At 61.3% G+C, this 55,651-nt stretch carries 58 protein-coding genes and 2 pseudogenes (2 of these 60 cut by a window edge); 37 read left to right on the forward strand and 23 right to left on the reverse strand.

The window, feature by feature from the left end; all coding sequences use genetic code 11:
• Positions 1–605: the start of an amidase gene (locus SJY36_RS14405; RefSeq protein WP_386176034.1), read on the reverse strand. The gene continues 724 nt to the left of window position 1, outside the view; 605 of the gene's 1,329 nt are visible here — the first part of the coding sequence; the start codon lies at positions 603–605; its stop codon lies off the left edge, out of view.
• Between the two features lie 89 nt (positions 606–694).
• Between SJY36_RS14405 and SJY36_RS14410 the strand changes: the two genes are divergently transcribed.
• Positions 695–1,921 carry an FAD-dependent monooxygenase gene (locus SJY36_RS14410; RefSeq protein WP_386176037.1) on the forward strand — a complete coding sequence of 409 codons (1,227 nt, stop codon included), beginning with the start codon at positions 695–697 and terminating at the stop codon, positions 1,919–1,921.
• A gap of 22 nt (positions 1,922–1,943) precedes the next feature.
• Here SJY36_RS14410 and SJY36_RS14415 read toward each other — a convergent pair whose 3' ends face one another.
• From SJY36_RS14415 to SJY36_RS14435, 5 genes and pseudogenes are all read right to left on the reverse strand, one after another.
• Positions 1,944–2,096, reverse strand: coding sequence for a Trm112 family protein (locus tag SJY36_RS14415; RefSeq protein ID WP_180829218.1), 153 nt, complete (start codon positions 2,094–2,096; stop codon positions 1,944–1,946).
• Positions 2,097–2,125: 29 nt separating this feature from the next.
• Complete coding sequence (locus SJY36_RS14420; protein ID WP_005850355.1) at positions 2,126–2,770, reverse strand: LON peptidase substrate-binding domain-containing protein; 645 nt, start codon at positions 2,768–2,770, stop codon at positions 2,126–2,128.
• A 27-nt stretch (positions 2,771–2,797) separates the two neighbouring features.
• Positions 2,798–3,719 (reverse strand): annotated as a pseudogene (gene trxA, locus SJY36_RS14425) (thioredoxin).
• 52 nt (positions 3,720–3,771) lie between these two features.
• Complete coding sequence (locus SJY36_RS14430; RefSeq protein WP_386176041.1) at positions 3,772–4,560, reverse strand: exodeoxyribonuclease III; 789 nt, start codon at positions 4,558–4,560, stop codon at positions 3,772–3,774.
• Between the two features lie 243 nt (positions 4,561–4,803).
• Positions 4,804–5,490, reverse strand: a complete 687-nt coding sequence (locus SJY36_RS14435) for a response regulator transcription factor (RefSeq protein WP_005850360.1) — start codon at positions 5,488–5,490, stop codon at positions 4,804–4,806.
• A gap of 165 nt (positions 5,491–5,655) precedes the next feature.
• Here SJY36_RS14435 and ribA point away from each other — a divergent pair, with 165 nt between their 5' ends.
• Together ribA and SJY36_RS14445 are read left to right on the forward strand one after the other, a co-directional pair.
• On the forward strand, positions 5,656–6,744 hold the full coding sequence (gene ribA / locus SJY36_RS14440) for a GTP cyclohydrolase II (protein ID WP_064216083.1): 1,089 nt from the start codon (positions 5,656–5,658) through the stop codon (positions 6,742–6,744).
• Positions 6,741–7,232 (forward strand): L,D-transpeptidase, encoded by a 492-nt coding sequence (locus SJY36_RS14445; RefSeq protein WP_386176044.1) that lies wholly within the window; start codon positions 6,741–6,743, stop codon positions 7,230–7,232. The genes ribA and SJY36_RS14445 overlap by 4 nt, the downstream gene beginning before the upstream one ends.
• Here SJY36_RS14445 and SJY36_RS14450 read toward each other — a convergent pair.
• Both SJY36_RS14450 and SJY36_RS14455 read right to left on the reverse strand, forming a co-directional pair.
• Complete coding sequence (locus tag SJY36_RS14450) at positions 7,229–7,882, reverse strand: YggS family pyridoxal phosphate-dependent enzyme (RefSeq protein ID WP_386176047.1); 654 nt, start codon at positions 7,880–7,882, stop codon at positions 7,229–7,231. The two genes, SJY36_RS14445 and SJY36_RS14450, sit on opposite strands and share 4 nt — an antisense overlap.
• 103 nt (positions 7,883–7,985) lie before the next feature.
• Positions 7,986–8,963, reverse strand: a complete 978-nt coding sequence (locus SJY36_RS14455; RefSeq protein WP_386176050.1) for a porin — start codon at positions 8,961–8,963, stop codon at positions 7,986–7,988.
• Between the two features lie 289 nt (positions 8,964–9,252).
• On the opposite strand from SJY36_RS14455, the gene SJY36_RS14460 reads away from it, so the two are divergent.
• The 5 genes from SJY36_RS14460 to SJY36_RS14480 all read left to right on the forward strand — a co-directional run bounded on the left by SJY36_RS14460 (position 9,253) and on the right by SJY36_RS14480 (position 14,470).
• Complete coding sequence (locus SJY36_RS14460) at positions 9,253–9,750, forward strand: DUF3576 domain-containing protein (protein WP_386176053.1); 498 nt, start codon at positions 9,253–9,255, stop codon at positions 9,748–9,750.
• 85 nt (positions 9,751–9,835) lie between these two features.
• Positions 9,836–12,382, forward strand: a complete 2,547-nt coding sequence (leuS, locus tag SJY36_RS14465; RefSeq protein ID WP_386176056.1) for a leucine--tRNA ligase — start codon at positions 9,836–9,838, stop codon at positions 12,380–12,382.
• Entirely contained in the window at positions 12,369–12,854 is a 486-nt protein-coding gene (lptE, locus tag SJY36_RS14470) for an LPS assembly lipoprotein LptE (protein WP_009825516.1), read from the forward strand. Before leuS ends, lptE begins: the two co-directional genes overlap by 14 nt.
• The gene (holA, locus tag SJY36_RS14475; RefSeq protein ID WP_386176059.1) at positions 12,851–13,849 is read left to right on the forward strand and encodes a DNA polymerase III subunit delta; all 999 of its coding nucleotides are present in this window, start codon (positions 12,851–12,853) and stop codon (positions 13,847–13,849) included. The genes lptE and holA overlap by 4 nt, the downstream gene beginning before the upstream one ends.
• A gap of 30 nt (positions 13,850–13,879) precedes the next feature.
• Complete coding sequence (locus SJY36_RS14480) at positions 13,880–14,470, forward strand: glutathione S-transferase family protein (protein WP_386176061.1); 591 nt, start codon at positions 13,880–13,882, stop codon at positions 14,468–14,470.
• Here the strand turns inward: SJY36_RS14480 and SJY36_RS14485 are convergent.
• The 3 genes from SJY36_RS14485 to SJY36_RS14495 all read right to left on the reverse strand — a co-directional run bounded on the left by SJY36_RS14485 (position 14,467) and on the right by SJY36_RS14495 (position 17,248).
• On the reverse strand, positions 14,467–15,669 hold the full coding sequence (locus SJY36_RS14485) for a TIGR03862 family flavoprotein (protein WP_386176063.1): 1,203 nt from the start codon (positions 15,667–15,669) through the stop codon (positions 14,467–14,469). The two genes, SJY36_RS14480 and SJY36_RS14485, sit on opposite strands and share 4 nt — an antisense overlap.
• A 197-nt stretch (positions 15,670–15,866) precedes the next feature.
• Positions 15,867–16,502, reverse strand: a complete 636-nt coding sequence (locus tag SJY36_RS14490) for an enoyl-CoA hydratase/isomerase family protein (RefSeq protein ID WP_386176065.1) — start codon at positions 16,500–16,502, stop codon at positions 15,867–15,869.
• The gene (locus SJY36_RS14495; protein ID WP_386176067.1) at positions 16,499–17,248 is read right to left on the reverse strand and encodes an SDR family oxidoreductase; all 750 of its coding nucleotides are present in this window, start codon (positions 17,246–17,248) and stop codon (positions 16,499–16,501) included. The genes SJY36_RS14490 and SJY36_RS14495 overlap by 4 nt, the downstream gene beginning before the upstream one ends.
• A gap of 233 nt (positions 17,249–17,481) precedes the next feature.
• Here SJY36_RS14495 and SJY36_RS14500 point away from each other — a divergent pair, with 233 nt between their 5' ends.
• From SJY36_RS14500 to lpxK, 6 genes are all read left to right on the forward strand, one after another.
• On the forward strand, positions 17,482–19,011 hold the full coding sequence (locus SJY36_RS14500; protein WP_386176069.1) for a DUF2125 domain-containing protein: 1,530 nt from the start codon (positions 17,482–17,484) through the stop codon (positions 19,009–19,011).
• A gap of 95 nt (positions 19,012–19,106) precedes the next feature.
• Positions 19,107–20,453 (forward strand): TldD/PmbA family protein, encoded by a 1,347-nt coding sequence (locus SJY36_RS14505; protein ID WP_386176071.1) that lies wholly within the window; start codon positions 19,107–19,109, stop codon positions 20,451–20,453.
• Entirely contained in the window at positions 20,440–21,234 is a 795-nt protein-coding gene (locus tag SJY36_RS14510; RefSeq protein ID WP_386176073.1) for a 3'(2'),5'-bisphosphate nucleotidase CysQ, read from the forward strand. Before SJY36_RS14505 ends, SJY36_RS14510 begins: the two co-directional genes overlap by 14 nt.
• 42 nt (positions 21,235–21,276) lie before the next feature.
• Complete coding sequence (locus tag SJY36_RS14515) at positions 21,277–21,519, forward strand: DUF4170 domain-containing protein (protein ID WP_005850395.1); 243 nt, start codon at positions 21,277–21,279, stop codon at positions 21,517–21,519.
• Positions 21,520–21,525: 6 nt separating this feature from the next.
• Positions 21,526–22,755, forward strand: coding sequence for a 3-deoxy-D-manno-octulosonic acid transferase (locus SJY36_RS14520; RefSeq protein WP_184583543.1), 1,230 nt, complete (start codon positions 21,526–21,528; stop codon positions 22,753–22,755).
• Entirely contained in the window at positions 22,752–23,744 is a 993-nt protein-coding gene (lpxK, locus tag SJY36_RS14525; RefSeq protein ID WP_386176076.1) for a tetraacyldisaccharide 4'-kinase, read from the forward strand. The genes SJY36_RS14520 and lpxK overlap by 4 nt, the downstream gene beginning before the upstream one ends.
• Positions 23,745–23,789: 45 nt before the next feature.
• Here lpxK and SJY36_RS14530 read toward each other — a convergent pair whose 3' ends face one another.
• The 3 genes from SJY36_RS14530 to SJY36_RS14540 are packed head-to-tail and all read right to left on the reverse strand — an operon-like array spanning position 23,790 to position 26,120.
• The gene (locus SJY36_RS14530; protein ID WP_009825528.1) at positions 23,790–24,902 is read right to left on the reverse strand and encodes a CaiB/BaiF CoA-transferase family protein; all 1,113 of its coding nucleotides are present in this window, start codon (positions 24,900–24,902) and stop codon (positions 23,790–23,792) included.
• Entirely contained in the window at positions 24,902–25,597 is a 696-nt protein-coding gene (locus SJY36_RS14535; RefSeq protein ID WP_386176078.1) for a DsbA family protein, read from the reverse strand. The genes SJY36_RS14530 and SJY36_RS14535 overlap by 1 nt, the downstream gene beginning before the upstream one ends.
• A 13-nt stretch (positions 25,598–25,610) precedes the next feature.
• Complete coding sequence (locus SJY36_RS14540) at positions 25,611–26,120, reverse strand: DUF721 domain-containing protein (RefSeq protein WP_386176080.1); 510 nt, start codon at positions 26,118–26,120, stop codon at positions 25,611–25,613.
• Between the two features lie 84 nt (positions 26,121–26,204).
• Here SJY36_RS14540 and SJY36_RS14545 point away from each other — a divergent pair, with 84 nt between their 5' ends.
• Together SJY36_RS14545 and SJY36_RS14550 are read left to right on the forward strand one after the other, a co-directional pair.
• Complete coding sequence (locus SJY36_RS14545) at positions 26,205–27,269, forward strand: A/G-specific adenine glycosylase (RefSeq protein ID WP_386176082.1); 1,065 nt, start codon at positions 26,205–26,207, stop codon at positions 27,267–27,269.
• 79 nt (positions 27,270–27,348) lie between these two features.
• Positions 27,349–28,500, forward strand: a complete 1,152-nt coding sequence (locus tag SJY36_RS14550; RefSeq protein ID WP_386176084.1) for an alkane 1-monooxygenase — start codon at positions 27,349–27,351, stop codon at positions 28,498–28,500.
• A gap of 151 nt (positions 28,501–28,651) precedes the next feature.
• Here SJY36_RS14550 and SJY36_RS14555 read toward each other — a convergent pair whose 3' ends face one another.
• From SJY36_RS14555 to SJY36_RS14565, 3 genes are all read right to left on the reverse strand, one after another.
• The gene (locus tag SJY36_RS14555; RefSeq protein ID WP_005850409.1) at positions 28,652–29,752 is read right to left on the reverse strand and encodes a site-specific DNA-methyltransferase; all 1,101 of its coding nucleotides are present in this window, start codon (positions 29,750–29,752) and stop codon (positions 28,652–28,654) included.
• Positions 29,753–29,853: 101 nt separating this feature from the next.
• On the reverse strand, positions 29,854–30,471 hold the full coding sequence (locus tag SJY36_RS14560; RefSeq protein ID WP_386176086.1) for a ribonuclease HII: 618 nt from the start codon (positions 30,469–30,471) through the stop codon (positions 29,854–29,856).
• Between the two features lie 186 nt (positions 30,472–30,657).
• Positions 30,658–31,236, reverse strand: a complete 579-nt coding sequence (locus SJY36_RS14565) for a hypothetical protein (protein ID WP_184583557.1) — start codon at positions 31,234–31,236, stop codon at positions 30,658–30,660.
• A gap of 188 nt (positions 31,237–31,424) precedes the next feature.
• On the opposite strand from SJY36_RS14565, the gene SJY36_RS14570 reads away from it, so the two are divergent.
• Positions 31,425–31,718: a hypothetical protein gene (locus SJY36_RS14570; protein ID WP_005850413.1), complete on the forward strand. Its 294-nt coding sequence runs from the start codon at positions 31,425–31,427 to the stop codon at positions 31,716–31,718.
• 1 nt (position 31,719) lies between these two features.
• On the forward strand, positions 31,720–32,394 hold the full coding sequence (locus SJY36_RS14575; RefSeq protein ID WP_037942669.1) for a histidine kinase: 675 nt from the start codon (positions 31,720–31,722) through the stop codon (positions 32,392–32,394).
• A 79-nt stretch (positions 32,395–32,473) separates the two neighbouring features.
• Here the strand turns inward: SJY36_RS14575 and SJY36_RS14580 are convergent, their stop codons facing one another.
• A complete protein-coding gene (locus SJY36_RS14580; RefSeq protein WP_386176088.1) occupies positions 32,474–33,511 on the reverse strand; it encodes a LacI family DNA-binding transcriptional regulator in 1,038 nt (345 codons plus the stop codon).
• Between the two features lie 118 nt (positions 33,512–33,629).
• On the opposite strand from SJY36_RS14580, the gene SJY36_RS14585 reads away from it, so the two are divergent.
• The 8 genes and pseudogenes from SJY36_RS14585 to SJY36_RS14620 all read left to right on the forward strand — a co-directional run bounded on the left by SJY36_RS14585 (position 33,630) and on the right by SJY36_RS14620 (position 42,461).
• On the forward strand, positions 33,630–34,652 hold the full coding sequence (locus SJY36_RS14585) for a TRAP transporter substrate-binding protein (protein WP_386176090.1): 1,023 nt from the start codon (positions 33,630–33,632) through the stop codon (positions 34,650–34,652).
• A 60-nt stretch (positions 34,653–34,712) separates the two neighbouring features.
• Positions 34,713–35,288 (forward strand): TRAP transporter small permease subunit, encoded by a 576-nt coding sequence (locus tag SJY36_RS14590; protein WP_386176092.1) that lies wholly within the window; start codon positions 34,713–34,715, stop codon positions 35,286–35,288.
• Positions 35,288–36,613: a TRAP transporter large permease subunit gene (locus SJY36_RS14595; RefSeq protein WP_386176094.1), complete on the forward strand. Its 1,326-nt coding sequence runs from the start codon at positions 35,288–35,290 to the stop codon at positions 36,611–36,613. Before SJY36_RS14590 ends, SJY36_RS14595 begins: the two co-directional genes overlap by 1 nt.
• Before the next feature lie 10 nt (positions 36,614–36,623).
• Positions 36,624–38,408 carry an IlvD/Edd family dehydratase gene (locus SJY36_RS14600; RefSeq protein ID WP_005850424.1) on the forward strand — a complete coding sequence of 595 codons (1,785 nt, stop codon included), beginning with the start codon at positions 36,624–36,626 and terminating at the stop codon, positions 38,406–38,408.
• A gap of 4 nt (positions 38,409–38,412) precedes the next feature.
• Positions 38,413–39,318 carry a sugar kinase gene (locus SJY36_RS14605; protein WP_386176097.1) on the forward strand — a complete coding sequence of 302 codons (906 nt, stop codon included), beginning with the start codon at positions 38,413–38,415 and terminating at the stop codon, positions 39,316–39,318.
• Between the two features lie 94 nt (positions 39,319–39,412).
• Positions 39,413–40,190 (forward strand): annotated as a pseudogene (locus SJY36_RS14610) (HpcH/HpaI aldolase/citrate lyase family protein).
• Positions 40,187–41,362 carry an MFS transporter gene (locus SJY36_RS14615; protein WP_386176099.1) on the forward strand — a complete coding sequence of 392 codons (1,176 nt, stop codon included), beginning with the start codon at positions 40,187–40,189 and terminating at the stop codon, positions 41,360–41,362. Before SJY36_RS14610 ends, SJY36_RS14615 begins: the two are co-directional and overlap by 4 nt.
• Positions 41,363–41,438: 76 nt before the next feature.
• Positions 41,439–42,461, forward strand: coding sequence for an aspartate-semialdehyde dehydrogenase (locus SJY36_RS14620; RefSeq protein WP_386176101.1), 1,023 nt, complete (start codon positions 41,439–41,441; stop codon positions 42,459–42,461).
• A 99-nt stretch (positions 42,462–42,560) separates the two neighbouring features.
• Here SJY36_RS14620 and SJY36_RS14625 read toward each other — a convergent pair whose 3' ends face one another.
• Together SJY36_RS14625 and SJY36_RS14630 are read right to left on the reverse strand one after the other, a co-directional pair.
• Positions 42,561–43,160 (reverse strand): hypothetical protein, encoded by a 600-nt coding sequence (locus tag SJY36_RS14625; protein WP_005850432.1) that lies wholly within the window; start codon positions 43,158–43,160, stop codon positions 42,561–42,563.
• Between the two features lie 40 nt (positions 43,161–43,200).
• Positions 43,201–43,851, reverse strand: coding sequence for a carbonic anhydrase (locus SJY36_RS14630; protein WP_037965419.1), 651 nt, complete (start codon positions 43,849–43,851; stop codon positions 43,201–43,203).
• A gap of 149 nt (positions 43,852–44,000) precedes the next feature.
• Between SJY36_RS14630 and SJY36_RS14635 the strand changes: the two genes are divergently transcribed.
• The 3 genes from SJY36_RS14635 to SJY36_RS14645 all read left to right on the forward strand — a co-directional run bounded on the left by SJY36_RS14635 (position 44,001) and on the right by SJY36_RS14645 (position 46,634).
• Positions 44,001–44,378, forward strand: coding sequence for a hypothetical protein (locus SJY36_RS14635; protein ID WP_386176103.1), 378 nt, complete (start codon positions 44,001–44,003; stop codon positions 44,376–44,378).
• Positions 44,379–44,445: 67 nt separating this feature from the next.
• Complete coding sequence (locus SJY36_RS14640; protein ID WP_386176105.1) at positions 44,446–45,828, forward strand: leucyl aminopeptidase family protein; 1,383 nt, start codon at positions 44,446–44,448, stop codon at positions 45,826–45,828.
• Positions 45,825–46,634 (forward strand): C40 family peptidase, encoded by an 810-nt coding sequence (locus SJY36_RS14645; RefSeq protein WP_386176107.1) that lies wholly within the window; start codon positions 45,825–45,827, stop codon positions 46,632–46,634. The genes SJY36_RS14640 and SJY36_RS14645 overlap by 4 nt, the downstream gene beginning before the upstream one ends.
• A 31-nt stretch (positions 46,635–46,665) precedes the next feature.
• Here the strand turns inward: SJY36_RS14645 and SJY36_RS14650 are convergent, their stop codons facing one another.
• A complete protein-coding gene (locus SJY36_RS14650; protein WP_037953992.1) occupies positions 46,666–47,016 on the reverse strand; it encodes a DUF2794 domain-containing protein in 351 nt (116 codons plus the stop codon).
• Between the two features lie 113 nt (positions 47,017–47,129).
• On the opposite strand from SJY36_RS14650, the gene paaI reads away from it, so the two are divergent.
• A complete protein-coding gene (paaI, locus tag SJY36_RS14655) occupies positions 47,130–47,567 on the forward strand; it encodes a hydroxyphenylacetyl-CoA thioesterase PaaI (RefSeq protein WP_386176110.1) in 438 nt (145 codons plus the stop codon).
• The gene (gene paaK, locus SJY36_RS14660) at positions 47,564–48,874 is read left to right on the forward strand and encodes a phenylacetate--CoA ligase PaaK (protein ID WP_037942643.1); all 1,311 of its coding nucleotides are present in this window, start codon (positions 47,564–47,566) and stop codon (positions 48,872–48,874) included. The genes paaI and paaK overlap by 4 nt, the downstream gene beginning before the upstream one ends.
• Here paaK and SJY36_RS14665 read toward each other — a convergent pair.
• Positions 48,871–49,488 (reverse strand): TetR/AcrR family transcriptional regulator, encoded by a 618-nt coding sequence (locus SJY36_RS14665; protein ID WP_341204849.1) that lies wholly within the window; start codon positions 49,486–49,488, stop codon positions 48,871–48,873. The genes paaK and SJY36_RS14665 overlap by 4 nt on opposite strands.
• 150 nt (positions 49,489–49,638) lie before the next feature.
• On the opposite strand from SJY36_RS14665, the gene SJY36_RS14670 reads away from it, so the two are divergent.
• The 6 genes from SJY36_RS14670 to SJY36_RS14695 all read left to right on the forward strand — a co-directional run bounded on the left by SJY36_RS14670 (position 49,639) and on the right by SJY36_RS14695 (position 54,481).
• Positions 49,639–50,568 carry an AEC family transporter gene (locus SJY36_RS14670; RefSeq protein ID WP_386176113.1) on the forward strand — a complete coding sequence of 310 codons (930 nt, stop codon included), beginning with the start codon at positions 49,639–49,641 and terminating at the stop codon, positions 50,566–50,568.
• Between the two features lie 101 nt (positions 50,569–50,669).
• The gene (gene fghA / locus SJY36_RS14675; RefSeq protein WP_386176115.1) at positions 50,670–51,503 is read left to right on the forward strand and encodes an S-formylglutathione hydrolase; all 834 of its coding nucleotides are present in this window, start codon (positions 50,670–50,672) and stop codon (positions 51,501–51,503) included.
• Between the two features lie 9 nt (positions 51,504–51,512).
• Positions 51,513–51,962: a YaiI/YqxD family protein gene (locus SJY36_RS14680; protein ID WP_005850449.1), complete on the forward strand. Its 450-nt coding sequence runs from the start codon at positions 51,513–51,515 to the stop codon at positions 51,960–51,962.
• 49 nt (positions 51,963–52,011) lie between these two features.
• Positions 52,012–52,632 (forward strand): HAD family hydrolase, encoded by a 621-nt coding sequence (locus SJY36_RS14685; protein ID WP_386176117.1) that lies wholly within the window; start codon positions 52,012–52,014, stop codon positions 52,630–52,632.
• Positions 52,629–53,549: an ornithine cyclodeaminase family protein gene (locus tag SJY36_RS14690; protein ID WP_386176119.1), complete on the forward strand. Its 921-nt coding sequence runs from the start codon at positions 52,629–52,631 to the stop codon at positions 53,547–53,549. The genes SJY36_RS14685 and SJY36_RS14690 overlap by 4 nt, the downstream gene beginning before the upstream one ends.
• Positions 53,546–54,481: an alpha/beta fold hydrolase gene (locus SJY36_RS14695; protein WP_386176121.1), complete on the forward strand. Its 936-nt coding sequence runs from the start codon at positions 53,546–53,548 to the stop codon at positions 54,479–54,481. The genes SJY36_RS14690 and SJY36_RS14695 overlap by 4 nt, the downstream gene beginning before the upstream one ends.
• On the opposite strand, the gene SJY36_RS14700 is transcribed toward SJY36_RS14695, so the two are convergent.
• Positions 54,478–55,651: the 3' portion of an MFS transporter gene (locus SJY36_RS14700; RefSeq protein ID WP_009825556.1), read on the reverse strand. The gene runs 68 nt beyond the window's last position; 1,174 of the gene's 1,242 nt are visible here — the last part of the coding sequence; its start codon lies off the right edge, out of view; it ends in the stop codon at positions 54,478–54,480. The genes SJY36_RS14695 and SJY36_RS14700 overlap by 4 nt on opposite strands.

The raw sequence follows: 55,651 nt of genomic DNA on the forward strand, positions 1-55,651 counted from the left end.
TCAAGCGACACACGGCCCGAGGTGGTTTTCAGCCCCACAAGATCGTTCCACGCGGCAGGCACCCGCACCGATCCGCCGGTATCCGACCCGATCGCCGCCGCCGCCAGACCGAAAGCGACAGAAGCCGCAGCCCCGGACGACGACCCGCCCGACACGGCAGCTTCATCGTTCACGCAAGGGGGGGTGGCGGTGCTGGGGTTATATCCGAGCCCCGAAAACGCCAGCTCGCTCATATGGGTCTTGCCCAGACAGACCAACCCCATCGCGGTGGCATTCGCCAACACGCGCGCGTCGCGGTCCGGCACGCGGTCTTTCAGCAGGGCGCTGCCCGCCTCGGTCGCGATCCCGGCGGTGTCGAACAGGTCTTTCCAGCTGATCGGCACCCCGTCCAGTGGCGACAAACGCTGGCCCGCACGCGCGCGATCCCGCGCGGCACCGGCCTCGGCCAGGGCCCGTTCAGCGGTCACGCGGGCGTAGATACGATCCCGCAGGGGGTGGGCGTCGATCGCGTCAAGATAGGTCTGGCACAGCACAACAGGGTCGATCTGGCCGTCCCCGATGCCCCGTCCCAGATCTGCGGCTGTCATGGTTAACCACTCTTGCATGTTGCTTCCTCGAATAATGCTTTGGAAAAGGGACGGTAGCGACGCCAGCGCGCATGGACAATCCCTGCTGCACGCCCATATCTAAAGCTATGGATTTTGATACAGATATCGCAATCGTCGGTGGTGGGCTGAATGGCCCGACACTTGCCTTGGCTTTGGCGCAGATCGGGCTGCGGGTCACGTTGATCGACAGGCTGCCCGCTGCCACGCGGGAAGATGCGGCGTTTGACGGGCGATCCTATGCGCTGGCGTTGACCTCGACACGGATGCTGGGGGCGCTCGGTATCTGGGAGGGCGTGAAACCCCACGCGCAACCGATGCTCGAGATCAAAGTGACGGACGGGCGCGCGGGCGAAGGCCCCTCCCCTTTCTTCATGCATTTCGATCACGCAGAGATCGAAGAAGGGCCGATGGGCCATATGGTCGAGGACCGCCACCTGCGCCGCGCCTTGGCAGAAGCCGTGAGCGCTGAGGCCCGGATCACGCGGCTGGACGGCGAAACGGTCATCGCGCAAGACGCCGCCCCGGCGGGCGTCACCCTGACACTGGAAGACGGCAAGACCCTGCGCACGCGTCTGGTTGTCGGCGCGGATGGTCGCGCCTCGGGCACCGCCACGCGGGCGGGAATCAAACGCATCGGCTGGGATTATGCGCAAACCGCGCTGGTCTGCGCCATCGCCCATGAAAAGCCGCACCACGGGGTCGCGCATCAGTTCTTTATGCCCCCAGGTCCGCTGGCGATCCTGCCGCTGACCGAAAACCGGTCCTCTATCGTCTGGAGCGAGACCGCCGCCAACGCAGCGCATATCCACGCGCTGCCGGATGCGGGATACCTCGACGTGCTTCGTCCGCGTTTTGGTGATTTTCTGGGTGAGATTTCCCTTGCCGGTGCGCGGTACACTTACCCGCTGAGCCTATCGCTGGCGCATTCGATGGTGGCACCGCGTGTTGCGCTGCTGGGGGATGCCGCACATGGGGTGCACCCGATTGCCGGTCAGGGGTTGAATGCTGGCATGCGCGATGTCGCCGCGCTGGCAGAGGTGATCGCTGATGCGCAACGGCGCGGGCAGGATGTCGGCAGCACCACGGTGCTCGAGCAATATCAGCTGTGGCGTCGCTTTGATAACACCGCGCTGGCATTGGCGACGGACAGCTTCAACCGGTTGTTTTCCAACGACAACCCGCTGCTGCGTCTTGCACGTGATGTGGGGATGGCGGCGATTAACGCCCTGCCCGATGCCCGTCGCGGTTTCATGCGCGAGGCGGCGGGGCTGACGGGCACCCTGCCCCGTCTGATGCAGGGTAAGGCGCTTTAGGGGGCCGCCTACCCCCGCCGGGTCAGTCGATAACCCGCGCTTCGTCCACCAGCATTACGGGGATACCGTTGCGGATCGGATAGGCAAGACCGGCCGCGTCCGAGATCAGCTCTTGCTTGTCGGCGTCATAAGTCAGGCGCATCTGTGTGCGGGGGCAAATCAGTGCCTCTAGCATGCGGCGGTCGAATGGTATCTCTTCGGCGTTCAATTCATCATCTCCCCTTCTTGGCCACCCCGCAGGGTGTATTCGATCAACGTCAGCAACGTCTCGCGTCGGGTAGAGAGGGATGGTGCCTCAAGCAAGGCCTGTTTGTCTTCGCAGTCAAGATCCAGCATCATCGACAGTGAATTGATCAACAGTTCATCGTCGGCCTCTTGCAACGTATCCCAATCTGCCGACAGGTTTCGCGCATCGAAGTAACGGCCAAGCGTGTTCAGGAAATTATCGCGGTCGAAACTGCTGTCCTGTTCATCCTTGCCAAGATCGCGTTCAAACCCGTCCCAGTTGACATCGCAACGGCGGTAGGGCGCGAAGCCTTCGACCTCTTTCACCACCCGGAAACGCGAGATTCCCGCGAGGGTGATCATATAGCGCCCGTCCTCTGTCTCGGAGAACTGGGTGATCCGCCCTGCGCAGCCGATGGTTTGCAGCCCCGGACCGTCGCGCCCCGGCACCACATTGGGCTGCACCATGCCAATCAACCGCCCCGGCGTTTTCAGACTGTCTTCGATCATCTGCAGATAGCGCGGTTCAAAGATATGCAGCGGCAACCGCGAGCGCGGCAGCAGCAATGCGCCCGACAACGGGAAGATCGCGATTGTGTCTGGCAGGTCCGATTGCTGTATCATGTAAGCATACCTAGGGCGCGCACAGTCTTATGCAAATATCATAGAGCTAAGTTTACGACGACCATTCAGGGCAATCGGATCGTTGGGTTTCAACGCCTCGAAAATGGTGAACAATTGCGTCTTGGCGGCCCCGTCATTCCATTCACGATCCTTGCCGAAAAGCGTCAGCAGTTGATCCACAGCGGCTTGCGTGTCGCCATGCGCATAAAGCGCCTGCGCCAGATCGAAGCGCGCCTGCATGTCATCAGGGTTGGCATCCACCGCCTCTTGAAGCTCTGCCACAGGGCCCGCGTCGGCTGCCTGTCGTGCCAGTTGAAGCTGCGCATGCGCGGCCTCAAGCTCGGGCGCTTTAGAGATTTCGATGGGTGCGCCGTTCAGATGCGCTTCGGCCTGATCAAGCTGATCCAACGCGATATAGGCACGCACCATCCCGCCATAAGCACCCGCGTGGTTCGGGTCTTCGCCCAGGATCGCGGCAAAAGTGTCCAGCGCGTCCTGCACCGCCCCTTCGGCCAGCATGTCATCCGCGGCGGCTACGGCCTTCTGACAGCTCTTCACCGGGGGCAGAGCCGCCGCCCGCTTTGATCACGCGGTCGATGAACGCCTTGATCTCGGACTGTGGCAGGGCCCCCTGAAACCCGTCAACCGGCTGGCCCTTGAAGAAAGCATAAACCGTCGGGATCGACTGGATCTGCAACTGGCCTGCGATCTGTTGGGCCTCGTCAACGTTGATCTTGACCATCTTGACCGCGCCTTTGGCCGCGCGCACCGCGTCTTCAAGCATCGGGCCAAGGGTCTTACACGGGCCGCACCACGGGGCCCAGAAATCGACAATCACCGGCACCGTTTGCGATGCCTCGACAACATCGGCCATGAAAGTCGCTTCGCTCGTGTCTTTGATCAGATCGGCATCACCGGCACCGGCGGGGGAAAGGTTCAAATCCATCATATCAAAATCCTCGCTTGGGGTTGCCCTTTATATGAGGGCGCGCCTGTCTATTTCAAAGGTCGAATGTCGCAAAGACCGGCGCGTGGTCGCTGGGCTTTTCCCAACCACGGGCGTCGCGCAACACGCGGCTGGAATGTGCCGCGCTCGAGATATCGGGCGTTGCCCAGACGTGATCCAACCGGCGGCCCTTGTCTGCCGCATCCCAATCCTTGGCGCGGTAAGACCACCAGCTGTACAGGTTGCCTTGCGGGATATCCTGCCGCGTTACGTCAACAAAACCACCGGCGTCCTGCGTCTCGGCAAGCTTTTCGACCTCTATCGGTGTGTGGCTTACCACCTTGAGCAGCTTCTTGTGATCCCAGACGTCATCCTCGCGCGGTGCGATGTTCAGGTCGCCTGCCAGAATGGATTTCTCGGGTTTGTCGCCGTGGAACCAGTCGCGCATGTCCGTCAGATAATCGAGCTTCTGGCCAAACTTCTCGTTCACCTCGCGGTCGGGCACGTCGCCGCCAGCGGGCACATAGAAGTTATGCACCGTCACCCCGTTTTCGAGCTTTGCCGCAACATGGCGCGCGTGGCCCAGCGTCGCAAAGTCCTGATCACCGGCATCCACCAAGGGCAAGCGCGACAAGATTGCCACACCATTGTATCCTTTTTGTCCTCGCGCCACCATGTGGGTGTAGCCCGCTTCGATGAAGGCCGCGGTGGGGATTTTGTCGACCGGGCTTTTGCATTCCTGCAAACACAGCACATCCGGCCCATGTTCAGCCAGCAGCTTGAGCACAATCGGTTCGCGCAACCGGACAGAGTTGATATTCCATGTGGCCAGCGTGAAAGGCATGAGGCAGCTCCCTTGGGTCAGATCGCGCGCACCCTACCGCGAAATGCTCAGCGTCCACCATGCCGAATTCCCGGGACTTCCGGGCTGCGGACAAAAAAAGACCGGGCACAAGGGCCCGGCCTAGTCCAACAGGGAGGTATGTATCATTTCCCGGATACAAACTTCGGGTTCAAACCGATCGACGGGTCATGAAAACCCCGTCTCTCGCAGGAATAACCAGTGGCGCCCGATTGGGTTCCAAAATTATGAAATAATTCTGTATCCACCTGATTCAGTTAACAAAATTCTTGCGTTCGAGGGATCAGGCTCGATCTTCTGGCGCAGGCGGTAGATGTGGGTTTCCAACGTGTGCGTCGTGACACCGGCGTTATAGCCCCAGACCTCGTGCAAAAGCGTGTCGCGCGGGACGACGCCCGCGGCAGCACGGTATAGGAACTTGAGAATATTCGTCTCTTTTTCAGTCAGCCTGATTTTCTTATCGTCTTCGGTGATCAGCAACTTGGCCGACGGCTTGAACGTATAGGGCCCAAGCTGGAAAATCGCCTCTTCGGATTGTTCGTGCTGGCGCAGCTGTGCCCGGATGCGCGCCAAGAGAACGGGGAATTTGAACGGTTTGGTGACGTAATCATTCGCGCCCGCATCCAGACCCATGATCGTATCCGCGTCACTGTCATGCCCCGTCAGCATCAGAATCGGGCTTTTCACGCCCTGGGTACGCAGGTCGCGGCACAGGTCACGCCCGTCGATGTCCGGCAGTCCAACATCCAGAATGACCAGATCATACAAGGCTTCGGCGGCGCGGGTTTTGGCGTCTGCGCCATTGCCTGCTTCGAATACATCAAAGTCTTCGGTCAGCAATAATTGCTCGCTCAGCGCGTCGCGCAGGTCGTCGTCATCATCTACGAGCAAGATTTTCTTTAGCTGGGCCATATCAACTCATCCTCTACAACTTTACTTTAGATGTGTTCACAAAGCCGTGCGTGCAAGAGTAGCAGGTGTTTGATCACACGACCGTGCGAAATTGTCGCGCAATGTTTCAATCCGCCGGTTTCTGCAGTAAGAAATGTGACAACATAACATGAAAGATTTCAAATCATGGTTTTTGGGCCCGATATAACCGAGCAACTGGCACGCGCCCGTGCGGACCTGCGTTTGGGCGTTCCCATTGTACTGGCGGGATCGCGGCCGGTTCTGGTTATGGCTGCCGAAACGCTGACGCCCGCGCGGCTGACCGGCCTGCTGGCCATGGGCGGCGAACCGGTATTGGTGATCAGCGCCCGGCGCGCCGAAACCCTGAAAGCGCGCGCCTACGATGGCAGTTTTGCGCGGGTCCTCCTGCCACGGGACGCCACGTTGCGATGGGTGAAATCCATCGCGGATCCGGCGGACGATCTGCGCAGCCCCCTGAAAGGCCCGCTGGCCTGCGCACGTGGGGGCGATGCGACGCCGCACGGCTTGGCGATTGATCTGATTAAGTCAGCGCGCCTGCTGCCCGCTGCTGTGATACTCGACCTTGCGGATGCAGGTCAGTTCGCCCAGCAAAACGGCCTGACGATGATCAACCTGAGCGCGGCACAACCGATCCTTGCCGCGCGCAGCCCCTTGCATCCGGTGGTCAATGCGCGTCTCCCGATGGAGGTGTCAGAGGCCGGACGCCTGCATATCTTCCGCCCCGACGACGGCGGAGAGGAACACTACGCCATCGAAATCGGCCGTCCAGACCGCAGCAAACCCGTGCTCGCGCGGCTGCATTCGGCCTGCTTTACTGGCGATATCATGGGCAGTCTGAAATGCGACTGCGGGCCGCAACTGCATGCCGCACTGACGCAGATGGGCAAGGAAGGGCACGGCGTTTTGCTGTACCTCAACCAAGAGGGGCGCGGCATCGGGCTGACCAACAAGATGCGCGCCTATTCCCTTCAGGATCAAGGCTTTGACACGGTCGAGGCGAACCACCGTCTGGGCTTTGAAGACGATGAACGGGATTTTCGATTGGGGTCGGACATCCTGACATCAATGGGGTTTTCGTCGGTGCGCCTGCTGACCAACAACCCCCGCAAGGTCGAGATGATGGAGGCAAGCGGCGTCAAAGTCGCAGAGCGCGTCCCTCTCAAGGTCGGCGAGAACAGCCACAACCACGCCTACCTTGCCACAAAAGCCGCCAAATCCGGGCACCTTCTGTGACACCCGACGATCTGGTCCTTACGCCGCGGGGCGTCCGGTTTCAGGGGCAGCTTTACCCCTGCACCATCGGCAAAACCGGTATCACCCGCAATAAGCGCGAGGGCGACAAGGCGACGCCCGCGGGCATTCACCGCATTGTCGGTATGCTCTACCGTCCCGACCGTATTCCCGCCCCTGTGCCGTGGGCGATGCCGATCGGCCCCCGTGATCTTTGGTCTGATGATGGGACGCAGGGGGACTACAACAGCCTTGTGCAGGCCCCCTACCCGCACAGCCACGAGGTTCTGCGACGTGCCGATCCCCTATACGATCTGGTGATCCTGACCGATTGGAACTGGCCCAATGCCGTTGCAGGGCGCGGGTCGGCGATCTTTATCCACCAGCAGCGCCGACCGGGGTATCCCACCGAAGGCTGCGTCGCCTTTTCACGCGCGCATCTGCACCAGATCGCCGCACGGCTGACCCGGCACAGCAGGTTGATCGTCTAGCCTGCGGTACGTTCCCCGAAGATGGCGGAGCCGACGCGCACATGGGTCGCCCCAAGCGCGATGGCCTTTTCAAAATCGCTGCTCATCCCCATCGACAAATCCCGCAACCCGTTGCGCGCCGCGATCTTGGCCAGCAGCGCGAAATGCAGCGCGGCTTCTTCATCGACCGGCGGGATGCACATCAGCCCGCGCACGGGCAGATCAAGCGACAGACATTCCTTGATAAAATCGTCGGCATCCGCTGGAAGAACACCGGCCTTCTGATCCTCTTCGCCGGTGTTAACCTGCACGAACATATCAGGACAGCGCCCCATTTCCTGCGCCAGCCGCGCAAAGGTTTGCGCCAGTTTGGGGCGGTCAAGCGTGTGAATGACGTCAAATAATTCGAACGCGCTGCGCGCCTTATTGCTTTGCAGCGGGCCGATCAGATGCACCTTTACGCCGTCAAACTCCTGCCGGAAAGCGGGCCATTTGCCTTCGGCCTCCTGCACGCGGTTCTCGCCGAAACAGCGGTGACCTTCCGACAGCACCGCCGCAACCCGCGCGTCCGGCTGCACCTTGCTCACGGCGATCAGCTCAACACTACCGGGCGTACGGCCCGCGTCGGTTTCGGCTTTAGCGATGCGGGATGTGATGTCGTGCAAGCTCATGTCAGTCGGCCCTTGTTGTTGAGGGCGCACAGAACAACAGCTTGGCGCAAAAGAAAAGGGGCAGACCAACGGCCTGCCCCTCTTTTAGACTGTATCGTTCAACTTAGAAAGTGAAACGAACACCCATGTCGGCACGGATTGTGTCGTCGCCTTTGCTGATGATACCACCGCGCAAGGAAACACCGCCACCCAGATCGTGGTGAGCGCCAATACCGTAGGAAGTTTCTTCGTAGTAGTCAGCGTCTGCAACGTAAACGTCGAGGTTGGTCGCCGCGCCGATGTCGAAGGATGCGGTCAATGCGTAGTGATCACCGTTGCCGCCGTCACCGGTGATGCCGTTGTCGTCACCGTTGTCAGCATAGGCCAAGGAAACTTTGGCGGGGCCAACGTTACCTACGACGGACAGAGCGTAATCGGTGTCGCCTTCGTCGTTGGAGTCCTGAGCAGCAGCAGCGAATGTGAAGCCGTTGTATGTGTACGCAACGTAGCCTGCAACACGGTCGTTTGTGTCGGAAGCAGAGATGTGTACTGCGAGGTCACCCATGGAGTACAGAACTTCAACACCGTTGGAGCCGGCTGCGCCGTTACCACCGGAGGAATACGCATCGCCACGCGAATCGTAGGCCGTGTACTCATACGACAGACCGGTCAGACCCAAGTCGATTTCGTACATGCCAGGCATGGATTCCAAAGCACCGTAGATGTTGCCAACGCCAACTTCGAAGCCGCCGGAGCGAGCAAAGAAGCGAACGCCGTTGATACCTGTGCCCGCTGGACCGCTAGCTACAGGAAAATCGTCTTCAGTACCCGCGATTTCGTCAGGGCCATCGTCAATCGAGACGTTGTCGTCGGAGTTGTTTTGCTGGATACGTGCACGTGCACCGAATGTAACGCCCATGTCGGACTCAGCAGTCGCGTCGATCTGCAGACGGAAACGGCTTGTTACGTTTGTTTCATCGTTGCCGGAGTCGTTTTCTTGGTAAAGAACACCAAAACGGCCGTAGCCGCCGAATGTAACGTCTGCAGCTGCAACGCCAGCGGTCGCAACCAGAGCTGTTGTAGCGAAGAGAACTTTTTTCATGAGTTATCCCTCGGTTTGAATTCATATGCCCATACCGGGGAATCCGGTAAAGGTATGAGAGGTGTTTTCAGCGTTTGCCCTAGTTTTGGCAAGGATCGCGGAAGCCTTGGCATCATTGGAAAAAACTGTGATGCAGCTATGTCACAGTTGCGCACACCCGCAGAATGCACGGACGGGCCAAGAACGCAGAGGCACAGGTGCCCTGTACTCTAGTATATACTGACATTGCGCTTGCCCACCGAACCCCGCTTGGATAGACCTGTGCCCAAACAGGCAAAGGACGGTCGAGATGGTGCACAGTTCGGTATTCAAATCTACACTAGCCCTCGTGGTGGTCTCAGCACTTGGCGCATGCGGTGGCCTGAACTTCGGCCCACCCAACGACAACGACCCGAACCTCGGGCTGTCTCCGACGAACCCCAACTATGTCGAGACGAACCCAGACAACACCATTTGGGCGATCTTCAACCGCAAAGACAATGACACCAGCGTGTCGGTCAACAAATACCTGTGGTCCGCGTCGCTCGAAGTTCTCAACTTCCTGCCCGTGCAATCCATCGACCCCTATACCGGCGTGATCGTGACTGGCTATGGCACCCCCCCGGGGGGCAGCCAATCCTACCGCGCGACGGTCCTGATTGATGACCCCGCGCTTGATGCACGGTCGCTGAACATCGCGCTGCAAACCCGTGGTGGCCGCACGGTCAGCAAAGCAACCTCTCGCGCGGTCGAAGACGCGATCCTGAGCCGTGCGCGTGAAATGCGCATTGCCGACGCCAAATTCTAAGCCCGCACCCGTCTATTCCCCATTATCACGCCGGGCCACGCGCTAGTCGCTCGCCCGGCGTTTTTCGTTGATAAGGTCCGCCAAGATGCCCTCCTACTCCCCCGCCGAAATCGAAGCCCGCTGGCAAGCCGCCTGGGAAAAGAACGATGTGTTCCAAGCGGTACGCAACGCCGACAAGCCAAAGTATTACGTGCTCGAGATGTTTCCCTATCCGTCGGGGCGCATCCACATGGGCCACGTGCGGAACTATACGATGGGCGACGTGATCGCGCGCTATAAGATCGCCACGGGGCATAACGTGCTGCACCCGATGGGCTGGGATGCCTTCGGGATGCCCGCTGAAAATGCCGCGATGGCTATTGGCGGTCACCCCAAAGACTGGACCTATGGCAACATCGCCGACATGCGCGACCAGATGAAACCGCTGGGATTGTCGATCGACTGGTCCCGCGAATTTGCTACCTGCGACCCCGAATATTACGGCCAGCAGCAGGCGCTGTTCCTCGATTTCCTATCGGAAGGGCTGGTCTATCGCAAGAACGCCATCGTGAACTGGGATCCGGTCGATATGACCGTTCTGGCCAACGAACAGGTCGAGGCAGGGCGCGGCTGGCGCTCTGGCGCGCTGGTGGAACGGCGCGAGCTGACGCAATGGTTCTTCAAAATCTCCGACCACTCGGAAGAGCTGCTTGATGCGTTGGACACGCTTGATAACTGGCCCGCGAAGGTCAAGCTGATGCAGGCGAACTGGATCGGCAAATCGCGCGGTCTGCAATTCGCGTTCTCGACCATCGACGCGCCGGAAGGTTTCGACCGGATCGAAGTCTACACCACGCGCCCCGACACCCTGCTTGGCGCAAGCTTTGTCGGCATTTCCCCCGATCACCCGCTGGCCAAACTGCTCGAGAAAGACAGCCCCGAAATCGCGGCCTTCTGTGCCGAATGCCGTAAGGGCGGCACAACCGAAGAAGCGATCGAGACTGCCGAAAAGCTGGGGATGGATACCGGCCTGCGTGTGCGCCACCCCTTCGATACCGCGTGGGAACTGCCCATCTATATCGCGAACTTCATCCTGATGGACTACGGCACGGGGGCGATCTTTGGCTGCCCCGCCCATGACGCACGGGACTTTGAATTCGCCACCAAATACGGGCTGCCGATCACGTCGACCTTCTTGCCGTCCGAGGACGCGGACCCAAAGCTCGCTGCGCCCTTCGTGCCGGCGAAATCCGAAAAAGTGTATTACAACGGCGGCTTTGCCGGCGAGAAATGGCAAACCGGCGAAGAGGCGATCATTGCGGCCATCGACGCCTGCGAAGCGCAGGGCGTGGGCCAAGGCGTGACCAAATACCGCCTGCGCGATTGGGGCCTGTCCCGGCAACGCTACTGGGGCTGCCCGATCCCGGTCGTGCATTGCGACACCTGCGGCGTGGTACCCGAAAAGAAAGAGAACCTGCCGATCGAACTGCCCTATGATGTCAGCTTTGACACGCCCGGCAATCCGTTGGACCGACACCCCACATGGCGCGACTGCGCCTGCCCGTCTTGCGGTGCGCCCTCGAAACGCGAAACCGATACGATGGACACATTCGTCGATTCTTCTTGGTATTTCGCCCGCTTCACCGCGCCACGCGCTGACACGCCGACCAATATGGCGGACGCGGAATACTGGATGAATGTGGACCAATATATCGGTGGCATCGAACACGCGATCCTGCACCTGCTGTATTCACGCTTCTTCGCCCGCGCGATGCAGATCACCGGCCACCTGCCCGAAAAGGCGATTGAGCCGTTCAACGCGCTGTTCACGCAAGGCATGGTAACACATGAGATTTACCAGACCCGCGACGCAAATGACCGCCCCGTCTATCACCTGCCCGAAGATGTGACCGACGGTAAACTCGCCGATGGGACAGAGGTTGAAATCATCCCTTCGGCCAAGATGTCGAAGTCGAAGAAAAACGTAGTCGACCCGCTGGGGATCATCGCGAACTACGGGGCGGATACCGCCCGCTGGTTCGTCCTGTCCGATTCGCCCCCCGAACGCGATGTCGAATGGACCGCATCCGGGGCAGAGGCGGCGTATAAGCACCTAAACCGCGTGTGGAACATCAGCAGCCGCATCGCCGAGATGGACGATAGCGCCGCAGGCACTGGCGACGACGATCTGCTGCGCGCGATGCACAAGACCATCCACGATGTCACAATGGGTGTGGAATCCTTTGGCTTCAACGCCGCGATTGCCAAGCTTTATGCCTTTACCGCGACGTTGCAAAAATCCAAGGCGGGCAAAGCCGCACAGCGCGAAGCGATCATGACGCTGGCCCAGTTGATGGCCCCGATGACGCCCCACTTGGCAGAGGAAATCTGGACCGCGCAAGGCGGCGACGGTCTGATCACCACCTCGTCCTGGCCGCAAGCAGACGAAGCGATGCTGGTCGACGATACGGTGACCCTGCCGATCCAGATCAACGGCAAACGCCGCGCGGAAATTCAGGTACCTGCCGATATGCCGAAGGAAGAGGTTGAAAAGATCGCGCTGAGCCACGAAGCTGTCATTCGTACCCTTGATGGGGCCACGCCTAAAAAGGTCATCGTAGTGCCCGGACGGATCGTCAATGTCGTTGCTTAACCGCCGTTTTCTTATTGCATTGCCACTGCTGGTCCTGGCGGCCTGCGGGTTTCAACCCGTTTACGGCCCCGGCGGCACTGGCACGGCGCTGCAAAACGCGGTGCAGGTCGACGCGCCGAATGATGCCTATTCCTACACGCTCGTGCGCGAGATCGAGACGCGGTTAGGCCGCGCCGCAAGTCCGCGTTATGCTTTGGCCCTGACCGTCGATACATCGGAAGAGGGGCTGGCGATCGACAGCGAAGACAACACCACACGGTATAATCTGGTCGGCAAGGTCGATTTCGCCCTGCGCAACCTCAGCAGTGGTCAAATCGAGGTGTCAGGAAATGTCGAAAACTTTACCGGCTATTCCGCGACCGGGTCGACTGTTGCAACGCTCGCGGCAGAACGTGATGCCCAAAAACGCTTGATGGTCATGTTGGCCGACCAGCTGGTCACCCGCCTATACGCGGCCGATCTGACCCCATGAAGCTGCCCCCGCGCGACGCGAATGCCTATTTCGCCAAGCCCGATCCGACGAAGACCGGGCTGCTGATCTATGGCGGCGATGCGATGCGCGTCGCGTTGAAACGGCAGAGTTTTCTGAAAAACCTGCTGGGCCCCAATGCCGAAGAGGAAATGCGCCTGACCCGTATTCAGGCCGCTGACCTGCGGCGGGATGCGCCCATGTTGCTGGACGCAATCAAGGCGGTAGGTTTCTTCCCGGGGCCGCGCGCGGCTTTTGTGGAAGACGCCAACGACAATATCGCCAAAATCCTGACCGATGCACTGGCCGACTGGCAGCCGGGGGACGCGCAGATCGTCGTGTCGGCGGGGGATCTAAGAAAGACCTCCAAGGTGCTCAAGGCGTTCGAGGCACATAAGAACGCTTTCGCCACCCCGATCTACGACAATCCGCCCGACCGGGCAGAGATTGAACGCGTGCTTGCCGAGGCAAAGCTCAGCCCCGAGGCGGATGCAATGGGGGCGCTTAGTGAATTGGCGCGGGTACTTGATCCGGGCGATTTTCGTCAAATGGTCGATAAAATCACGCTTTATAAGATCGGCGACGCAGGCCCCCTCACGGCAGAGGATGTGGCCAACTGCGCCCCCACCTCGACAGAGGCAGAGGTCGACGACATTCTCCACGTCGTGGCAGAGGCGCGCGCGGGCGACATCGGCCCCGTGATGGCCAAGCTACAGGCCCAAGGGGTAAACGCCGTGACGCTGATCATCATGGCGACACGTCATTTTCGCACGCTTTACCGCATCGCGAGCAATCCGGGCGGCCAGATCTGGGGCGTGCGCGACCGCGATCGCGCCATGCGTCAGGCCAAAAACTGGGGCGCGGCCAAACTGGAAACCGCACTGACCGTGCTGACAGACACCGACCTGACGCTTCGATCAGCAGGCCAACACGCGCCGACGATGGCGCTGGTCGAACGCGCCTTTATCCGCCTCGCCATGCTGGGGGCACAACGCTAAATTCACGTTAATTCTTGGGAGGGAATGTCGATGTATAAGGTTATCGGGGCAACCAAAACGCGGGCGATGCGGGTGATGTGGCTGCTCGAAGAGTTGGGCCAGCCCTACGATCACCTGCCCTGTGCGCCACGTTCGAACGAGGCCAAGCAATACAACCCGTCCGGCAAAATTCCCGCACTTGTGGACGGCGACGACGTGCTGACCAATTCTGTCGCGATCATGCAGTATCTGGCGGACAAACACGGCGCGCTGACCGCCCCCCCTGGCACCGCGGCCCGTGCGCATCAGGATGCGTTGACCTTCTGGCTGATCGACGAAATGGATGCGATCCTTTGGGCTGCGGCGAAACACAGCTTTGTTTTCCCGCAGGAACAGCGCGTTCCCGAGATCAAGGATAGCCTGAAAGCCGAATTCGCCCGCTCCGCCGCGATCCTGTCAGACAGGTTGGACGGGCCGTTCCTGATGGGGGAGGAGGTCACCATACCGGATTTGCTGGCGACCCATTGCATCAACTGGTCCATCGGCGCGGGATTTGCGCGGGTGGATGACAAGCTGGGAAATTGGGCAAAGTCCATGCGTGACCGCCCCGCGTTCAAGGCCGCCGCCACCCGCGAAGGTTAATCCCGCTGCGCCCAAGCGGCAGCGTGTTGTCCGGCCCATCGGCCTGTCGCAAGGCAGGCCGAGATCAGATACCCGCCCGTCGGGGCCTCCCAATCCAGCATTTCGCCTGCAACGAAAACGCCGGGGCGGGCGTGTAGCATCAACCCGTCATCCAGCGCATCAAGTTTTACCCCGCCTGCGGTTGAAATCGCCTCGTCCAGCGGGCGCAGGCCTGCGTGTTTCACCGGCAGCGCTTTCAGCAACCTCGCCAAGTCAGTCGCGTTCGCCGGCAAGGGGCGCGCCATTTCCTGTAGCAGCGCAATCTTGGCCACATCCAGTTTGAGCGTTTTGCGCAGATAGTTTGCCACGCTCATCTTGCCACGCGGCTTAGCCAGCTTTTCGACCAGCGCCTCGCGGGATTGATCCGGCAGCAGGTCCAGCATCAGCGGATGCCCCTCACGCAGCCCGCGCGACACGGCGTAGATCCCGCCACCTTCCAATCCGCGGGCGGAAATCACCGCCTCCCCCCGCGATCGGTAGGTGCCTGATTTCAAGCCGATCCCTTTCAGCGCCGCGCCGAAATGCGCCTCCATATGCGGCGACCAGTTCATCGCAATTCCTGCATTGGCAGGCGCAAAAGGGGCGATATCGACGCCCGCGTCGCGCAGCGGCAAAGCCCAGGCACCGGTGGACCCCAAGCGTGACCAGCTTGCCCCGCCCATGGCCAGCACAGTGACATCGGCCGGCAAGCCTTTCAAGCCGTCTGGCGTATCGAACACCGGCGCGCCGTCTTCCCATCCGGTCCAACGCCAACGGGTGTTCACCGCAACGCCTGAATCGGCCAGCCGCGCCAGCCACGCACGCAGCAGCGGCGACGCCTTCATTACGGTCGGGAAAACCCGCCCGGTAGAGCCGGTGAATAGGGTTTGCCCCAATCCCTTGGCCCATTCCTGCACCGCTGTAGCATCGAAACTGTTAAGAATGGGTTCAAGCGTTCCTTTCGCCGTCGAAAAAGCGTTCAGGAATTTGGCGTGTTCTTCGGCCTTGGTGATATTCAGCCCCGATTTACCCGCCATCAACAGCTTGCGCCCGACGGATGGCTTATGATCGCAGACCGTCACAGCCAAGCCTGCCGCAGCCATCATTTCAGCCGCCATCAGCCCTGCAGGCCCCGCGCCGATGACAACCCCGCGGCGGGCGGGCAAATTTTCTGATGTCATGACGTGCTCTTCCATTCGGGTTAAGGATATAGCTGTGAGTTACAGCGGCACCATTAACTTGACCTTAAACCAAATGCACGACGATCGTGCTTATTCCAATAAAAGGGCAGAATATGCGCATCATTTTAATCATCTCGGGCCTCACACTGCTGGCAAGCTGCGGCGTGCCCTTCGTCCCGTTCATCTAACCGCCTGACCTAGGGCATCTCGGCAGGGGTTTCGGGCGGGGCGCACATCGCTTTAATGCCAGTGGCAATTTCGGGCGTGGCGGCAACGGTATCGGCGACGATATCGCGTGCGCTTTGTATAAGCTCCTCGGCTGGCACAATACGATCGACCAAGCCGAACGTTAGTGCCTCTTGGGCGGTGATCTTCTGCCCGCCCATCAGAATAAGCTTGCTGCGCGCAGGGCCGATCAAGGCTGCCATACGTGCGGGGTCGCTGGGTTGCGGCAAGAACCCCAGCTTCATCACCGGATAGAAAAATTTGGCCCCGGGCACGCAGATCCGCAGATCGCTGGCCAGCGCCATCCCCATAGCGCCCCCCGCCAGCGTCCCGTTCAGCGCGCAGATGCTCAGCCCCGGGAGCGCGGCAATCGCGCCCGACAGCCTCTCCCATATGTCAGAGACAGCGAGCCCCGCGCGCGCCTCGTCCAGATCGGCGCCAGCACTGAACACTTTGCCAGTACCCGTCAGGATCACCGCGCGGGCGGCTTGGGCGTCCTCCATGAACTCGGCCAGGGCGACCAGCATCTCGTGGGTGAGAGAATTCGCCTTGTCCGGCCGGTTGATCGTCGCGACCCAGACGGGGCCTTCGCGGTCGAAATCGATCATACCAGACCAATCGCTTTGCGGATGCCCTCGTCGCGCAGCGAGATTTCCTCGCCACAGTATGTGTCGGCCTCGGCGCTGCACATCCACAACAGGGCTCGCGCGGGCCAATCGGCGGGGATGTGATCTTCCCATGCCAGTTCACTGACGGGGTTGATGCCGCTTGCCTTGATCTCGCGCTGCATCTGGGTTGCGACCGTGCCCGGCGACAGGCCGATGGCGCGGATCCCGTTCGCGGCTTCCTCCAAGTGGATCGACCGGCCCATCATGTTCACCGCCGCTTTGGACGCGCAATAGTGGCTCCAGGCTTCGATGGCGTGATGCGCGGCACCCGAGCTGATGGTCAGGATCGACCCGCCGCCTGCGTCTTTCATCACGGGCAAGACAGCGCGCATGCCGTTGTAGACGCCCTTGAGGTTGATATCGATGACCTGCGACCATTCGTCAGGGTCCGACGCGGAAAGATGCGAGATCGGTTCGATCACACCGGCGTTATTGATCAGCACATCGACGCCGCCAAAGGCCCCCAGCACCGTTTCCACCGCCGAGGACATCTCGCCGAAACGGGCCACATTGCAGGGGATCGCGATGGCTTGCTTGCCGATTTCGCCCGCCAGATCGGCAATCGCGTCCTGAGACCGCGCCATCAGCACGACATTCGCCCCTGCGTCTGCAAAAACCCGTGCCGCTTCGGCCCCGATCCCGCGGCTGGCACCGGTGATCATCACGGTTTTACCTATCATATCCATCGTATAATTCCCTTCGTCATCAATAAGCCCCGCACGGGGCCTGCCGTACACGGCGTTTGGTGACATCGTTAGCAACAACATCCGCCAGCGCCAATCAAAAGCGCCCCCGCGGGCGGAACATCGCAGATTGGCGCGGGTCGCTTTGCCTTGTAAGGTGGCGTCGGGCGCTTACCTTTAGCGCAACCGCGCTGTCACCGGATAGCCGCCCGCGATTTGCGACAAAGGAATTTTTCATGATCCGCCCTCTCTTCGGCAGTGCCGCCCTTTCAGTTCTTTTCACCTCGTCCAGCGCTTTGGCGGATGTGACGCCGCAGGATGTGTGGCGTGACTGGCAGGACCACATGCAAAGCATGGGCTATGCGCTGACGGCCACCGAAAAGGTATCCGGGGATACGCTCGCGGTGAGCAATGTCCGCTTTGATCTGACGAGCGAGCCTGATCTGGGCCAGATCTCGATGTCGCTTGAACAATTGAGCCTTGTGCAAAACGACGATGGCACCGTGTCGGTGGTCATGCCCGACGCAATGCCCTTGGTGTTCGAAATCACCCCGACCGACCCGGATGAAGACCGCGTGCGCGCAGCGCTTATCGTGAACCAGACCGGCCAGGACATGCGCGTGAGCGGGACGCCGACCGACCTGAGCAGCGCCTATGCTGCCGGTCTTCTAGGCTTGACGCTGGATCAGATGACGGTGGGCGACGAGACCTTCGGCCCCGACAACGCGTCGCTGAATGTGGTGCTGAACAACGTCGAATACGCCTCTAAATCGGTGCTGGACGATATGCGCGCCTATGCGCAGGACGGGTCCATTGCGTCGATGACGTTTGACATGCGCTTCAAAGATCCCAAAGAGCCCGCCATCGCGACGATCAACGGCACCTCGACGGATATGACGTTCGACGGCGACGGGCGCTTGCCACTGGGTGTTGCGCAGGCCAGTGACATGGCCGCGATGCTGCGGGCAGGCATGACCGGCGCGGGCACGTTCACCAGCGGCAACAGCACCATGACGGTCGACATCGAAGATCCCGAGAATGGCAATATGTCTGCCGCTGTCGCCTCTGAAGGGGGGCGTTTGACGGTTGAAACCAGCGCCGACGGCATGAGCTATGCCGGTTCGCGTCAAGGCATGGCGCTGTCAGTGCAGCCGCAGCAGTTTCCTTTCCTTCTGTCCTTCGGCCTCGATAATGCAGCGTTCAACCTAAGCGCGCCGGTGCTCAAGACCGACGATGCGCAGGATGTGGCCCTTGGGTTGAACCTCGAAGGGTTCACCATGTCAGATATGGTCTGGGGCATGATCAACCCGCAAGGCACCCTGCCCCGCGATCCGGCCAACCTGTCGTTGGATGTGTCCGGCAAGGCGCGACTGCTGATGGATTACTTTGACCCCGAGGCCGCGACCAGAATGGCCGAGACCGGACAGGTGCCAGCACAGCTGGATAGCGTGAACCTGAATGCGCTGATCGTGGATGCACTGGGGGCCAAGCTGACCGGCAATGGCGCGGTCACGTTCGAGCATGACGAGAACGACCCCACGGCGCTCAAGCCGTCGGGCGCTGTTGACCTCAAGCTGGTGGGCGGGAACACCTTGATCGATACGCTGGTGTCCTCGGGCTTGCTGCCTGCGCAGATGGCGATGGGTGCGCGTATGATGATGGGCATGTTCGCCGTCCCGGCCGAGGGTGAGGAGGATACGCTGAAATCCAAGCTCGAATTTACCCGCGACGGGCAAATCCTCGCCAATGGGCAGCGGATCAAGTAACCCTTCGCGGCCACGGCCCTCCAGCGACTGGCGTCCCTTGCACAGCTGCGGCAGGGGCGCTAGCAGTCTTTCACCCATTCAAGGAGTATCCCCCCATGTCGCAATCCATTGAGGCGCTGACCAAGTCGTTGCTGCATGCCGCCCGTCAAGCGGGTGCGGATAGTGCTGATGCGATGGCCGTGCGCGGGACGTCGGTGAACGTCGATGTGCGTGGCGGGGTGCTGGAACAGGCCGAACGGGCCGAGGGCGTCGATATCGGGCTGCGGGTTTTTGTAGGGCAACGCTCTGCCAATGTTTCTGCTTCCGACACATCGGACCGCACGATCGAGGAAATGGCGATCCGCGCGGTGGCAATGGCGAAAGAGGCCCCCGAAGATCCCTACATTGGTCTTGCCGATCCCGACCAGTTGGCGACGGATTGGGATGTCGAGGTGCTTGAGCTTTACGACCCCGCGCCCGAGCCTTCGCCCGAAGCACTGCAGGATGACGCCGCCCGCGCCGAGGCCGCAGGGCTGGCCGTCAAAGGTGTCAGTCAGGTGCAGTCCGCGGGTGCGGGCTATGGCGCGCAACAGGTGTTTATGGCGGCAAGCAACGGCTTCGAGGGCGGATACCGCCGTACCGACCGCGGGCTGTCCTGCGTTGCAATCGCCGGCACCGGCACAGGGATGGAGCGGGACTATGACGGCGACAGCCGCATCTTCCAGAGCGACCTGCGCAGCCCCGAAGACATCGGGACCAAAGCCGGTGAGCGCGTTCTTGAACGCATGGGTGCACGCAAACCGCCCACGGGGGCCTATCCGGTATTGTTTGATGAACGCATTTCCTCGGCGTTGATCGGGCATCTTCTGTCGGCAATCAGCGGCACGGCGATTGCACGCGGTGCCTCGTGGCTGCGCGACGCTATCGGCGAACAGGTGCTGCCAAAGGGCATGTCCCTGATCGAAGACCCGTTTCGCCCCCGCGTCGCAGGGTCGCGCCCGTTCGATGGCGAAGGGCTGCCCACGTCGCGCCGCACCATTGTAGACGACGGGATGTTACAGGGGTGGACCCTTGATCTGGCCACCGCGCGCAAGCTGGGGCTGACCCCGACCGGCAATGCCGCACGCGGCACCGGATCGAACCCCGGTCCGGCCACATGGAATATCGCGCTGTCCCAGGGCAATGCCACCCGCGCAGACCTGATCCGTGATATGGGCACAGGTCTTTTGGTCACGTCGATGATCGGGTCGACCATCAACCCCAATACTGGCGACTACTCTCGCGGGGCGTCCGGTCTGTGGATCGAAAACGGCGAGATCACCCACGCGATCAACGAATGTACCATTGCGGGCAATCTGCGTGATATGCTGCAATCGATTGTACCGGCCAATGACGCGCGCGCCCATCTGAGCCGTGTTGTGCCGTCGCTTCTTGTCTCGGGAATGACCCTTGCCGGCGCTTGATGACCTCTCCCTTTTGATCGAGGCCGCACGCCGCTCGGGCGAGATTGCGACCTCTTTCACCGGCAAGACCGCGCAACGTTGGAACAAGCCCGATGATGCCGGCCCGGTGACCGAGGCTGACCTTGCGGTGAACGCGATGCTGCACCAGACGCTGACGGCGGCACGCCCGGAATATGGCTGGCTGTCCGAGGAAAGCGACGACGGTACACGGCGGCTGGGGCAGCGTGATCTGTTCATCATCGACCCGATTGACGGCACACGCAGCTTTATCGAAGGATCTGACACCTGGTCCCATTCCCTTGCCATTGCGCGCGACGGGAGGATCACGGCGGCGGTGGTGTTCCTGCCCATGCTCGACCGGCTCTATGCCGCGGCGGCGGGGGCCGGTGCGACCCTGAACGGACAAAGCATCTCTGTCTCCGACATCGCCACATTGCCCGAGGCGACCGTGCTGGCCACGAAACCGGTGATGGAAATGCAGCATTGGACCAAGGGCGACCCCGGCTTCAAACGCGCGCACCGTCCGTCGCTGGCCTATCGGCTGGGGCTGGTGGGTCAGGGTCGTTTTGACGGCATGGTCACGTTGCGCAAAAGCTGGGAATGGGACATTGCCGCAGGGGCGCTGATTGTCACCGAAGCAGGCGGGCAATGCACCGACCGCACAGGGCACCCCCTGCGGTTCAACAACCCCGATCCACGCCTGAACGGTGTCGTTGCGGGGGGCGATGCCGTCCATGCGGCGCTGCTAAGCGGCCTTGCCCAGACCCAAGCCACCCCTTAGATTGCCCCCAAGGCCATCTGTTTGAAAACAAAGGACCGCGATATGACCCAACGCTTGCACCTCGTCTTTGGGGGCGAACTGATTTCGCCCACCGGTACCGCGTTCAAAAACGTCGATGACATCCATGTCGTCGGGATTTTTCCGAACTACGCCAGCGCCTATGACGCCTGGAAAAACGAGGCACAGCGCACGGTCGATAATGCGCATATGCGGTATTTCATCGCGCATCTGCACCGTCTGCGCGACGAAGAGGCTGCGGCCTCCTCTACCGAAGAGCTGGGGTAAACTCTTATGGCGCGGTCGCTTGGGCTGTCGGCCTATCGCGCCTTTACCGGTCGCGGGGGCGTGCCGCCATTCACCCCCGTGGCCAAGCGCCCCACCGGAGAGCTGGTCTGGTGCCACGCCCCCGAACCCGGCAGCTTGTTCGCGATACAGGATCTGGCCATTCGTCTGTGCCGGAGCCGTCCGGGGCTGAGTGTTCTGATCACCGTTCCCCAAGCCTTGGTGCCGGTGGACCTGCCGCCGTGTAGCGAAGCCGACGTGCTGATCGATACTCTGCCCGAGGACCACCCCACGCTTGCCAAGACGTTTATCGATTACTGGCAGCCCGACGCCTGTGTCTGGGCATGGGGGCGTCTGCACCCGAATATGATTGCAGAGATGACCACACAGGCCTGCCCGATGTTCCTGATCGATGCCGACAGCGACGGCTTTGACGGGAGGCGCGACCGGTGGCTGCGCGATCTGACCCGCGATCTGCTGATGCATTTCTCGGCGATCATGACGCGGTCGGAGGCGGGGATGCAGCGGCTTGTCCGGCTTGGGCTCGCCCGCAAGGACATAGAGCTGACCCCCGCCCTTCAGGCCGGTGGCCGCGTGTTGCCTTGTATGGATTCCGATCTGGCCGATCTGTCGGCAGCGGTTGTGGGGCGCCCGATCTGGTTCGCCAATCAGGTGCTCGAGGGTGAGCTGAACACCGTGCTCACCGCGCACCGCCAAGGGCTCCGTCTGTCACACCGGCTGTTGCTGATCCTCGCGCCCGCCGACCCCAAGCAGGCCGATGTTTTCGCGCAGCGGATGGAGGATCAGAACTTTCGGGTGCTGCGATGGGGCGACGCGGGCTATCCCGACGCCTCGACCCAGGTGATGATCGCCGACGATCCGGCAGAGATCGGCTTGTTCTACCGGCTGGCCCCTGTGTCCTTTCTGGGCAACTCCCTGATCAACGGCAGCGGTGGCTGTGACCCGTTCGAGGCCGCGGCCCTGGGATCGGCTGTGCTGTACGGGCCGAAAGTCCGGCGGTATCTGCCGCTTTATACCCGGCTGGCTGCCGAAGGAGCCGCGCGTATCGTGAATGATGCCACAGCGCTTGGCACCGCCGTGAACCGGCTGATTGCGCCAGATCAGGCGGCGACGATGGCGCAGGCGGGGTGGGATGTGATCAGCCGCGGTGCAGCCGTCACCGACAAGGTGATCGACCTTGTGCAGGAAACGCTTGACCAGCGAGAGGCCACCTCATGAAACGCGCCCCCGCCTTTTGGCACCGTCCCACGCCCGATTGGCGCGCGCGCCTGTTGCAACCTCTGGGCGCGCTTTATGCGCGTGCCACTGCCCGCAGGCTGGCGGCGGGCACGCCGCTGCGTCTGGATATTCCGGTGGTCTGCGTCGGCAACATCAACGCCGGGGGCACGGGCAAGACGCCAACGGTCATGGCTGTCGTCGAACACCTGCGCGACAGGTATCACACGCCCCATGTGGTGTCGCGCGGTTACGGCGGCACGCTGAAGGGGCCGGTGCAGGTTGATCCGTCGCGCCACAGTGCCGCGCAAGTGGGGGATGAACCGCTGCTGCTGGCCGCCTTTGCCGATGTCTGGGTTGCGCAGGATCGCGCAGCGGGGGCGCAGGCCGCGGCGGAAGCGGGGGCATCGGTTATTGTGATGGACGACGGCTTCCAGAACCCCGCGCTGCATCAGGACCTATCGATTGTGGTGGTGGATGCGGCCAAGGGGTTCGGCAACGGGCTGTGCCTGCCTGCGGGCCCCTTGCGCGAACCCGTTGCTACGGGTCTGGCGCGGGCGGATATCGTGCTGTCCATTGGTGGCGCAGCAGATCAGGCGCAGTTTGACGCGACCGCCCTGCCCGACGGGCTGCCGCATGTGCGTGCCGAACTCGCCCCCCTGCAAACGGGGATGGATTGGTCCGACACCCGCGCGCTGGCCTTCGCAGGCATCGGCCACCCCGAGAAGTTTTTTGCCACCCTGCGCGATCTGGGGGCAGAGATTGTCCACGCCGAAGCGCTGGAGGATCACCAGCCGCTGAACCCTGCGCTGATGGGACGGCTAGAGGCGGATGCCGCCTTGCGCGGCGCACAGCTGGTCACAACGGAAAAAGACGCGGTGCGTCTGCCCGCGTCTTTCAGAATGAAGGTGATAACCCTGCCTGTGCGACTGAAGTTCGATCCTGATAACGCGCTGTTTGCCGCGCTGGATCACCTGCCGAAACCGGCATAACCGCCAGAGCTTCCAGCGAAGCCCGGGCGGCATCTCGGGGCGAACCTAGTCGTCCTGCCCCAGCTTTGGCGCGGCGCGATGCAAAGCCAGTTCAGCGCCCGAGAATTTGAACGGCGACCGGATGCCCGGCACCCCGTCCAGTTCGACCTTCATGCCGCGCGCGATGACCTGGGGGTCTTCGAACATATCGGCCATGTCGTTGATCGGCCCGGCCGGCACGCCCTCAGCCTCGCAGGCGGCGAGCAGATCGTCGCGGGTGCGTTGGCTGGTAGCCCCATTTAAACGGCGGATCATCTCGGGCCGGTTGGCGACGCGGTCGGCGTTCTTGGCATAGTCTGCCGAGCTTGCCATATCATCTAGCCCCAGCATCCGGCACAGCCGTTGGAACTGCCCGTCATTGCCCGTGGCGATGATCAGATGCCCGTCAGAGGATGTGAACACCTCGTAGGGGGTCAGGTTCGGGTGTGCATTGCCCATCCGCGTCGGCGCATTGCCCGTGGTCAGATAGTTCATCGCCTGATTGCCCGTGACCGCAACAGCGCAATCCAGCAGTGCCATATCAATATGCTGGCCAACACCGGTCTGGCTGCGCTGGTGTACCGCTGCCAGAATGGCCGTGGTGGCATAGACGCCGGTAAAGATATCGGTGATCGCCATGCCGTGTTTCTGCGGCTGACGGTCGGGTTCACCCGTGATCGACATCAGGCCGGACATGCCTTGGATGATGAAATCATAGCCCGCGCGATGCGCATAGGGGCCGTCTTGCCCGAAACCGGTGATCGAGCAATAGATCAGCTTGGGGAACTGCTTGGACAGGCTGGCGTAATCCATCCCGTATTTGGCAAGCCCGCCGGTTTTGAAATTCTCGATCAGGATGTCGGCATCGGCCAAAAGCTCTTTCATCTTGGCCTGACCTTCATCGGTGGTCAGATCGACAACAACCGAGGCTTTGCCCCGGTTGGCCGAGTGGAAATACGACGCGGATTTATCTTCCCCGCGCTCGATGAACGGAGGCCCCCACTGGCGGGTGTCGTCGCCCGCCGGGCTTTCGACCTTGATCACCTCGCAGCCGAGATCCGAAAGCGTCTGACCGGCCCAAGGGCCTGCCAGAATACGTGCCAGCTCAATAACCTTGAGCCCTGCCAGCGGGGCCGCCATTATTCTTCCAGCGCTGCGTCGATGATCTCTTTCATCTCGGCATAGGGCATGTTGGAGTATTTCTTGCCGTTGATGATGAAGCTTGGCGTGCTGTTGATGTCATCCGCCTTCTGGTTTTCTTCCCACCATGCGACCAGCGACTGTGCTTTTTCACCGTCTTGCAGGCAGGCATCCAGTTCAGCATTGTCGAGCCCGGCCAAACGGCCGATTTTGCGCAGCTCTTCGACGATCGCGGCAGGCTCTCCGGCGCGGACCCATTCGGACTGACCGGCATAGATCATGTCGGTGATGCCAAAGAATTTATCCTCGCCCCCGCAGCGCGACACCATCGACGCCCAAAGGCCGTAGCGGTCAAAATAAACCTCGCGGTAGGTGAAGCCGATTTTGTCGTTGTCGATGTAATCCGCCTTGAGCTGCTGGAACGGGCCTTGGTCAAAGGCGGCGCAGTGCGGGCAGGTGTAGGATGCGTATTCGATGATCTGGACCGCTGAATTGGGGTTGCCCAATGTCATGTCCTGAATTTCGGTGGTTGCAGCAGGTGCATCCGCCTCTGCCGTGTCGGCTGACTGCGCGTTGGCCGCGCTGACCAGCGGGTTGATCGGGGTGCTGTTCACGGCATTTGTACCGCTGAAAGCGTACCAGCCACCTGCGGCAGCTACGGCAACAGCCGCAAGGATGGGGAATGTCGGTTTCATGTGATTTCCTTTTTCAGCGTTTGGTCTTGTTCAATATGTTCTCGCCCAGACGTGCAAGTGCATCGCGCAGGGCCTCGTTCGCGACAGGGCTGACGGTTTCGGCAGCACGCTGTTGCAAGACGGGGTCGTTCGGCGGTTCGGGATGGGTCTTGGGTTGCGGCGCAAAAGCGACCTGGCCTTCGGCAAAGCCGGTGGCAGCCGTCTGGGTCACCCGCACCCGCGCAATCGCGTTGAACCCGTAGATGGCGTTCACCTTGGCGCGCAGCTGTTCCTTCTGCATCTCCAGCATCGGCGCATTTGCCCCTGTCGTCAGCAAGGTCAGCGTTGCCCCCATACCGCCGCGGCCATAGCTGACCTCAACAGGGCGCGAGATGGCCGCGACGTCCTGACCGACGATTTCGGCCCATTGGGTCAACAGACGGGATTGGGCAAAGCCGCAAGTCTCGCTCGCCTGACGGATCTTGGCCGAAAGCAGGCTATCCGTCCTTTTGAACCCTTTTGTACTGGTACGCCGTGGCGCCATGACTATCTTTCCCGAATGACTAGCCACAACATAGCGATCCCGCCTCGTATCACCAGCCATACCCAACCGAAAAGGTTATAAACATTGCGTGACACCGACCCCTTCGGCGACCTCCCGCTGATCCTTCTGGAATGGTACGATGTCCATGCGCGTGCGATGCCTTGGCGCGTGCCGCCAGCGGCGCGGGCGGCGGGCGTGCGCCCCGATCCCTACCGCATCTGGCTAAGCGAGGTGATGCTGCAACAAACCACCGTCGCAACCGTGCGCGACTATTTTCAACGGTTCACCGCGCGCTGGCCGACGGTCGCTGATCTGGCAGCGGCTGCGGATGCGGATGTGATGGGGGAATGGGCCGGATTGGGCTATTACGCCCGTGCCCGCAATCTGCTGAAATGCGCCCGCGCTGTGGTGGCCGATCATGACGGCCACTTCCCCGCCGACCACGCGGCCTTGCTGAAGCTGCCGGGGATTGGCCCTTATACCGCTGCGGCCGTATCCTCCATCGCGTTTGATCTGCCGTTCACGGTGCTGGATGGCAATGTCGAACGGGTGATGGCGCGGCTTTATGACATCCACACCCCCCTGCCCGCTGCCAAGCCCGACCTCATGGCACGTGCAGAGGCGCTGACCCCAACCACCCGCCCCGGAGATTACGCCCAAGCGGTGATGGATCTGGGGGCCACGATCTGCACCCCCAAATCTCCCGCCTGCGGCATTTGTCCGTGGCGCGATCCCTGCCTTGCCCGCCGCAATGGCACGGCGGCCGAACTGCCCAAGAAGACCCCGAAAAAGCCGAAGCCGATCCGGCATGGCACGGTCTATCTGGGGCAGCGCGCGGATGGTGCCTGGCTGCTTGAGACGCGCCCCGACAAAGGATTGCTGGGCGGTATGCTCGGTTGGCCCGGCACAGACTGGATCGAGGCAGACGGCCCGCGCCCCGCAGGCACACCGCCTGCCCCCGCCGACTGGCAGCCCCTTGCGGGGGAGGTGCGGCACACGTTCACGCATTTTCACCTGATGCTGACCGTCATGCACGCGCCCTTACCGGAGGACACGGCGCCAGCACGCGGGCATTTTGTCGCGCGGGATGATTTCCGCCCGTCGGACCTGCCCACGGTGATGCGCAAAGCCTATGACTTGCTACGTTAGCGGCGGCGCGGCATAGTTTATCGCAGCCAAAGCTGTGCCCGATCCCTTTGGGCCAGATAACCCGAAAAGGCCGTGCAGCATGACCTCGCCCACCACAAACATAAGCACCGACCAGCTGTCGCAGTTCCGGCGTGCGCTCCCTTTTGCCCTGTCCTTTGCGCTGATCCCGCTGGTCTGGATATCCGCCACCGTCGGCGGCTGGACCGTGATCCTGATGCCGCTGGTCACATGGTATCTGTTTTCGATCATCGACGCGATCGCGGGGCTGAACCTTGATAACGCCGACCCGAACGCGTCAGACGGCGACCTGTTCTGGTACCGCATGATCACGACCGCCTGGATGCCGGTGCAGTTTCTCACGCTGTTCGGCTTGCTATGGTACGTGCCACAGGCCGCGCATCTGTCCGGCTGGGAGAAAGCCGCCGTCTTCTTCGGCGTCGGCGTGATGACGGGCACCATCGGGATCAACTACGCCCACGAGCTGATGCACCAACGCAATAGACGCGAACGCTTCTGGGCCGATGCGCTGCTGGCGATGGTGCTGTATTCGCACTTCCGGTCTGAACATCTGCTGGTGCACCACCGCTATGTCGCCACCCCGCGCGATCCGGTGACCGCACGCTATAACGAAGGGTTCCACCGCTTTTACCCGCGCGTGCTGCGGCAGTCGCTGGTGTCCAGCTTTCAGGCCGAAAAAGCGATGCTGGCACGCAAGGGCAAACGCTGGACCGACCTTAGCAATCCGTTTTTCAAATACTGGGTGCTGCAAGCAGGCTGCCTGATCCTCGCCGTGGTCCTTGGCGGCTGGGTCGGGTTGGGCCTGTTCCTGCTGCAAGCGGGCGTGGCGATCTGGCAGCTTGAGCTGGTGAATTACATCGAACACTACGGTCTGACGCGCAAACATCTGGGTGACGGCAAATACGAACACGTCCAGCCGCGCCATTCGTGGAACGCGGCGCATATGGCGTCCAACTGGCTGCTGATCAATCTGCAACGCCATTCCGACCACCACTACAAACCCGACCGGCGGTTTCCCGTGCTGCAAACCTATGGCGACGCAGAAGCGCCGCAATTACCCTATGGCTACCCCGTCATGACAATGGCCGCGATGATGCCCTGGGTCTGGCGGCGCGTGATGAACCCGCGGGTGCGGGAATGGCGCCGGACCTACTACCCCGAGATCACAGACTGGGCCGAGTATAACGTAGGCAAGACCCCCTATCCCCGCTGAACATCGCTGAACCTTCGTGACCGCCTGAAACGAAAAAGACCCCGCCAATGAAAGGCGGGGCCAAGGTGAGTGTCCTTATGGGCACGCCTTCTCATGAGGCGGCAAGGACACCGGCGGTGTTCGTAAATAGGGTGTGAAACTGGGGAGAGGCCTAGTTGGCCATCTCTGCCCGGATCTGCTGGCGCAAGATATCGATCGGCACGCGCTTGCCGTCTTTCTTGTAGCACCAATATGTCCAACCATTGCAGCTTGGCGCTTTCTCGTACGCCGCACCGACTTGGTGGATCGATCCTTTGACCTCGTTCCCGACAAGCGTGCCATCGGCACGAACCTTGGCGGAATACCGGCCGTTCAGGGAATAAAGCTCTTCGCCCGGGCGCAGCATGCCACGTTCAACCAGCTGGCCAAACGGCACGCGCGGCTCGGCGCGTTTCGAGGTGGTGGTCTGCAACGCTTCCTTATCGAACTTGCGCACGGATTTGATCCGCTTTTCGGCAACCTTGCGATACGCCTCTTCCCGTTCGATCCCGATAAAGTCGCGGCCCAGCATCTTGGCAACGGCACCTGTGGTGCCTGTGCCAAAGAACGGATCAAGCACGACATCACCGGGGTTGGTCGACCCCACAAGGATACGGTGCAACAGGCTTTCGGGCTTTTGCGTCGGATGCGCTTTATCGCCCATCTCGTCCTTTAGACGTTCGTGGCCGGTGCAGATCGGCAGCACCCAATCACTACGCATCTGGATACCTTCGTTCAGCGCTTTCAACGCTTCGTAGTTGAAGGTGTATTTGGAATTCTCGTCCTTGCCGGCCCAGATCATGGTTTCATGCGCATTGGTAAAACGCTTGCCGCGAAAGTTCGGCATCGGGTTCGACTTGCGCCAAACCACGTCGTTCAAGATCCAGAAACCCGCATCCTGCAATGCGGCACCAACGCGGAAAATATTGTGATAGCTGCCAATAACCCAGATCGCGCCATTGGGTTTCAGCAGACGCCGCGCGGCTTTCAGCCATTCGCGGGTAAACTTGTCATAGACGGCAAAGCTGGAAAACTGGTCCCACGCATCATCGACCGCATCCACCTTTGAATTGTCGGGACGATGCAAGTCGCCACGCAACTGCAGGTTATAGGGGGGATCTGCAAAGATAAGGTCCACCGACTCTGCCGGAAGCGCATTCATCGCTTCGATACAGTCGCCAGAAATGATCGTGTTTAAAGGGAGTGCTGCCGCACCCTTGGTCATCGTCTTCATAATAGCTGCCTCTTGCCCGGCACATTGTGTGCTCTTGGTTATCCACAAGATGCCCCGACAGACGATTCCTGGTCAATTTCTTTTTTGAATCAAGTGGTTAGTTATTTATCTTGATACAACATGTTGTGTACGGGCTTGAACAAACGTCTATGGTGTGGGGTCACACCAATTTTTTGCAACGCCTCCATGTGCTTTTTCGACCCGTATCCCATGTTGGTTTTCCAGCCATATCCGGGGTGCTGTTGCGCCAAGGACAACATGACACAATCTCGACATATTTTGGCCGCAATTGAGGCCGCGGAAATCGACTGCGACCGGGCGTCTCCCTTGATCACGGTTTCGGCAGGTAAGGTCAGATCGCGCGGGATCATATTGCCGTCGATCAACGCATAGTCGGCGGGGGTCTTCAGCCCCTCCAGCGCGCGCAGCATGGCAAGGTGGCTCGCCCTCAGGATGTTGAGCTCTTCAATCTCTTCGACCGAGGCATGGGCAACGCTGACATCCGCAACCTGCAAAAGCTCTTCATACAAGCGTTCTCGCGCAGGTTTGGTCAGCTTTTTTGAATCGTTCAGCCCCTCGGGAATGCGATCCGGGTCCAGCACCACCGCAGCGGCAGTGACCGGCCCCGCCAAGGGCCCGCGCCCCACCTCGTCCACGCCGGCGACCCGCTCAAAGCCGCGCGCATGGGCGGCCCGTTCAAATTCAAAATCTGGTTTCATGACCCGTGAAAACCCCAACCCGCGCCAAAGCTCAAGCCCTGCCCAAGCAAATTGTGACCTTGCGAAGACTGCGATGTCACAATCGCAAAAGATATCCACAGCACATAAGAAAGGGAGGGATGCCCGAACATCCCTCCCTTCCCCACCCGAGAGCATCGAAATGCCCCCGGTATTGGCACGCTGAGATTAACCGCGCGCCAAACTGTATCCCGCGCCGCGCAGGCAGCGGGCGTCATACCCATAGCGGGTGCCCCGATGGGTCCGGATCTGCTGCGCGCATTGCTGCGGCAGACGGTTGGCATGACGGAAATTATTCTCAAGACAGCGGCGGCCGAACATCAGCACCTGACCGCGACGCGTGTCGAAGCTCTGGAAACACTGTTTGGGCAGCAGCTTGGCGTTGGCATGGGTGTGATGCTGCTTGCGCTTGTAGCCCTTGGGCAGCGGACGCGGCTCTACCCGGTGGCGCGATTGCGGCGCGCGGTAGACGGGCACGCGCTCGGCCCGTGGGGGGCGTGGAGCGCGGTACACAGTGTTTGGCGCATGGCGGTGCTTTGACACTTCCTGCCGTGCACGTTCCTCGTCGCGCTTGTTCTTGTCGTGAATGATCTTGCCGACAATGGCCACACCCAAAACACCGACCGCGATTTTCGCCAGATCCCTGTTGCGGTCGCCCGCGGCGGCGGGGGCAGCAGTAAAGGCGGTGATAGCGACGGCTGCGGCTGCAATCGAGGCGATGAATTTATGGTGCAATGTAAAGCGCATTGTCTGATCCTTTCGGTTGGGGGCAACATGGGAAGCACCCCATGCAAAGCCATCAAGAGCGAGGCCGTGGGATCAAACTGGCCGCCCCCCCTCAGACAGGCAATAACACCCCCCTGTTATCGAATAACAAAGCGGTACAGACCCAATGGATATTGAATATCCGCCCGGATAGGCGCAGTCTGATCGTCATGAAACACATCCTCCTTTCCCTGGCTGCTGCGGGGCTTCTGGCCCTCTCCGCCCCCTCTGCCCAAGCGGCGGAATGTTTTGCCGATTACAAGGCAAAGCAGGAAAACCCCTTGCGCCTGCATTATGGTGTGGCGCAAGTATCCGGTGACTGCAGCCGTGCCTCGGCGCAGGCCCAATTGACGGACAGGCTGGCTGCACATGGCTGGACGTTGCTGACGATCGTCTCTGTCTTTGGCAAGGATGGCCTAAACCAAAGGAAAGCGAGTGCCGGACCAAATTTCCTCCGCTTCTGAGATGCGCCGCACGGGCGGGCGTTTTGTCGGCGGTGGTATCGCGGCCGTTGTGGCGATCATTCTGATCGGCGCGGGGCTGTTGCTATGGGCCCTGCCCGACGCCAATGCCTTTAACGCGCAGGTCGAACGCATCTTTGTCGAGAACGACGACCTGACGACTCAGGCCGAAATCAAATTGCTTGAAATTCTCGCACAATCGGGCACGGCGTTTTCCGAAACCCTGTCGAGCTACCGGATCGTGATCATCGTGCTGCTGGTCTTTGCGACGGCCATGCTGGTCGCGGCGCTGGTGTTCCTGATCATGCTCGTGGGCTTCAACCGCCGCATGGCGCAGATCGAACGGGTGGGGATTCAAGTAAACTCGCTCCTGATCAGCCGCGAGGAAAACACCGTCTATCTCAACAACCTCGGCTTCAAACTGACCGCCGCCGCGATGGAAACGATGTCGGTCCTTGCCGAAGCGCGCATGGATGACGACGTGCTCTCAGGCTCCGAGATCGAGGGCATGATCTCGGGCCGGACCGCCGCTGACTGCGACGAAGCAGCAGGGGCCACGCGCATCAAACGTCTGCGCGATACATTGGGCAACCAGATCGTGTCGGAACTGCTGGTCAAGAATATCGCGCGGCGCGGCTATATGCTGGCCATCGACAAAGACGTGATCAAGGTCATCTGACCTCTTCATTTTGCCCTGAAAACTCCGGGGGAGTCGCGCCTGCGCGACGGGGGCAGCGCCCCCTCTGCCCGGCCTCGTGCTATTCGCGAAGGTATCCCCGCCTTGTCGACCCGCGCTTTTTCAGCTCCACGCCGAGCCGGATATGCGGCGTTTGGATGGCCGCGCGGTCTGCGATTGCGTCCCGAAGCAGGGTCATTGCCCCTGCGCCGACCTCGTAGCGCGGCGTCGCGACAGAGGTAATACCCGGGTTCAGGTGTCGCGACATTTCAAGGTCGTTGAAGCCGCAGATACCCAGATCGTTGGGGACGTTGATGCGACGGCGTTCGGCCTCGAACAGCGCGCCGGCGGCGAGGTCGTCGTTATTGCAGAACACAGCATCGGTGTCTGGCGCTTGGGCAAGAAGATCGCTCAACAGTTGCCCGCCCATACCCACCGAGGACGGGTGGGTCGTCGTAATCACGCGGGTCGGGTCACACACGCCGCGCGCCTGCGCTTCGGCTGTGAAACCCGCAAGCCGCGCCTGCGAGCGCGGGTCCATTCGCGCGCCCAGAAATCCGGGCTTTTTGTACCCCGCATCGATCAAGTGCCGCGTGCCTTCGACCGCACCATCGTAGTGTGAGAACCCGATCATGAGGTCAATCGGAGCGTCCGACACGTCCATAATCTGCACGACGGGACAGGGGGCGGACTTGAGCAGGGTCCGTGCGGCGTCGGTTTGGTCGATCCCTGCCACAATCAACCCCGCAGGGCGCTGACGCAGGAAGGTACGCAAAAGGTTTTCTTCTTTGCTGGGGCTATAGCGGAAATTACCGATTTGCACCGACAAGCCTGACCCTTCGATCACATCGTAAACACCGCGCAAGACGTCAGAAAACACCGCGTTGGTCAGCGATGGGACCAGCAGACCCACCACATTTGTCCGCTCGGACGCAAGCGCCGAAGCGGCTTGATCCGGTACATACCCGAGCAGTTCGATCGCAGCCTGAACCTTCTTTCGCACACCGGCCGAGACCATGTCGGGGGCACGAATTGTCCGCGATACCGTGATAGCGCTGACACCGGCCTCTGCCGCGACTTCATTCAACGTAACCCGCTTGTATTTAATGTTCTTTTCCATGTGACAAAACCTATCACGTGCACAGGTCTTTGGGAATAGTTGACAGATGACAGCGCTGTCATTAGCGTCCGCCCATCGTCACCGTTTACGGTCACGACTTTTTAGGGAGGATAAACACATGCGCTTTACCGCTAGGCTTCTGGCCGCAACCGCACTTGTCAGCGCCGGGCTGGCCGGTGCCGCTGCTGCACAAGATTTTTCGCTCAAGTTCCAGTCATCTGATCCGGCAGGCAACGCCAACTTCTTGCTTCAGCAAGAATGGGCCAAAGACGTCGCCGCCAAAACCGACGGCCGCGTCGAGGTCGATCTGCTGCCCGTTGAAACAATCGTCGCCCACACTGAATCTCAGGATGCCGTGGCGGCTGGCATTATTGATGGCCACGTCACCGATACCTCTTATTTCGCAGGCAAAGAGCCGGCGTTTGGCCTGATTGCCAATCCGGTCGGGGCATGGTCAGACCCGCAGCAGATGTTCGACTTTATGGAGAACGGCGGCGGCAATGAGCTGATGAACGAAATGCTTGAACCCTACGGTTTGCATTTCATCGGCGCGACGACCCCCGGCCTCGAGGCGTTTCTGTCGAAGGTGCCGCTGGACGGTGTGGACGATCTGAAGGGGCTGAAAATGCGCGCCCCCGAAGGTATGGTGCAGAAAGTCTTTGCCGCGGCGGGCGCGTCTCCGGTCAACCTGCCTGGCTCCGAGGTGTTCACCTCGCTTGACAAGGGCGTGATTGACGCGGCGGATTATACCGTCTTCTCGACCAACCACGCGCAGGGCATGCATGACGTGGCGAACCATCCGGTATATCCCGGCTTCCACTCCATGCCGCTGGTCGAGGTGTCGATCAACAAAGGTGTATGGGATTCGATGCCCGAGGATATCCAAAGCGCATTGGTGGAGTCCGTAAAAGACTTCCGGCAGCTCCAGGTGTCGACCTTGGCCGAACGTGACATGGCCGCGGTGAAAGAAGCCGAAGCCAACGCCGATATCACCGTGCACAATTGGTCCGATGAAGAGCGTGCGAAATTCCGCGCCTTCGCCAAGACCGAATGGGAGAAGGCGGCCGAAGCATCCGACGAATCGCGCAAGGTCTATGACACGCTGACCGCCTATCTCGAAGAAAACGGGCTGCTGCAATAAGCGCCGAAGCACCAGCACCCTTCCGGACAGACCGGAGGGGTGAACGCTCGGGAGGGGCATATGCAAGACAGGACAGATCTCAACGTCGCGGCCAGCGCACCCGTGGATATTGACGCACCCAAGGGGGCGATCCCAGAGGCCGGGCTGCTAGGGCGCGGCATCGACCGGATCGGCATCCTTTTTGCCTTTGCGATCCTCGCCTCTGCCGCGATCCTCGGGATCGAGGTGGTCTTGCGCTATGTCTTTGACGCCCCCACGATCTGGGCGCATGAGACGGTGATCTTTCTGAACGCCACCGCCTTTGTTTACGGGGGGCTTTATGTGGTATCGCGGGACGCGCATATCCGTGTGGTCCTGATCTATGATTACCTATCAGCCCCGTGGCGGCGCATTTTCAATGTGGTGATTTCGCTGGTCTGCCTCGTGGCGACGGCCTTCTTCGGCTGGGCCGCATGGCAAAGCCTTGTGCGGGCGGTCTGGACGCCAACCGGCGCGATCCGGCTGGAAAGCAGCGGCAGCGCATGGGATCCCCCCACGCCGGGGATGCTTAAAATCTTTCTCTTTACAATTCTCGTGGTCATGGCCGTGCAGTTCGCTGTGCTTGCTTGGAACTACATGACAAAACAGGACCGGTGATGGACCTTCTCACAGCGCTGTTCGACTTTAAGGCCATGGGGATCGAAGTGGCGACAGGGGCGATGTTCGTCACCTTGTTCCTGCTGCTGATCACCGGCATGCCACTGGCTTTCGTGACCCTGCTCGTGGCGCTGATTTTTGCGCTCGGCTGGTTCGGGCCAATGGCCGTGCCATTGATCACCAGTCGCATCTTCAGCTTCGTCAATTCCTTCGTCTTCGTATCCGTACCGATGTTCGTATTGATGGCCGCGATCCTGGATCGGTCGGGCATTGCACGCGATCTGTTCGACGCCATGCGCGTGGTCGGTGGCCGTCTGCGGGGCGGCATCGCGATCCAGACTTTGCTGGTCGCCGTGGTACTGGCCGCAATGTCCGGCATCATCGGGGGCGAGGTGGTGCTGCTGGGTCTGCTGGCGCTGCCCCAGATGTTGCGGCTTGGCTATGACCGGCGTCTCGCCATCGGCGTATGCTGCGCGGGCGGGGCCTTGGGGACAATGGTGCCCCCGTCCATCGTCTTGATCATCTATGGTCTCACGGCGTCCGTCTCTATCGGGGATCTGTTCACCGCGTCCTTCCTGCCCGGTCTGATGCTGGCAAGCTTCTATATCATCTACGTGCTGGTGCGGGCCTATATGAACCCCGACATCGCCCCGATCCCGGAACCGGACGAGACCTCGACAGCCGAGAAGATGCGTTTGCTCAAAGGGTTGATCTTGCCAATCATGGTGGTGATCTTTGTGCTGGGGTCGATCTATGGCGGCATTGCCTCGGTCACCGAAGCCTCTGCCATCGGGGTGATCGGCGTGACCCTGTCCACGATGATCCGCGGCGAATTCACCACAGAACTGATGGTGGGCGCGGCCAAGCGGACCCTCGCGACCGTCGGGATGATCGTCTGGATCGGGATCGGTGCCTCGGCACTGGTCGGGGTCTTCAACCTGATGGGGGGCATCACCTTTGTCTCTAACCTGATCACCGGCGTGTCCGACAATCCAACCGTGATTGTCTTGTTCATGATGGCGATCCTCTTTGTCCTTGGGATGTTTCTGGACTGGGTAGGGATTGCGCTGCTGACCATGCCGATCTTTGTCCCGATCATTCGCGATCTTGGTCTTGATCCTGTGTGGTTCGGTGTGGTCTTCGCGATGAACATGCAGGTCAGCTTCCTGTCGCCGCCCTTTGGTCCCGCCGCCTTCTATCTCAAGTCGGTGACACCACCCGATATCTCTTTGGGAGAGATCTTCCGTTCTCTCCTGCCCTTCATTGCCCTTCAACTCCTCGCGCTCGCTATCCTCATTGCCTTCCCGGGCGTGACCGGCCGCTGAAAGACGAATTATGACCGACACCAAATCTCTGCGCTCCCGTAAGTGGTTCGACAATCTCGACGATCCGGAGATGACCGCGCTCTATATTGAACGCTACCTGAACTACGGGCTCACGCTTGAAGAACTGCGGTCAGGCAAGCCGGTGATCGGGATCGCGCAGACCGGCAGCGACCTGAGCCCTTGCAACCGCCACCATATCGAGCTGGCCAAACGGACCCGCGACGGGATCATCGCCGCCGGAGGCATCCCGATGGAAATTCCGGTGCACCCTATCCAGGAAACCGGCAAGCGTCCGACCGCGATGCTGGACCGTAACCTCGCCTATCTTAGCCTCGTCGAAAGCCTGTATGGCTACCCGATCGACGGCGTCGTGCTGACCATTGGCTGTGACAAAACCACGCCGGCGCTGCTGATGGCAGCGGCAACGGTGGGCATGCCCGCCCTGGCCTTCTCTGTCGGGCCGATGCTGAACGGCTGGCACCGGGGCGAACGCGCAGGATCGGGATCGGTGATCTGGCAGGCGCGGCAAGAGCTGGCGGCCGGCACAATCGACGCCGAAGAATTCCTCGAGATCGCGGCCTCTTCCGCCCCCTCGGTCGGGTTCTGCAACACGATGGGCACCGCGTCGACGATGAACTCCCTGTCAGAGGCTTTGGGCATGCAGCTGCCCGGCGTTGCCTCTATCCCCGCCCCCTACCGTGAACGCGGGCAAGCGGCCTATCATACGGGAAAACGTATCGTTGATATGGTCCATGCAGACCTGCGCCCGGCCCAGATCATGACCCGCGAAGCCTTCGAGAATGCCATCGTCGTCAACTCCGCGCTTGGCGGTTCAACAAATGCGCCGATCCACCTCAATGCCATCGCCGCGCATCTTGGCATCGCGCTGAGCAACGGAGACTGGGAGGAATTCGGCCACGCCGTGCCACTCCTCGTCAATATGCAGCCGGTCGGCACCTATCTGGGCGAAGACTTCCACCGCGCGGGGGGCACAGCCGCTGTGATCGGTGAATTGTTGCGGGCCGGGCTTTTGCCACATCCCGATGCGCTGACTGTAACCGGTCAAACGATCGCCGAACTCTACACCGACACGCCGATCCTTGATGAGGATGTGATCCGCCGCGCGGCGTCACCGCTGAAACCCAATGCGGGCTTCCTGAACATGCGCGGCAACCTGTTCGACAGCGCCTTGATGAAAACCTCTGCCATCGACGCGGGCTTTCGGGCGCGCTATTTCTCGAACGCGCAAGAGGCTTTTGAAGGCCGTGTCGCGGTATTCGACGGGCCAGAAGACTTTCACGCCCGCATCGATGACCCCGCGTTGGGGCTGACCGATGACAGTGTTCTGGTGATGCGTGGCGCAGGGCCCAAGGGCTATCCCGGCGGGGCCGAGGTGGTGAACATGCGCCCGCCAAGTTATCTGATCAAACAGGGCGTCCGCGCCCTGCCGTGTATCGGCGACGGGCGGCAGTCGGGCACCTCTGGCTCGGCGTCGATCCTTAACGCGTCGCCCGAAGCTGCGGATGGGGGCGGGCTTGCGCTGTTGCAAGACGGCGATCCGATCCGGATCGACCTGAAACAGCGCCGCGTGGACGTGCTGCTGGACGAAACCGAGCTTGCCGCGCGCCGCGCGGCCCTTGACGCTGCGGGGGGCTATGCGCAGCCGGAAAGCCAATCCCCCTGGCAAGAGATCTTCCGCGAGAAAGTACGCCCCTTCTCCGAAGGCATGGTCTTTGAAGGTGCGACCGAATACCGCGACATCACAAGCCGCGGCCTGCCGCGCAACAACCACTGACCCCATGCGCGACTTCGATATTATCTGCATCGGCGAACCGCTGGTCGAGTTCAACCAGATCGACGGGACGCAGTGGCATCAGGGGTTCGGTGGTGACGTGTCAAACGTCGCCATTGGCGCTGCCCGCCTCGGCGCGCGCAGCGCCATCGCAACGCGCTTGGGCGACGACGGTTTCGGGCAAGAGCTTCGCAATCTTTGGAGCCGCGAGGGCGTCGATGCCTCCTGCGTTGCGACGGATGCATCGGCCCCGACGGGGCTCTACTTCGTGCGGCACGGGTCAGATGGGCACCGGTTCGAATATCGTCGCGCAGGCTCTGCTGCCAGCAGAATGACCGCAGACAGCTTGCCTGTTGAGGCCATAGAGCGCGCCCGGTTCACCCATCTGTCCGGCATCACTCTGGCGATCAGTGCCAGCGCGCGCGATGCCGGTCTGGAGGCGATGCGTATCGCACGGGCGGCCGGACGGCAGGTGTCTTTCGATCCGAACTTGCGGCTGGCGCTCTGGCCCCTTGAGCAAGCCCGTTCCGTGATTACCCATGCGCTTGGGCTGGCGGATATCGCGCTGCCGGGTCTGGATGACGCGCGCCAGATTACGGGTCTGGACACCCCCGAAGACATCGTGCGGGCATTTCACAAAATGGGGCCGGACGTAGTTGCGCTGACCCTCGGAGAGGACGGCGCGCTTCTGGGGCACGCCGGGACGATAACGCATATTCCCGGTGTTCGGGTCACAGCCGTCGACGCCACAGGTGCCGGAGACTGTTTCGACGGGGCCTTCCTGACCCGCCTGTCAAAAGGCGACACCCCCGAAGCCGCATGCCACTACGCCGTCGCGGCCTCTGCGCTGTCCGTCCAGGGCTACGGCGCCGTCGCCCCGCTGCCCACTGTTGCCGACATGGCGGCGGGTTAAGCAAACGTCTACGCGGGCGGGGGCAGCGCGCCCTCTGGACACTCCGTAATGCTTGACCCTAGGGTACGCCGAAACAGCACCAAGGATCATGCCCATGCCAGCCCCCTTCAACGCGTTCAAACAGGCTTTGAAACAAGGCGATACCGTCTTTGGCTGCTGGTTGGGTCTTGGGGACACCTATAGCGCCGAACTGATGGGGACCGCCGGTTTTGACTGGCTGGTGATCGACGGGGAACACGCGCCGAACGACCTGCGCTCTATCATGGCGCAGCTTCAGGTGCTTGAAGCCTTCTGACAGCCACCCCGTCGTGCGCGTCCCCGTGGGGGAGACCTATCTGATCAAACAGATGCTGGATGCGGGGGCGCAGACCCTGCTGGTGCCTATGGTGGATAACGCCGATCAGGCCCGCCAGCTGGTGCGCGATGTCACCTATCCGCCTCACGGCGACCGCGGTGTCGGCTATGCGCTGACCCGCGCCGCGCGTTTCTCGCAGATCGCGGATTACGGCACCACGGCGGATGATGAGATCTGCCTGCTGGTGCAGGTCGAAAGCGTGAAGGGCCTTGAGAACCTGAATGCGATCCTCGCGGTCGACGGGATCGACGGCGTGTTCATCGGCCCTGCGGATCTGGCGGCTGATATGGGGTACATGGGCAATGCGCTCCACCCCGATGTACAAGACGCGATCATGACCGCGCTGCACAAGATACACGCGGCGGGCAAGGCACCGGGCATCCTGTCGACCCACGACGACATGACCCGCGACGCGCTTGAGGCCGGGGCGCAGTTTGTTGCGGTCGGGGCGGATGTTCTGCTGCTCAGCCACGCGGCGCAAGCGCTTGCGGGCAAATGGCGTGACACACTGACATGACACGCGGGGTAGCTTTGTTGGGGCTGGGCTATGTGCTCAGCCAGTTTTTCCGTGCCTTTCTCGCCGTGCTCAGCCCGTCACTGCGGGTTGATTTGGGGGCCACGCCCGAAGACCTCGCCTTTGCGTCGGGGCTTTGGTTCTTCTCCTTTGCGGCGATGCAACTGCCTGTGGGATGGGCGCTGGATACAGTCGGGCCGCGGCGCACGGCGGCCAGCTTGCTGCTGGTGGGCGGAGGCGGCGGGGCGGCTTTGTTCGCGGTGGCGACGCAGCCGCTGCACATCAATCTGGCGATGGTCCTGATCGGGATCGGCTGTGCGCCGGTGTTGATGGGAGCCTATTATATATTCGCGCGTGAATTCGCACCAAGCCGCTTTGTCGTGCTCGCCTCCGTCATGGTGGGCATCGGCACGCTTGGCAATCTCGTCGCCTCCTATCCGATGGCGATTGCGGCGGAAACGATCGGCTGGCGCGCGTCGCTTTGGGGGCTTTGCGCCATCACCACGCTGACGGCGATTGGCATCTGGAGCGTCGTGCGCGACCCCGCCACCCCCGAAGGGGAACAACGCGGCAACCTTCTTGGCGTGTTCAAGATCAAGGCGCTGTGGTTCATCTTTCCCATCATGAGCGTCAGCTACGCCCAGGTCGGCGCGTTGCGCGGGCTCTGGATCGGTCCCTATTTCGAGGATGTCTTTGCCGCGAACGCTCACCAGATCGGCTGGGCGACCCTGTTGATGGGCATCGCGATGGTGGCAGGCAGCCTCGCTTATGGCCCGCTGGACCGCGTGATCGGCAGCACGAAATGGGTGATTGTCGGGGGCACGGCGCTGAACCTCGCGGCCTTGGTGGCACTTATGCTTTTCCCCGACAGCGGCATCATTCTTGCCACCGCGCTGATGGCCGCTGTCGGTTTCTTTGGCGCGACCTATGCGGTGATCATCGCCCACGGCCGCAGCTTTATGCCGCCGCAGTTGGTCGGGCGGGGCATGACCCTGTTGAACCTGTGCAGCATTGGGGGCGTTGGCGTGGCGCAGTTCCTGTCGGGGCGCGTCTATGCCGCCAGCCAGCCCGCCGTCACCGCGCAGGCCCCCTATGTGATGATTTTCACCCTGTTTGCCGCGCTCATGGCAGCGGGTCTGTTCGTTTACCTGTTTTCCCGCGATGCAGGCGAATAGGCCACGCCCCCTTCCCCCGCGGGCCCAAGCGGTATAAGAGGCCCGCACCATCACATTTTAGTATTGGAGTTTTAAGATGGGTTATCGCGTCGTCATCGCGGGTGCCACAGGCAATGTGGGCCGTGAAATGCTGAACATTCTGGCCGAGCGCCACTTCCCTGTAGACGAGATCGTGGCACTTGCCTCGCGCAAGTCTATGGGATCCGAAGTCAGCTTTGGCGACAAGACGCTCAAGACGAAAGACTTGGATACGTTCGACTTCACGGGCTGGGATATGGCGCTGTTCGCCGTCGGTTCGGAAGCGACCAAAAAATACGCGCCCAAGGCCGCCAAGGCCGGTTGCGTGGTCATCGATAACTCGTCGCTGTACCGCTACGATCCCGATATCCCGCTGATCGTGCCAGAGGTGAACGCCGACGCGATCCACGATTATTCCAAGAAAAACATCATCGCGAACCCGAATTGCTCGACCGCGCAGATGGTTGTCGCGCTCAAGCCGCTGCACGACCGCGCCACGATCAAACGTGTTGTCGTGTCGACCTACCAGTCGGTGTCCGGTTCGGGCAAAGACGGCATGGACGAACTGTGGGACCAGACCAAATCGATCTACAACCCCACCGATGACAAGCCCGCGAAGAAATTCACCAAACAGATCGCCTTTAACGTGATCCCGCATATCGACGTCTTCATGGACAGTGGCGACACGAAAGAAGAGTGGAAGATGATGGTAGAGACGAAGAAAATCGTCGATCCCAAAATCAAGGTCACAGCGACCTGTGTCCGCGTTCCGGTCTTCGTCGGCCATGCCGAATTGATCAACATCGAGTTCGAAGAGCATCTGGACGAGAACGAGGCCCGCGACATCCTGCGCGAAGCCCCCGGTATCATGGTGATCGATAAGCGCGAAGACGGTGGCTATGTTACCCCCGTTGAATGTGCGGGCGATTTCGCAACCTTCATCAGCCGCATCCGTCAGGACAGCACGATCGACAACGGTCTGAACCTGTGGTGTGTCAGCGACAACCTGCGCAAGGGTGCGGCATTGAACGCCGTGCAGATCGCGGAACTGCTGGGCCGCGAAGTGCTGAAAAAAGGCTAAGCGCCCCCTGATCTTTATGTCGGGAAAGGCCAGTGCGATGCGCTGGCCTTTTTCATGTCCGGCATGTCCAGATCAACGCTGCCGCGGACGCTCTGGCCATCAGGCGGCGCTCTGTTTGTCTGACAGCGTGGCAAAGTCGAACCACAGCTCTTGTTGCCGGTATCCGCCCTTGATCAGATGTCCGCGTCGCAGCACCTCGGGAAAGTCATCGGCCCAGTCACGGTAGCGGTCATTGCTCACGACAACCGCCCCCATCTCGCGCGCGGCGGTCAGGATGAAGGGATCGGCCGGCGATCCGCTTGGCACGACCATCACCTGATCCACCGGCAGCTTCAGCATCGCCGCCAGCGCCGCATCATCTTTGTAAGCGTTCGTCAGCAGATGCCCTGCGTTGGCATCAAAGACCACGCCTGTCTTGAAGCCGAGGTCTTTCAGGGTCCGCACCACGTCCTGCACGGGCGTGATCAGCGGCGTGCCGCCCCACCAGTACATGACGTTTGACCCGTCAATCACCACCGCCCCACGGGCACTGCGCCGGGATTGCCCCGCCAACCAGACCCGCGCCTCCCGCAGGAGCAAGATGGCGCTGGCGATGGCACAAGGTCCCGCCAGCAAAACCAGATCCCCCCAAACCGGTTGGGAGGTCGCGATGACCGTACCAATGATCGACACGGTCAGCAAAAGCGCAGGAACGATCACGCGCAGGTGCCGCCGGAACCGTCCCTGTCAGACCGGCCCATTATACGGGCCGGAACATCTCTTTATCGGCGCTATAGCACTCAAGCCCGCCCTCGCCGATGTTGTGCCACAGGCCATGCAACGTCAGCTCGCCCGCTTTGACCTGCTGCGCCACAAAGGGGAACGTCATCAGGTTCTCAAGAGAGGTCATAACAGCGTGTTTCTCAAGCTGGCGCGCCTGCTCTTTCGGGTCTTCGATGTCCGAAACCGCATCGTATTTCGGGCGCAGGATATCCATCCACCGACCGACAAAGCTGTCTTTGGCATCCAGCGCTGGCGCGTTGCCTTTGCACATGTCCAGACAGCCCTGCACACCGCCACAGCTGGAGTGACCCAACACGATAACATGCGCGACCTTCAACGACTGAACCGCATATTCAACCGCGGCCGACGTCCCGTGCTGCTGCCCGTCAGGCTGGTAAGGTGGCACCAAGTTGGCGATATTACGGTGAATAAAGAACTCACCCTGATCCGCCCCAAAGATCGATGTTACATGCACGCGGCTATCGCAGCACGAAATGATCATCGCACGAGGATGCTGCCCGTCGCTGGCCAAACGGCGGTACCATGCCTCGTTTTCAGCGTAACTGGTTGCTTTCCATCCGTGATACCGTTGAACCAGATAATTCGGGAGCGGTTTCGCGTTATCCATCTCTGTCTCGCCTTTACTAAATTTTAGCCAAAATACTCCGAATTCGCATCGTATTCGAGCGAAAACGCACACGGCCGTAAACGAATTGGACATCAATTGGCCGACATAGTGCAGATGCGCTGTGGGGGCGTAATGATGAGGTGACTCTAATGTATGTATTGCAAATGCGGCCAGTCGAACAAGTCCGCGTAGATCAGGAACGTCTGGGTATCCTGTATGACCAACTGGGTGAATCAGGGGCCGAAGATGTCGTCTGTCGCGCGATGGAGGAATTGGCCCTGCGCATGTCCCACTGCGACCGTCTGTATCAGGCATCCAACCGGCTTGAGCTGCGTAAAAACTGCCGGTCGCTGATTGCGATTGCCGAACAGGTGGGGCTGCAAAAGCTGGCAAACGTCGCGGGGGATGTGATCTGCGCGATCGACCAGAACAGTCACGTCGCGATCGGGGCGACGCTCACGCGGCTGATCCGCATCGGCGAACGGTCGCTGACCGCAATCTGGGACACGCAGGATGTGACCCTTTGACGGGCTTGCAGCGGCACAGGATACGTCTAGGCTGCGCGCGACTATCACGCACGAAAGGCCCAGCCCTATGTCCGCTCTCTTCGCCGATCCCTCCGCCGCTGCGATCCCGCTGCATCTGATTGCGTCCGATGCCCTGCCTGAATGGCTCGACGGGCAATCCGATACCACACGCACTTGGGTCGCGGCACAGGGGTTTACCGGCGCGTTGGGGCAGGCGTTAACCCTGCCGGGCGAAGATGGCGCGCTGCGCATGGCTCTGGCGGGCTACGGCACGGCCAGCGCCCGCAAACGGGGGCGCTTCCATCTGGCAGGTGCCGCGGCAAAGCTGCCCAAGGGCGACTATGAACTGCACGCCGACCTGCCCGCGGCAGAGCGCGCGGTGGAGGCTCTGGGGTGGCTGCTCGCGTCCTATCGGTTTGACCGCTACGCCTCGCAATCGCCGATGGCCGCCCGCCTTGTTGCGCCCGCTGGGATCGACGCCGATCACATCCGCGCCCTCGCCGAAGGGGAGATGCTGACCCGCGACCTGATCAACACGCCCGCCTCGGATATGGGTCCGCCCGATCTGGAAGCCGCAGCGCGCAAACTGGCAGATCAACACGGGGCGCGGATCTCTGTCATCACGGGCGACGATCTGTTGGCACAGAACCTGCCGCTGATCCATACTGTCGGCCGTGCCGCCGACCGCGCGCCCCGGCTGATCGACCTGACCTGGGGCAAAACCGGGAAAAAGCTGACGCTGGTGGGCAAAGGCGTGTGTTTTGACACCGGTGGGCTGAACCTGAAACCCGGCGCGTCGATGGGTCTGATGAAAAAGGACATGGGTGGCGCGGCGGCGGTGCTGGGTCTGGCGCATATGATCATGGCCACGGGGATGGACCTGCAACTGCGCGTGCTGATCCCCGCGGTTGAAAACGCGGTCTCCGGCAATGCTTTCCGCCCCCAAGACATCCTGACCTCGCGCAAGGGCCTCACGGTCGAGATCAACAATACCGATGCCGAAGGCCGGTTGGTGCTGGCCGATGCGCTGGCACTGGCGGACGAGGACAAGCCCGACCAGATTATCTCTATTGCGACGCTGACCGGTGCCGCACGGGTCGCCGTGGGCCCCGATCTTGCCCCCTATTTCAGCGACGATCCCGATTTCGTCGCCGCGTTGGAATCCGCTGCCGCCACCCACGCCGACCCCGTCTGGCGCATGCCCTTCCACACGCCCTACGAGCCGCTGATCGAACCCGGTATCGCCGATCTGGATAACGCCCCCTCTGGCGGGTTCGCAGGCTGTATCACCGCCGCGCTGTTTCTGCGTCGCTTCGTCACCGACAGCCCCTATGCGCATTTCGACATCTACGGCTGGCAACCAAGCGCCGCCCCTGCCCGCGCCAAAGGCGGCGTGGGTCAGGCCACACGCGCGCTGCATGCCAGCCTCGGGGCGATCCTGTCAAAATGACCGACCGACGTCTGCATCCCGACCCCGAGCGGATCACCGAAAAGACAGCGGCGCAGATCACCCTTCCGGTCGTTGATCTGAACCGCAGCCCCGACGGCCCCCGCGACCGGCAAGCGCTCTTGGGTGAGGCGCTGACCGTGCTGGATCGCACCGATGGCACCGCCTATGTGCAACTGACCAAGGATAGCTACTGCGGTTACATATCCGAAACCGCCATCGGTCCTGCGGTCCCCCCGACTCACGTCGTCACCGCACCCGCCACCCACGCCTATACGCGTGCCGATCTGAAATCACCGGATGTCAGCAGCCTCAGCTTTGGCAGCCGCGTTATGGTGACTGGAACGGAAGGCCGATTTGCCCAGACCTCGCTTGGCCATATCCCGACCCAACACCTCGCCCCGCTGCCGCACGCTTTCCCGGACCCCGCCGCCGTCGCGGAGCTGTTTCTCGGCACGCCCTACCTCTGGGGCGGGAACAGCCGCTGGGGGATCGATTGCTCGGGCCTCGTTCAGGCCGCCTTCCTTGCCTGTGGCATTCCCTGCCCCGGCGACAGCGACCAGCAGCAGACCAGCTTTGCCGACCCCGTGGCAGGTGCAGGCCCCGTCCCGCGCGACATCCAACGCAATGACCTCCTGTTCTGGAAAGGCCATGTGGCGCTGGTCCTCGACCCCGCCACCATGATCCACGCCAATGCGCATCATATGGCCGTCACCCGCGAACCCATCCACGACGCGCTGACCCGTATCGCCAAAACCGACGGCCCGCTGACGGGGCACAAACGGCTAAGCCCTTCCAAATGGCCTTAAATCCATCCGCCCCCTCGACCAGCGCGGCGGTCTAGGTGTCGACGGCGCGGATCATCTTTCGTTCCAGCACGCGCAGCACGGCAGCCAGATCCTGACCGCGGCGCAACACCTGTCCATTGGCCCCGATCACCGCGTACATCCCCTGCTTCAACCGCAGCTTGGGACGTTTCTCGATCCGGTAAAGCGGCATCTCTGCAGTGCGTCTGAAGATTGAAAACACCGCGACCTCGCGCAGCGAAGAGATTCCATAGTCGCGCCATTCCCCCGCCGCGACCATGCGCCCATAGAGCGACAGGATCGGGCCAAGCTCCGTCCGGTGAAAGGAAACCTGTTCGGGCGCGCGTTCATTCTGCGGGTGTGAGGGATGAATATGTACTGTCATGTTTTGACAGTTGCGCCCTTCGCCGCTCAAATCAAGAGAGCCGCCGATCAATTCTCTTGAAAGCGTTACATTATTTGTGCAAGCATCCAAATTGTGAAACATAAAGGCCCGCCATGACCCCGCAACTTCGCGCCGAAAAATCCGCCGCTGCCATGTGGTCCACCGATACGGCCAGCCAATCTTTGGGGATGCGCATCGACCATATCGCCCCCGGCGCGGCGGATCTGTCGATGGTGGTCACCGCGGCCATGTTGAACGGCCACGGCATCGCCCACGGCGGGTATATCTTCACCCTCGCCGACAGCGCCTTTGCCTTCGCCTGCAACAGCTACAACCAGCTTGCCGTCGCCCAGCAGAACCAGATTTCCTACCTCGCACCGGGGAAGGCTGGCGAACAGCTGCACGCGGCGGCGCGCGAACAATCCAGAACCGGACGCTCCGGCGTCTATGACGTGACAGTCACGGGGGAGGACGGGCGCACCATCGCCTTGTTCCGTGGCCTGTCACGCACCATCAAAGGCCACCATTTCGAGGAGGAAATGACCCCATGAAAGACCTCACGCCTGCCCGATCATCGCTTGACCCGATCGAGCTTGCCAGCCGCGATGAAATCAGCGCCCTGCAACTGGAGCGGCTGAAGAAATCCCTGCACCACGCCTATGCGAATGTCCCCTTCTACCGTCAAAGCTTCGATGCAGCGGGCGTCCACCCCGACGACCTGAACGACCTGAGCGATCTGGCGAAGTTCCCCTTCACCGTGAAAACCGACCTGCGCGACAATTACCCCTTCGGCATGTTCGCCGTTCCGCGGGACCAGCTGGCGCGCATCCATGCGTCCTCGGGCACCACCGGCCAGCCGACGGTCGTGGGCTACACCAAGAATGACCTCGCCAATTGGGGCAGCGTCATGGGGCGGTCCTTGCGCGCGGCAGGGCTGAAACCCGGTGACATGCTGCATAACGCTTATGGCTACGGGCTGTTTACCGGAGGGTTGGGGGTGCATCTGGGGGCGGATAGCCTTGGGCTAAGCACGGTTCCGATCTCGGGCGGGATGACCCCGCGACAGGTCCGTCTGATCGAGGATTTCAAACCCGACGGTATCACGGTCACACCCTCTTATGCGCTGTCGATCCTGGATGAATACGCGCGTCAGGGCATCGATCCGCGCCAGTCTTCGCTGCAAGTGGGTATCTTCGGGGCCGAACCCTGGACCAATGCCATGCGGCTCGAGATTGAACAGGCGTTTGATATGCACGCTGTCGATATCTATGGCCTGTCCGAGATTATGGGCCCCGGCGTATCCTGCGAATGTGTCGAAACCAAAGACGGTTTGCACATCTGGGAGGATCATTTCTACCCCGAGGTCATCAACCCCGAAACGGGGCAGCCCGTGGCCGATGGCGAACAGGGGGAGCTGGTCTTTACCTCGCTCACCAAAGAGGCGTTTCCCATCATCCGCTACCGCACCCGCGATTTGACCCGCCTGCTCGCCGGCACCGCCCGCAGCATGCGCCGGATGGAGAAGGTCACCGGCCGCAGCGACGACATGATCATCCTGCGCGGCGTCAACGTCTTCCCCACCCAGATCGAAGAGGCGCTGATGGCCACCCCCGGTCTCGCTCCGCATTTCCAGATCGAGCTCAGCAAGCCCGACCGCATGGATCAGATGCGGGTGCTATGCGAATGTGTCGACGCCACCGTCGACGATGCCGCCCGGCAAACAGCGGCACAGCAGCTGGCCGCGCAGATCAAGGAAACCGTGGGCATCAGCGTGATGATCGACGTGGGCGATGTGAACACCATCACCCGTTCCGAAGGCAAAGCGGTGCGGATTATCGACAACCGGCCCAAGGGCTAAGCCGCGTAGCGCGCCAGAAACATATCGACCGCGCTGTCTACCACGCGGTCGATCTCTGCCTGAGAAATCCTGTCGATGATCCCAAAGGTCAGTCGCAGCCAGACATCCCCCTTGCAAAGCTCTCCGAATTGGTCGGCCGCCAGTAGCGGGTCCTCCATACACAACTGCCCACGGGCGACAGCGGTCTCGAAATACCCCGCCATCTCGCGCCGGACCACAGCTGGGCCGGAGTTATAAAAGCGCTGGCCAAGCTCGGGGAACCGATCACATTCGGCCACACACAGGCGAAACATCTGCTGACCAAAGGTCGATGTGATGAACCCTAGCAGATGCCGACCGGCCAGCCCCAGCACCACACGCGGCGGCGCATCTGTGTCGATACTGTCGAAAGCCTGCCGTGACTGGCGGGCACATTCGGTATCGGCGACCTCCATGAACAACAGACGTTTGTCGGGGAAATAGCTGTAAAGCGTCGCCTTGGACACGCCGGCGGCACGAGCAATCGCATCAACGCTGGCACCCTCAAACCCGTCCGCCATAAAGACATCACGCGCCCCCGCAAGAACCTGATCGAATTTACGGCCCTTACGAACCTTGGTCTGGTCACTGGTCATGAAGGCTCCGGCAGTTTGAAAGGCAGAGTATAAACTGAACCGTTCAGTTCCAAGTCCCAAATGCAGCCCCCCAACCCCAAAGCCTGTGTATTTGCGTCACAGCACTGTTGCCCCGTTGCACGAAGCACAGCCAGCCGCTACCAATTTCCCATGCTACCGATCTTTCTAAAGACACTTCCCTTTTTCGCGCTGATCGGCTTGGGCTATTGGGCCGGGCGCACGCGGTTCTTCACCGCAGAGGCCACGGCCTATCTGACCAAATTCGTCTTCTACTTCGCCCTCTCTGCCATGCTGTTCCGCTTCTCCGCCAACCTGTCCTTGGCCGAGGTCTGGGACAGCCGCCTTGTCGCGGCCTATCTATGGGGCACCGGCTTTGTCTATGGCATCGCAACGCTGACAGGCTTTCTGCGCCGCCTCGATGTCCCCGCCACCGCGATGGAGGCCCAATGTGCCGTGATCGGCAACACCGGCTTCCTTGGCGTGCCCATGCTGACCCTGCTGCTCGGGGCAGAGGCAATCGGCCCCGTCGTGCTGGCCCTGGCGGTGGATCTGATCGTGTTTTCCAGCCTCATCGTGATCCTGATCACCGGCGCGCGCGATGGTCAGCTGAGCCTGCGCGCCCTGCGCACGATTTCCGTGGGGCTGGTGAAAAACCCGATGATCGTCGCCATGACCCTTGGCTTTATCTGGTCCGGCCTTCAGATCCCGATCCCTGATCCGATGAACGAATTTCTGGCCATCCTCGGCGGGGCCGCGACCCCCGGCGCGCTTTTTGCCATCGGGGCGTCGCTGGCGACGAAATCGGCGGAAAAGCTGCATGTTGCGGGCTGGCTGTCGTTTTGCAAACTCGTGCTGCACCCGGCCTTTGTGGGTTTTGCCGCGCTGTGGTTGTTCAACGTCGATCCGTATAAGGCGGGCGTGATCATCGCCACCGCGGCGCTGCCGGTCGCGGGCAATGTCTATATGCTGGCCCAACACTACAACGTCGGCCCGCAACGGGTGTCTGCCGCAATCCTTGTCTCGACACTGCTCAGCATTCTCAGCGTCAGCCTTATCATCGCGTGGGTCACCGCGCTTTAGCCTTCACCCTTTTGCAAATACTCAGCCAGCGCAGCGTCCTGCCCTTGCCGCGCAGACCGAGGGCCGATAGCCATAGACCAACCAGACACAGGAGACGCCAGATGAAAACGATTTCCGAAAACGCCAGCTTCCGAGGCACCCAAGGCGTCTATTCCCACCGTTCCACCGCCTGCAACTGCGATATGACCTTTGCGCTGTTCCTGCCCGAAGAGGCGCAGCAGGGCCCGGTGCCCTTGATGTGGTTCCTATCGGGGCTGACCTGCACCCATGAAAACGCGATGACCAAAGCGGGGGCGCAGGCATGGGCCGCGGAACACGGGATCGCGGTGGTCTTTCCCGACACCTCCCCCCGCGGTGAGGATGTGGCCGACGACGACGCCTATGATCTGGGCAAGGGCGCGGGCTTCTATGTGAACGCCACCCAAGACCCATGGGCACCGCATTTCCAGATGTGGGACTATATCGCCGACGAACTGCCGGCGCTGTTGGGTGAAAACTTCGCGCTGGACATGGACCGGCAGGCGATCTGCGGCCACTCCATGGGCGGGCACGGGGCGCTGACGCTGGCGATGAACCTGCCGGGGCGCTTTACCTCGGTCTCGGCTTTCGCGCCGATTGCGCATCCAACCAGCAGTGACTGGGGCCGCAAACAACTGGCAGCCTATCTGGGCAGTGACGAGACAACCTGGGCCAAACATGACGCGACGCTTTTGATGGCGGAACGCGGCTTTGACGGGCCGATCCTCATTGATCAGGGCACCGATGACCAATTCCTTGATCTGCTGAAACCCGAAGCATTGGCCGAGGCGATCGCGAAAGCCCGCCAGAACGCCACATTGCGAATGCAGCCGGGCTATGATCACAGCTATTTCTTCATCTCGACCTTCATGGAAGACCACATCGCCTTCCACGCCGATGCGCTTTATGCGCGATAGGGCCCGGCGATGACGGTGCTTTATATCGACGCGGACGCCTGCCCCGTGAAGGCAGAGGCGGAACGCGTTGCCACCCGCCACAAGGTGCGGATGTTTGTGGTGTCCAACGGCGGGCTGCGCCCCTCGCAGAACCCGCTGGTCGAAACCGTGATTGTCCCCGACGGCCCCGACATCGCCGACATCTGGATCGCCGAACGCTGCGGCCCCGGTGACGTCGTGGTGACCGGCGACATTCCCCTTGCCGCCCGCTGCGTCGAAGCCGGCGCGCGGGTGCTGAAACACAACGGCGAAGCGCTGACCGCAGCCAATATCGGCAATGTGCTGGCGACGCGTGATTTGATGGCCGACCTGCGTGCCGCGGACCCGTTTCGCCAGGGCGGCGGCAAAGGGTTTACAAAGGCCGACCGCTCCCGTTTTCTGGACGCGCTAGAACGCGAGCTTCGCGCGGCACAACGATAGGGCAAGGGCGGCGCAGGTGCCCCCACCGACCCGGCAAAAGGAAGAGCACATGAAACCAGCGGCAGTCGTCTTTGACATCGGGAATGTGCTGATCGAATGGCAGCCCGAACGGTTCTATGACTCCGTGATCGGAGAGGACCGCCGCCGCGCCATGTTCGCCGAGGTGGACCTGCACGGCATGAACGACCTTGTCGATAGCGGCCAGCATTTCACCGACACGATCTATGCCGCCGCCGAAGCCAACCCCGACTGGCGCGATGAGATCCGCATGTGGCATGATCGCTGGATCGAAATGGCCGCCCCCGTGATCCCCCGCTCTCTCAGGCTGAAAGAGGCGCTGCAGGCCAAGGGCGTGCCGGTGTTTTCGCTGACCAATTTCGGCATCCAATCCTATGATCATGCGGCAGAACACTATCCTTTCCTGCGCGCCTTTGATCGCGATTTCATCTCGGGTCATATGGGTATGATCAAACCCGATCCCGCGATCTATGCAGCGCTCGAGGAAGGATCGGGCCTGTCCGGCGCCGCGCTTTTGTTCACCGACGACCGTATCGACAATATCAACGCCGCCAACGCCCGCGGCTGGCAGACCCATCATTTCACCGGGCCGGACGGCTGGGCTGACAGGCTCGTCGCTGCGGGGCTGTTGACCGAAGCAGAGGCCGCATGACCCAGTTCGACATCATCCCCTTCGACGCCGGCGACGCCCTGCTGGACTGGATCGGCCTGACCGACGCACTGGCCCAGGGGCACAACCTGCCGCGCGCCGAAATCGCAGATACGTTTTTGTATCGGGGCAAGGATACCTTGCTGAACCGCGCCGCATGGATCGACGGGCTGGGGTTGGCGGTGAAATCCGCCACCATCTTTCCCGACAACCCCGCCAAAGGGGCACCGATGGTGAACGGCGGCGTGTCGCTTTACGCAGATGATCACGGCGCGCTCGAGGCTTTGGTAGATTTCCACCTCGTGACCAAATGGAAAACCGCCGGTGACAGCCTGCTCGCCGCGCGCAGACTTGCCCGCCCCGACAGCCGCAAAATCCTGATCGTCGGCGCGGGCACCCAAGGGCGCGGGCTTCACGCTGCCTACCGGGCGGCGTTTCCCGATGCCGAATTCACGGTGTGGAACCGATCCGCCCCCAATGCTCAGGCGATGGCCCGCGATATCGACGGGCTGCGCATCGCCGATGATCTTGAGACCGCGGTGCGCGACGCGGACATCATCACCAGCGCCACCATGTCGACCGAACCGCTGATCAAGGGCGCGTGGCTGCAACCCGGCCAGCACTTTGACCTGATCGGTGCCTACCGCCCCGACATGCGCGAGGTGGATGATACGGCGCTGACCCGTGCCCGGGTCTTTGTCGACAGCCTCGACACCACGGTTGATCATATCGGTGAGCTGAAGATCCCGATCGCCCAAGGTGTGCTGAGCGCAAGTGACATCGTCGCGGATTACTATGATCTCGGTGCGTTCACCCGCCAGTCAGAGGATGAGATCACCCTGTTCAAAAACGGCGGCGGCGCACATCTCGACCTGATGACCAGCCGCTATATCCTTGACCGGTGGCGCGCTCACAGATGATCTGGTTTCTTCTCATTGCGGCTCTGATCATCGCAATCCCGCTTGTGATCGAACGCAACCGTGCCGAAATGGAGGACGCGGACCGCGGCAGCGCCCTTGGCCAATTCGCAGAGCTGCCCGACGGCGTGACCCATTACGCGTGGACTGGCCCCGCTCAAGGCCCTGTTGTCGTTTGCATCCACGGGTTGACCACCCCCAGCATCGTCTGGCGCGCGGTCGCCCGCGGGTTGGCGTCGATGGGGTACCGGACGCTGACCTATGACCTTTACGGGCGCGGCTATTCCGACCGTCCGTCTGGCCCGCAGGACCGCCAGTTCTTTATCAAACAGCTGCAAGACCTGCTGGAAGATCAGGATGTCACCGGCAGCTTTACCCTGCTGGGGTATTCCATGGGCGGCTCTATCGCGACGTGCTTTGCCGCCGCTTTCCCCGAACGTGTCGAACGGCTGATCCTGCTGGCGCCCGCTGGGATGGGGCTGGCACCGAACAAGCTGGTGGACTTTATGGCCAAAACCCCGCTGGTCGGCGATTGGCTAATGCTTGCGCTGTTCCCGCCGACCTTCCGGCGCGGCATCAGGGCTGAACGTGACATCCCCGTGCAGGTCCGCCACATCCACGACCATCAGGCCGAACAGCTGGACTATAAGCACTATGTTCCTGCGGTGTTGGCCAGCCGTCGCGGTATTCTGGCGGATGTGCTGCGGGATGAACACCGCGCGATCCGGACGCATGATATCCCTGTGCTGGCGCTTTGGGGGCAGGATGATCAGGTGATCCCCGCGTCAGCCATCGGCAGCCTTGCCGAATGGAACCGCGCCGCCGAACACGAGGTGATCAAAGGCGCTGGCCACGGCCTGCCCTATACCCATGCACCCCAGATCATTGCAGCGATCAAGGCACATATCGACACGGCGGATAAATCGACGGATTAACTCGTCACCAGCCCGGGCAACCGCTTCTCGCGGATGGGCAAATGGATCAGCGCGCTAAACGCGCCCACGGCCACACCGATCCACCACACGGCGGTGTAATCGCCGTAAGCGTCATACATCCGCCCGCCCAGCCAGACCCCCATAAAGCTGCCCAACTGATGGCTGAAAAACACGATCCCATAAAGCGTGCCCATATAGCGCAGCCCATAAATATGCGCGACCAGCCCGCTGGTCAGCGGCACCGTCGCCAACCACAATGCCCCCATCCCGATGGAGAACAGGATGACCGACACCGGCGTGATCGGCAGCAGGATAAACAACGCCGCAATCACGGTACGTCCGGTATAGATCGCAGCCAGCAGGTACTTTTTGGAATAGCGTTTGCCCGCCCACCCCGCCAACAATGTTCCGGCGATATTGGCCAGACCGATCAGGGAAATCGCCACCGCACCCAGGGCAGAGGTTGTTGTGATCCCGATGTTATGCAGCACGCCACCCGCAAGGATCGGACCGCAAAGTTCGGTCACGAAAGCAGGAAAATGCGCGGTGATAAAGGCCAGCTGATAGCCGCAGGAAAAGAAGCCGATAAAGATGAAGGTAAATGTCGGGTCGCGCAGCGCCTTGCCCAGGATTTGCGACAGGCTTTCCTCCAGCTCGGCCTTGCTGGCCATCGCGGGGGCGCGCATCAACGGCAGCGTCAGCAACATCGCCATGATCGCGCCCGCAAAGACAAGGAAGGTCGCCTGCCAGCTGAGGAACCCCAGCAACCATTCCGCCACTGGCGCACCAAAGACCTGTCCCGCGCTGCCCGCCGCCGTGGCAATGGCCAGCGACATGGACCGGTTCTCGGCCGTTGAGGCGCGGCCCACCACGGCCAAAATCACGCCAAAGCCCGTTCCCGCGATCCCGAAACCCACCAACCACGCATAGGTTTGGTGTTCAATCGGTGACACCGAATTGGCCGACAGCACCAGCCCCACGGCATAGACCACGGACCCGATGATAATGGCGCGGCGGTCTCCGATCTTCTCGGCCATCGCGCCAAAGATCGGTTGGCCGATGCCCCAGGCGAGGTTCTGGATCGCGATCGCCAGCGAGAATTCGGAGCGGAGCCAGCCGAACTCTTCCGCGATGGGGATCTGAAAGACGCCAAAAGAGGCACGCACGGCA

The sequence above is a fragment of the Sulfitobacter sp. R86518 genome, from assembly GCF_042466275.1.
GTDB lineage: Bacteria > Pseudomonadota > Alphaproteobacteria > Rhodobacterales > Rhodobacteraceae > Sulfitobacter > Sulfitobacter pontiacus.

Bases quoted from the DNA above. Each gene is read 5' to 3' on its own strand.
- leuS (WP_386176056.1), top strand. From the start codon at position 9,836: ATGCCCTCCTACTCCCCCGCCGAAATCGAAGCCCGCTGGCAAGCCGCC.
- SJY36_RS14555 (WP_005850409.1), bottom strand. From the start codon at position 29,752: ATGAAGACGATGACCAAGGGTGCGGCAGCACTCCCTTTAAACACGATC.
- SJY36_RS14485 (WP_386176063.1), bottom strand. From the start codon at position 15,669: ATGACATCAGAAAATTTGCCCGCCCGCCGCGGGGTTGTCATCGGCGCG.
- fghA (WP_386176115.1), top strand. From the start codon at position 50,670: ATGAAAACGATTTCCGAAAACGCCAGCTTCCGAGGCACCCAAGGCGTC.
- SJY36_RS14600 (WP_005850424.1), top strand. From the start codon at position 36,624: ATGACCGACACCAAATCTCTGCGCTCCCGTAAGTGGTTCGACAATCTC.
- SJY36_RS14435 (WP_005850360.1), bottom strand. From the start codon at position 5,490: ATGGCCCAGCTAAAGAAAATCTTGCTCGTAGATGATGACGACGACCTG.
- SJY36_RS14620 (WP_386176101.1), top strand. From the start codon at position 41,439: ATGGGTTATCGCGTCGTCATCGCGGGTGCCACAGGCAATGTGGGCCGT.
- SJY36_RS14550 (WP_386176084.1), top strand. From the start codon at position 27,349: ATGACCTCGCCCACCACAAACATAAGCACCGACCAGCTGTCGCAGTTC.
- SJY36_RS14575 (WP_037942669.1), top strand. From the start codon at position 31,720: ATGCGCCGCACGGGCGGGCGTTTTGTCGGCGGTGGTATCGCGGCCGTT.
- SJY36_RS14650 (WP_037953992.1), bottom strand. From the start codon at position 47,016: ATGACAGTACATATTCATCCCTCACACCCGCAGAATGAACGCGCGCCC.
- holA (WP_386176059.1), top strand. From the start codon at position 12,851: ATGAAGCTGCCCCCGCGCGACGCGAATGCCTATTTCGCCAAGCCCGAT.
- SJY36_RS14495 (WP_386176067.1), bottom strand. From the start codon at position 17,248: ATGGATATGATAGGTAAAACCGTGATGATCACCGGTGCCAGCCGCGGG.
- paaK (WP_037942643.1), top strand. From the start codon at position 47,564: ATGAAAGACCTCACGCCTGCCCGATCATCGCTTGACCCGATCGAGCTT.
- SJY36_RS14590 (WP_386176092.1), top strand. From the start codon at position 34,713: ATGCAAGACAGGACAGATCTCAACGTCGCGGCCAGCGCACCCGTGGAT.
- SJY36_RS14410 (WP_386176037.1), top strand. From the start codon at position 695: ATGGATTTTGATACAGATATCGCAATCGTCGGTGGTGGGCTGAATGGC.
- SJY36_RS14515 (WP_005850395.1), top strand. From the start codon at position 21,277: ATGACCCAACGCTTGCACCTCGTCTTTGGGGGCGAACTGATTTCGCCC.
- lptE (WP_009825516.1), top strand. From the start codon at position 12,369: ATGTCGTTGCTTAACCGCCGTTTTCTTATTGCATTGCCACTGCTGGTC.
- SJY36_RS14665 (WP_341204849.1), bottom strand. From the start codon at position 49,488: ATGACCAGTGACCAGACCAAGGTTCGTAAGGGCCGTAAATTCGATCAG.
- SJY36_RS14605 (WP_386176097.1), top strand. From the start codon at position 38,413: ATGCGCGACTTCGATATTATCTGCATCGGCGAACCGCTGGTCGAGTTC.
- SJY36_RS14560 (WP_386176086.1), bottom strand. From the start codon at position 30,471: ATGAAACCAGATTTTGAATTTGAACGGGCCGCCCATGCGCGCGGCTTT.
- SJY36_RS14500 (WP_386176069.1), top strand. From the start codon at position 17,482: ATGATCCGCCCTCTCTTCGGCAGTGCCGCCCTTTCAGTTCTTTTCACC.
- SJY36_RS14480 (WP_386176061.1), top strand. From the start codon at position 13,880: ATGTATAAGGTTATCGGGGCAACCAAAACGCGGGCGATGCGGGTGATG.
- SJY36_RS14640 (WP_386176105.1), top strand. From the start codon at position 44,446: ATGTCCGCTCTCTTCGCCGATCCCTCCGCCGCTGCGATCCCGCTGCAT.
- SJY36_RS14565 (WP_184583557.1), bottom strand. From the start codon at position 31,236: ATGCGCTTTACATTGCACCATAAATTCATCGCCTCGATTGCAGCCGCA.
- SJY36_RS14635 (WP_386176103.1), top strand. From the start codon at position 44,001: ATGTATGTATTGCAAATGCGGCCAGTCGAACAAGTCCGCGTAGATCAG.
- SJY36_RS14685 (WP_386176117.1), top strand. From the start codon at position 52,012: ATGAAACCAGCGGCAGTCGTCTTTGACATCGGGAATGTGCTGATCGAA.
- SJY36_RS14615 (WP_386176099.1), top strand. From the start codon at position 40,187: ATGACACGCGGGGTAGCTTTGTTGGGGCTGGGCTATGTGCTCAGCCAG.
- SJY36_RS14680 (WP_005850449.1), top strand. From the start codon at position 51,513: ATGACGGTGCTTTATATCGACGCGGACGCCTGCCCCGTGAAGGCAGAG.
- SJY36_RS14645 (WP_386176107.1), top strand. From the start codon at position 45,825: ATGACCGACCGACGTCTGCATCCCGACCCCGAGCGGATCACCGAAAAG.
- lpxK (WP_386176076.1), top strand. From the start codon at position 22,752: ATGAAACGCGCCCCCGCCTTTTGGCACCGTCCCACGCCCGATTGGCGC.
- SJY36_RS14450 (WP_386176047.1), bottom strand. From the start codon at position 7,882: ATGAGCTTGCACGACATCACATCCCGCATCGCTAAAGCCGAAACCGAC.
- SJY36_RS14520 (WP_184583543.1), top strand. From the start codon at position 21,526: ATGGCGCGGTCGCTTGGGCTGTCGGCCTATCGCGCCTTTACCGGTCGC.
- SJY36_RS14630 (WP_037965419.1), bottom strand. From the start codon at position 43,851: ATGGATAACGCGAAACCGCTCCCGAATTATCTGGTTCAACGGTATCAC.
- SJY36_RS14460 (WP_386176053.1), top strand. From the start codon at position 9,253: ATGGTGCACAGTTCGGTATTCAAATCTACACTAGCCCTCGTGGTGGTC.
- SJY36_RS14455 (WP_386176050.1), bottom strand. From the start codon at position 8,963: ATGAAAAAAGTTCTCTTCGCTACAACAGCTCTGGTTGCGACCGCTGGC.
- SJY36_RS14595 (WP_386176094.1), top strand. From the start codon at position 35,288: ATGGACCTTCTCACAGCGCTGTTCGACTTTAAGGCCATGGGGATCGAA.
- SJY36_RS14585 (WP_386176090.1), top strand. From the start codon at position 33,630: ATGCGCTTTACCGCTAGGCTTCTGGCCGCAACCGCACTTGTCAGCGCC.
- SJY36_RS14570 (WP_005850413.1), top strand. From the start codon at position 31,425: ATGAAACACATCCTCCTTTCCCTGGCTGCTGCGGGGCTTCTGGCCCTC.
- SJY36_RS14540 (WP_386176080.1), bottom strand. From the start codon at position 26,120: ATGGCGCCACGGCGTACCAGTACAAAAGGGTTCAAAAGGACGGATAGC.
- SJY36_RS14430 (WP_386176041.1), bottom strand. From the start codon at position 4,560: ATGCCTTTCACGCTGGCCACATGGAATATCAACTCTGTCCGGTTGCGC.
- SJY36_RS14535 (WP_386176078.1), bottom strand. From the start codon at position 25,597: ATGAAACCGACATTCCCCATCCTTGCGGCTGTTGCCGTAGCTGCCGCA.
- SJY36_RS14670 (WP_386176113.1), top strand. From the start codon at position 49,639: ATGCTACCGATCTTTCTAAAGACACTTCCCTTTTTCGCGCTGATCGGC.
- SJY36_RS14420 (WP_005850355.1), bottom strand. From the start codon at position 2,770: ATGATACAGCAATCGGACCTGCCAGACACAATCGCGATCTTCCCGTTG.
- SJY36_RS14415 (WP_180829218.1), bottom strand. From the start codon at position 2,096: ATGCTAGAGGCACTGATTTGCCCCCGCACACAGATGCGCCTGACTTAT.
- SJY36_RS14580 (WP_386176088.1), bottom strand. From the start codon at position 33,511: ATGGAAAAGAACATTAAATACAAGCGGGTTACGTTGAATGAAGTCGCG.
- SJY36_RS14490 (WP_386176065.1), bottom strand. From the start codon at position 16,502: ATGATCGATTTCGACCGCGAAGGCCCCGTCTGGGTCGCGACGATCAAC.
- SJY36_RS14505 (WP_386176071.1), top strand. From the start codon at position 19,107: ATGTCGCAATCCATTGAGGCGCTGACCAAGTCGTTGCTGCATGCCGCC.
- SJY36_RS14695 (WP_386176121.1), top strand. From the start codon at position 53,546: ATGATCTGGTTTCTTCTCATTGCGGCTCTGATCATCGCAATCCCGCTT.
- SJY36_RS14690 (WP_386176119.1), top strand. From the start codon at position 52,629: ATGACCCAGTTCGACATCATCCCCTTCGACGCCGGCGACGCCCTGCTG.
- SJY36_RS14530 (WP_009825528.1), bottom strand. From the start codon at position 24,902: ATGGCGGCCCCGCTGGCAGGGCTCAAGGTTATTGAGCTGGCACGTATT.
- paaI (WP_386176110.1), top strand. From the start codon at position 47,130: ATGACCCCGCAACTTCGCGCCGAAAAATCCGCCGCTGCCATGTGGTCC.
- ribA (WP_064216083.1), top strand. From the start codon at position 5,656: ATGGTTTTTGGGCCCGATATAACCGAGCAACTGGCACGCGCCCGTGCG.